General features: G+C 59.2%; 55 protein-coding genes (2 of these 55 running past the window's edge). 31 read left to right on the top strand and 24 right to left on the bottom strand.

Going from position 1 to position 56663, the window contains the following annotated elements; genetic code table 11:
• The 4 genes in view from ACN28Q_RS07195 to ACN28Q_RS07180 are tightly spaced (at most 10 nt apart) and all read left to right on the top strand, a layout consistent with a single transcriptional unit that may run on beyond the window.
• Positions 1–313, top strand: partial view of a polysaccharide deacetylase family protein gene (locus tag ACN28Q_RS07195; protein ID WP_095845721.1) — the final stretch only. It extends 536 nt beyond the left edge of the window; only the last 313 of its 849 coding nucleotides appear in the window; its start codon lies off the left edge, out of view; the stop codon is at positions 311–313.
• A complete protein-coding gene (locus ACN28Q_RS07190; RefSeq protein ID WP_095845720.1) occupies positions 303–1259 on the top strand; it encodes a polysaccharide deacetylase family protein in 957 nt (318 codons plus the stop codon). The genes ACN28Q_RS07195 and ACN28Q_RS07190 overlap by 11 nt, the downstream gene beginning before the upstream one ends.
• Entirely contained in the window at positions 1252–2655 is a 1404-nt protein-coding gene (locus ACN28Q_RS07185) for an MmgE/PrpD family protein (RefSeq protein ID WP_095845719.1), read from the top strand. Before ACN28Q_RS07190 ends, ACN28Q_RS07185 begins: the two co-directional genes overlap by 8 nt.
• 10 nt (positions 2656–2665) lie before the next feature.
• Positions 2666–3751 (top strand): iron-containing alcohol dehydrogenase family protein, encoded by a 1086-nt coding sequence (locus ACN28Q_RS07180; protein WP_095845718.1) that lies wholly within the window; start codon positions 2666–2668, stop codon positions 3749–3751.
• A gap of 80 nt (positions 3752–3831) precedes the next feature.
• Here the strand turns inward: ACN28Q_RS07180 and ACN28Q_RS07175 are convergent, their stop codons facing one another.
• Together ACN28Q_RS07175 and ACN28Q_RS07170 are read right to left on the bottom strand one after the other, a co-directional pair.
• Entirely contained in the window at positions 3832–4725 is an 894-nt protein-coding gene (locus tag ACN28Q_RS07175) for a proline iminopeptidase-family hydrolase (RefSeq protein WP_095845717.1), read from the bottom strand.
• An 80-nt stretch (positions 4726–4805) separates the two neighbouring features.
• The gene (locus ACN28Q_RS07170) at positions 4806–5561 is read right to left on the bottom strand and encodes a helix-turn-helix transcriptional regulator (protein WP_413541227.1); all 756 of its coding nucleotides are present in this window, start codon (positions 5559–5561) and stop codon (positions 4806–4808) included.
• A 317-nt stretch (positions 5562–5878) separates the two neighbouring features.
• On the opposite strand from ACN28Q_RS07170, the gene ACN28Q_RS07165 reads away from it, so the two are divergent.
• The 5 genes from ACN28Q_RS07165 to ACN28Q_RS07145 are packed head-to-tail and all read left to right on the top strand — an operon-like array spanning position 5879 to position 11166.
• On the top strand, positions 5879–6817 hold the full coding sequence (locus ACN28Q_RS07165) for an ABC transporter permease (RefSeq protein ID WP_095845715.1): 939 nt from the start codon (positions 5879–5881) through the stop codon (positions 6815–6817).
• The gene (locus tag ACN28Q_RS07160; RefSeq protein ID WP_095845714.1) at positions 6814–7659 is read left to right on the top strand and encodes an ABC transporter permease; all 846 of its coding nucleotides are present in this window, start codon (positions 6814–6816) and stop codon (positions 7657–7659) included. Before ACN28Q_RS07165 ends, ACN28Q_RS07160 begins: the two co-directional genes overlap by 4 nt.
• Entirely contained in the window at positions 7656–8642 is a 987-nt protein-coding gene (locus ACN28Q_RS07155; protein ID WP_095845713.1) for an ABC transporter ATP-binding protein, read from the top strand. The genes ACN28Q_RS07160 and ACN28Q_RS07155 overlap by 4 nt, the downstream gene beginning before the upstream one ends.
• Positions 8636–9640, top strand: a complete 1005-nt coding sequence (locus tag ACN28Q_RS07150; protein WP_095845712.1) for an ABC transporter ATP-binding protein — start codon at positions 8636–8638, stop codon at positions 9638–9640. Before ACN28Q_RS07155 ends, ACN28Q_RS07150 begins: the two co-directional genes overlap by 7 nt.
• A gap of 11 nt (positions 9641–9651) precedes the next feature.
• Positions 9652–11166 (top strand): ABC transporter substrate-binding protein, encoded by a 1515-nt coding sequence (locus ACN28Q_RS07145; protein WP_095845711.1) that lies wholly within the window; start codon positions 9652–9654, stop codon positions 11164–11166.
• Positions 11167–11199: 33 nt separating this feature from the next.
• Here ACN28Q_RS07145 and ACN28Q_RS07140 read toward each other — a convergent pair whose 3' ends face one another.
• Positions 11200–12159, bottom strand: a complete 960-nt coding sequence (locus ACN28Q_RS07140; protein WP_095845710.1) for a 5-oxoprolinase subunit C family protein — start codon at positions 12157–12159, stop codon at positions 11200–11202.
• Entirely contained in the window at positions 12156–12887 is a 732-nt protein-coding gene (gene pxpB, locus ACN28Q_RS07135; RefSeq protein ID WP_095845709.1) for a 5-oxoprolinase subunit PxpB, read from the bottom strand. Before pxpB ends, ACN28Q_RS07140 begins: the two co-directional genes overlap by 4 nt.
• Before the next feature lie 150 nt (positions 12888–13037).
• On the opposite strand from pxpB, the gene ACN28Q_RS07130 reads away from it, so the two are divergent.
• Positions 13038–13817 (top strand): LamB/YcsF family protein, encoded by a 780-nt coding sequence (locus tag ACN28Q_RS07130; RefSeq protein WP_095845708.1) that lies wholly within the window; start codon positions 13038–13040, stop codon positions 13815–13817.
• 29 nt (positions 13818–13846) lie between these two features.
• Here the strand turns inward: ACN28Q_RS07130 and ACN28Q_RS07125 are convergent, their stop codons facing one another.
• A complete protein-coding gene (locus ACN28Q_RS07125; protein WP_095845707.1) occupies positions 13847–14812 on the bottom strand; it encodes a hydroxyacid dehydrogenase in 966 nt (321 codons plus the stop codon).
• Between the two features lie 108 nt (positions 14813–14920).
• Between ACN28Q_RS07125 and ACN28Q_RS07120 the strand changes: the two genes are divergently transcribed.
• The 6 genes from ACN28Q_RS07120 (at position 14921) to ACN28Q_RS07095 (ending at position 19627) form a co-directional block, all read left to right on the top strand.
• Positions 14921–15568 (top strand): DUF1989 domain-containing protein, encoded by a 648-nt coding sequence (locus ACN28Q_RS07120; protein WP_095845706.1) that lies wholly within the window; start codon positions 14921–14923, stop codon positions 15566–15568.
• Positions 15565–16371, top strand: coding sequence for an amino acid ABC transporter ATP-binding protein (locus ACN28Q_RS07115; RefSeq protein WP_095845705.1), 807 nt, complete (start codon positions 15565–15567; stop codon positions 16369–16371). Before ACN28Q_RS07120 ends, ACN28Q_RS07115 begins: the two co-directional genes overlap by 4 nt.
• Positions 16368–17024, top strand: a complete 657-nt coding sequence (locus tag ACN28Q_RS07110; RefSeq protein ID WP_095845704.1) for an amino acid ABC transporter permease — start codon at positions 16368–16370, stop codon at positions 17022–17024. Before ACN28Q_RS07115 ends, ACN28Q_RS07110 begins: the two co-directional genes overlap by 4 nt.
• A 14-nt stretch (positions 17025–17038) precedes the next feature.
• Positions 17039–17986 carry an agmatinase gene (locus ACN28Q_RS07105; protein ID WP_095845703.1) on the top strand — a complete coding sequence of 316 codons (948 nt, stop codon included), beginning with the start codon at positions 17039–17041 and terminating at the stop codon, positions 17984–17986.
• A 39-nt stretch (positions 17987–18025) separates the two neighbouring features.
• Positions 18026–18823 (top strand): transporter substrate-binding domain-containing protein, encoded by a 798-nt coding sequence (locus ACN28Q_RS07100; RefSeq protein ID WP_095845702.1) that lies wholly within the window; start codon positions 18026–18028, stop codon positions 18821–18823.
• 141 nt (positions 18824–18964) lie between these two features.
• Positions 18965–19627 carry a GntR family transcriptional regulator gene (locus tag ACN28Q_RS07095; protein WP_230469584.1) on the top strand — a complete coding sequence of 221 codons (663 nt, stop codon included), beginning with the start codon at positions 18965–18967 and terminating at the stop codon, positions 19625–19627.
• Between the two features lie 29 nt (positions 19628–19656).
• Here the strand turns inward: ACN28Q_RS07095 and alsK are convergent, their stop codons facing one another.
• The 6 genes from alsK to ACN28Q_RS07065 all read right to left on the bottom strand — a co-directional run bounded on the left by alsK (position 19657) and on the right by ACN28Q_RS07065 (position 25814).
• On the bottom strand, positions 19657–20565 hold the full coding sequence (gene alsK, locus ACN28Q_RS07090; RefSeq protein ID WP_095845700.1) for an allose kinase: 909 nt from the start codon (positions 20563–20565) through the stop codon (positions 19657–19659).
• Positions 20558–21244, bottom strand: coding sequence for a D-allulose 6-phosphate 3-epimerase (gene alsE, locus ACN28Q_RS07085; RefSeq protein ID WP_095845699.1), 687 nt, complete (start codon positions 21242–21244; stop codon positions 20558–20560). Before alsE ends, alsK begins: the two co-directional genes overlap by 8 nt.
• A 10-nt stretch (positions 21245–21254) precedes the next feature.
• Positions 21255–22235 carry a D-allose ABC transporter permease gene (gene alsC / locus ACN28Q_RS07080; protein WP_095845698.1) on the bottom strand — a complete coding sequence of 327 codons (981 nt, stop codon included), beginning with the start codon at positions 22233–22235 and terminating at the stop codon, positions 21255–21257.
• Positions 22214–23746 carry a D-allose ABC transporter ATP-binding protein AlsA gene (alsA, locus tag ACN28Q_RS07075; protein WP_095845697.1) on the bottom strand — a complete coding sequence of 511 codons (1533 nt, stop codon included), beginning with the start codon at positions 23744–23746 and terminating at the stop codon, positions 22214–22216. Before alsA ends, alsC begins: the two co-directional genes overlap by 22 nt.
• A 139-nt stretch (positions 23747–23885) precedes the next feature.
• Positions 23886–24821: a D-allose transporter substrate-binding protein gene (gene alsB / locus ACN28Q_RS07070; RefSeq protein WP_095845696.1), complete on the bottom strand. Its 936-nt coding sequence runs from the start codon at positions 24819–24821 to the stop codon at positions 23886–23888.
• 108 nt (positions 24822–24929) lie between these two features.
• Positions 24930–25814, bottom strand: coding sequence for a MurR/RpiR family transcriptional regulator (locus ACN28Q_RS07065; protein WP_095845695.1), 885 nt, complete (start codon positions 25812–25814; stop codon positions 24930–24932).
• Between the two features lie 373 nt (positions 25815–26187).
• Here ACN28Q_RS07065 and rpiB point away from each other — a divergent pair, with 373 nt between their 5' ends.
• Positions 26188–26661: a bifunctional allose-6-phosphate isomerase/ribose-5-phosphate isomerase RpiB gene (rpiB, locus tag ACN28Q_RS07060; RefSeq protein ID WP_095845694.1), complete on the top strand. Its 474-nt coding sequence runs from the start codon at positions 26188–26190 to the stop codon at positions 26659–26661.
• Between the two features lie 695 nt (positions 26662–27356).
• Entirely contained in the window at positions 27357–28505 is a 1149-nt protein-coding gene (locus ACN28Q_RS07055; RefSeq protein ID WP_095845103.1) for an integrase core domain-containing protein, read from the top strand.
• Between the two features lie 256 nt (positions 28506–28761).
• Here the strand turns inward: ACN28Q_RS07055 and ACN28Q_RS07050 are convergent, their stop codons facing one another.
• The 13 genes from ACN28Q_RS07050 to ACN28Q_RS06990 all read right to left on the bottom strand — a co-directional run bounded on the left by ACN28Q_RS07050 (position 28762) and on the right by ACN28Q_RS06990 (position 43246).
• On the bottom strand, positions 28762–30201 hold the full coding sequence (locus ACN28Q_RS07050; protein ID WP_095845693.1) for an N-acyl-D-amino-acid deacylase family protein: 1440 nt from the start codon (positions 30199–30201) through the stop codon (positions 28762–28764).
• A 12-nt stretch (positions 30202–30213) separates the two neighbouring features.
• The gene (locus tag ACN28Q_RS07045; protein ID WP_095845692.1) at positions 30214–30999 is read right to left on the bottom strand and encodes an SDR family oxidoreductase; all 786 of its coding nucleotides are present in this window, start codon (positions 30997–30999) and stop codon (positions 30214–30216) included.
• A complete protein-coding gene (locus tag ACN28Q_RS07040) occupies positions 30999–31937 on the bottom strand; it encodes a dihydrodipicolinate synthase family protein (protein ID WP_095845691.1) in 939 nt (312 codons plus the stop codon). Before ACN28Q_RS07040 ends, ACN28Q_RS07045 begins: the two co-directional genes overlap by 1 nt.
• Positions 31925–32632 carry a GntR family transcriptional regulator gene (locus ACN28Q_RS07035; RefSeq protein WP_165907130.1) on the bottom strand — a complete coding sequence of 236 codons (708 nt, stop codon included), beginning with the start codon at positions 32630–32632 and terminating at the stop codon, positions 31925–31927. Before ACN28Q_RS07035 ends, ACN28Q_RS07040 begins: the two co-directional genes overlap by 13 nt.
• A gap of 65 nt (positions 32633–32697) precedes the next feature.
• Entirely contained in the window at positions 32698–33699 is a 1002-nt protein-coding gene (locus ACN28Q_RS07030) for an ABC transporter ATP-binding protein (RefSeq protein ID WP_095845689.1), read from the bottom strand.
• Entirely contained in the window at positions 33680–35392 is a 1713-nt protein-coding gene (locus ACN28Q_RS07025; RefSeq protein ID WP_095845688.1) for an ABC transporter permease subunit, read from the bottom strand. Before ACN28Q_RS07025 ends, ACN28Q_RS07030 begins: the two co-directional genes overlap by 20 nt.
• A gap of 76 nt (positions 35393–35468) precedes the next feature.
• Positions 35469–36521: an ABC transporter substrate-binding protein gene (locus tag ACN28Q_RS07020; RefSeq protein WP_095845687.1), complete on the bottom strand. Its 1053-nt coding sequence runs from the start codon at positions 36519–36521 to the stop codon at positions 35469–35471.
• A gap of 392 nt (positions 36522–36913) precedes the next feature.
• The gene (locus ACN28Q_RS07015) at positions 36914–38167 is read right to left on the bottom strand and encodes an aspartate aminotransferase family protein (RefSeq protein ID WP_095845685.1); all 1254 of its coding nucleotides are present in this window, start codon (positions 38165–38167) and stop codon (positions 36914–36916) included.
• Entirely contained in the window at positions 38164–39219 is a 1056-nt protein-coding gene (locus tag ACN28Q_RS07010) for a phosphotransferase (RefSeq protein WP_095845684.1), read from the bottom strand. Before ACN28Q_RS07010 ends, ACN28Q_RS07015 begins: the two co-directional genes overlap by 4 nt.
• Positions 39212–39949 carry an SDR family NAD(P)-dependent oxidoreductase gene (locus ACN28Q_RS07005; RefSeq protein WP_095845683.1) on the bottom strand — a complete coding sequence of 246 codons (738 nt, stop codon included), beginning with the start codon at positions 39947–39949 and terminating at the stop codon, positions 39212–39214. The genes ACN28Q_RS07010 and ACN28Q_RS07005 overlap by 8 nt, the downstream gene beginning before the upstream one ends.
• Positions 39950–40041: 92 nt before the next feature.
• Complete coding sequence (locus ACN28Q_RS07000) at positions 40042–40869, bottom strand: ABC transporter permease (RefSeq protein ID WP_095845682.1); 828 nt, start codon at positions 40867–40869, stop codon at positions 40042–40044.
• Between the two features lie 16 nt (positions 40870–40885).
• Complete coding sequence (locus ACN28Q_RS06995) at positions 40886–42154, bottom strand: ABC transporter permease (RefSeq protein WP_413541225.1); 1269 nt, start codon at positions 42152–42154, stop codon at positions 40886–40888.
• A 63-nt stretch (positions 42155–42217) separates the two neighbouring features.
• Positions 42218–43246, bottom strand: a complete 1029-nt coding sequence (locus ACN28Q_RS06990) for an ABC transporter substrate-binding protein (RefSeq protein ID WP_095845681.1) — start codon at positions 43244–43246, stop codon at positions 42218–42220.
• A gap of 331 nt (positions 43247–43577) precedes the next feature.
• On the opposite strand from ACN28Q_RS06990, the gene pdxR reads away from it, so the two are divergent.
• From pdxR to ACN28Q_RS06925, 13 genes are all read left to right on the top strand, one after another.
• Positions 43578–45062 (top strand): MocR-like pyridoxine biosynthesis transcription factor PdxR, encoded by a 1485-nt coding sequence (gene pdxR / locus ACN28Q_RS06985; protein WP_095845680.1) that lies wholly within the window; start codon positions 43578–43580, stop codon positions 45060–45062.
• A 279-nt stretch (positions 45063–45341) separates the two neighbouring features.
• Positions 45342–46427, top strand: coding sequence for an ABC transporter ATP-binding protein (locus tag ACN28Q_RS06980; RefSeq protein ID WP_095845679.1), 1086 nt, complete (start codon positions 45342–45344; stop codon positions 46425–46427).
• A 378-nt stretch (positions 46428–46805) separates the two neighbouring features.
• Positions 46806–48512: a nitrilase-related carbon-nitrogen hydrolase gene (locus tag ACN28Q_RS06975; RefSeq protein WP_183096719.1), complete on the top strand. Its 1707-nt coding sequence runs from the start codon at positions 46806–46808 to the stop codon at positions 48510–48512.
• Between the two features lie 11 nt (positions 48513–48523).
• A complete protein-coding gene (locus ACN28Q_RS06970; RefSeq protein ID WP_095845678.1) occupies positions 48524–49687 on the top strand; it encodes a transporter substrate-binding domain-containing protein in 1164 nt (387 codons plus the stop codon).
• Between the two features lie 20 nt (positions 49688–49707).
• On the top strand, positions 49708–50313 hold the full coding sequence (locus ACN28Q_RS06965; protein WP_131929008.1) for an ANTAR domain-containing response regulator: 606 nt from the start codon (positions 49708–49710) through the stop codon (positions 50311–50313).
• Positions 50314–50835: 522 nt separating this feature from the next.
• Positions 50836–51447, top strand: a complete 612-nt coding sequence (gene nthA, locus ACN28Q_RS06960; protein WP_095845676.1) for a nitrile hydratase subunit alpha — start codon at positions 50836–50838, stop codon at positions 51445–51447.
• 13 nt (positions 51448–51460) lie between these two features.
• Complete coding sequence (locus ACN28Q_RS06955) at positions 51461–51775, top strand: SH3-like domain-containing protein (protein WP_250645090.1); 315 nt, start codon at positions 51461–51463, stop codon at positions 51773–51775.
• Positions 51772–52143: an SH3-like domain-containing protein gene (locus tag ACN28Q_RS06950; protein ID WP_250645089.1), complete on the top strand. Its 372-nt coding sequence runs from the start codon at positions 51772–51774 to the stop codon at positions 52141–52143. The genes ACN28Q_RS06955 and ACN28Q_RS06950 overlap by 4 nt, the downstream gene beginning before the upstream one ends.
• 3 nt (positions 52144–52146) lie before the next feature.
• Positions 52147–52626, top strand: a complete 480-nt coding sequence (locus ACN28Q_RS06945) for a nitrile hydratase accessory protein (protein WP_095845675.1) — start codon at positions 52147–52149, stop codon at positions 52624–52626.
• Between the two features lie 49 nt (positions 52627–52675).
• Complete coding sequence (locus ACN28Q_RS06940) at positions 52676–53686, top strand: ABC transporter permease (protein ID WP_095845674.1); 1011 nt, start codon at positions 52676–52678, stop codon at positions 53684–53686.
• On the top strand, positions 53683–54717 hold the full coding sequence (locus ACN28Q_RS06935; RefSeq protein WP_095845673.1) for an ABC transporter permease: 1035 nt from the start codon (positions 53683–53685) through the stop codon (positions 54715–54717). The genes ACN28Q_RS06940 and ACN28Q_RS06935 overlap by 4 nt, the downstream gene beginning before the upstream one ends.
• Positions 54718–54837: 120 nt before the next feature.
• The gene (locus ACN28Q_RS06930) at positions 54838–56061 is read left to right on the top strand and encodes a sugar ABC transporter substrate-binding protein (RefSeq protein WP_095845672.1); all 1224 of its coding nucleotides are present in this window, start codon (positions 54838–54840) and stop codon (positions 56059–56061) included.
• A gap of 50 nt (positions 56062–56111) precedes the next feature.
• On the top strand, positions 56112–56663 hold the beginning of the coding sequence (locus tag ACN28Q_RS06925) for a sugar ABC transporter ATP-binding protein (protein WP_095845671.1). It continues 960 nt past the right edge of the window; only the first 552 of its 1512 coding nucleotides appear in the window; the start codon lies at positions 56112–56114; its stop codon lies beyond the right edge, outside the window.

The raw sequence follows: 56663 nt of genomic DNA, 5'->3' as shown, positions 1-56663 counted from the left end.
AATCCCCGGCCGTTGGGAGATGGATGATTATGCCTCGTTGGCCTATACCCGCGAGCCCCACTTTCCCTCCGGGCTGGATCGCACGGCCAGCTATGCATTAACGCTGGATAACTGGTGCCGTGAGTTTGACGGCGCCATGAATGAAGGGTTAAGCCTGACGACCCTGTTTCATCCAAAAATTTCCGGCAAGCCGGGCCGCATTATGTTGCTCGACCAATTTTTTGATCACCTGCGCGCGCGGGACGACGTGTGGTTTGCCCATTGCAGAGACGTGGCGCGCTGGTGGCTGCAGGAGCATGGCGATGCATATTGAACATCCCCTATCGGAAAGCCACTGGCCGCAGGGCAAGCGCTGTGCGGTGGTGGTCACCATTGATTTCAATGATATCCACGGCATTCTTAGCCAGGTTCCGGCGGTGGCCGGGCGTGAAAAAACCTTGTCGGTATGGCGCTACGGTACGCTGCGCGGCATCGATCGTCTGTTGGCCTTGCTGGCGGAGAAAAACATCACGGCCAGTTGGTGCCTGCCGGGCATTGTCGCCCATGAGCATCCTGAACGCGTTCGCCAGATCCACCAGGCTGGGCATGAACTGGCCAGCTGTGGCTACCAATTTGAGCGTTTTGATGAACTGACGCTGAATGAGCAAATTCACAGTGTCGTGCGCGGCGGGGAAACGATCGGTGAGATAACCGGCGTAATGCCCCAAGGGTTCCGCCTGCCCGCCGGCAACTGGGCCCCAGGCCTGCCGGATGCCTTGCTTGCCAATGGCGTGCGTTGGACTTCTGGCTGGCGCGGTGACGATCTCCCGTATTTTCACACGGTTACCACCGCCGATAAGCCTGAACGGCTGGTGGAACTGCCGTTGCACTACGAGCTTGAAGACGAGCCCTATTTCGCTTTTAACCTTAGCCCTGCCGTACCACCGGCCCAGTCGCGCATCGCCTCTTATAGCCAGACACTGGGCAATATGAAAATGGATTTTGACGGCTTCTATCGCTTTGGCTTGTGCTATGTGTTGCGTCTGCATCCTGAAATTATCGGTACCGCTGGGCGTATCGGCGTGCTGGCGGCGTTGCTGGATTACATCGCCTTGCGGCCTGACGTGTGGATCACCACTGCCGGAGAAGTAGCTGACTGGTGGCGGCAAAGCCAGCCGGATAATAGCCCTTCACACCCGGCGGAAGTCTGGCGGCGACATACTGGCCCAGGGGGTGATGCCATGCACGCCGCCAACCATAAGGAGGCGCCACATGCCTGATGTTTCCCTGTGCAGTGAACAGCCCCCCCTTGCCAATCTGCAGCAAACGCTGGTGGATTTTATTTTCGGCGTGCAATACGGCGATTTACCTCCAGTGCTGGTCGCACGCTGTAAACGGCATATTCTCGATACGCTCGGCGCGGCGCTGGCCGGGGCAACCAGCGACGTTGCGCAGGATATGGCCCGGATTATCGCCAGCGAAGGCGCGGCACCCACCGCGTTGGTTTGGGGAACCGGGAACGCCACCTCGCCGCGTAATGCGGCCCTGCTTAACGGTGTCGCTGCTCATGCGCTGGAGCTGGACGATACCGGCGGTTGCGATCACTCGGGGGCGGTCGTGATCCCGGCGCTGTTGGCTGTATTACCCTTGTGTGAACAACCGGTTAGCGGTAAACAGTTTATTCTGGCGACGGTGATTGGCTACGATATCGCGCGGCGGGTACTGGAAGCCTGCGGCGGCTACGCGGCGCATAACGGTGCGGGCTGGCATTCTACCGCCACCTGCGGGGTGTTCGGCGCTGCTGCTGCGGCGGCCCGGTTGCTGGGGCTGGATAAGCAGCAGATCAGCTCGGCCCTGGGGATTGCCGGCAGTTTCAGCGGCGGCCTATGGGGGTTCATCCATGACGGTGCGCAAAGCAAAAAATTGCATGCCGGGCGCGCCGCTGAAGGCGGTGTCCTGGCCGTGCTCAGTGCCAGGCAGGGGATCTCCGGGCCAGGTGCCTTATTTAACGATGGCTGGGGCTGTTTTTTTTCCACGCTGGCGGCGAAGAGTGCCGTGCCTTCTGCATTGACCGATGGATTGGGCCAGGTATGGAAACTGTTGCGTTGTTCGATTAAACCCTATGCCTCCTGCCGTGGCACACATGCGGCGATCGATGCCGCAGGGCTGCTGTTTGAGCAATTGCAGGTCGATCTCGACCAGATTGAAAAAATAGAAGTTCGTCTTTGCCCGTTCCTCAATGACATGTGCGGCAATACGCATATCCAGACGCTGGCGGCGGCGCAAATGAGCCTGCCATATGCGGTAGCGGCGCGTTTGCTGCTGGGGCATGCCGGGCTGGATGCCTTTGAGGAGGCGAACCGGCGGGATCCTGCGCTGCTGGCCGTCATGAACCGGATAACATTGCGGGTGGATCCTGCACTGTCCAGCGACGGTGAGCCGGTGGTCACCTTGCAGACCCGCCATGGAGCCCGCGTGTCGCGGTGCGTGGAGGTGGCGTGGGGTAACCCGGCTAACCCGATCGGCGATCGCGAACTTTGCGACAAGTTCTTGTCGTTGGCATCCAGGCCGTTACCGCTGCAACAGGCCCAGGCGTTATGGGCGTGTGGTATGGACATGGAAAATAACGCGGATATCAGCGCATGGGTCAGCTTGCTGAACCGTGCTCGTGACTGAAGAGGATGACATGCAAACACAAGCTATTATTTTCCCGGCCCACATTCTGCGCGGGGCGGGCACATTGTTAAGTTTGGGCGAAATCTGCGGCAATCTTGGGCAGCGCGCGTTGTTGATCGGCGGCCATCAGGCCCTGGCGGCCGTTGAGGCGAGGGTGCGGCAACAATTGTCCGTGGGGCCGACCACGCTGGTGGATACGCAGTGGTTTGGCGGCGAGTGTAGCCAAACGCATATAGACCGGTTGGCACAGCAGGTGGCGGAACTGCATATCGATCTGATTATTGGGGCGGGCGGCGGCAAGGCGCTGGATGCCTGCAAAGCGGTGGGGGTGGCCTGCCACGTGCCGGTGGTGACCATCCCGACGATCGCCGCCACTTGCGCGGCGGTGACGCCGTTGACGATTCGTTATTATGACGATGGCCACTTCCGCGATCTTTACCCTCTGCCGCAGGCGCCGGCGGCGGTCATTATCGACAGCGATCTGCTGGCGCGCGCGCCGTTGCGTTGGCTGGCGGCAGGCCTTGGTGACACCCTGGCAAAATGGTACGAGTTTCGCGCCATCAGCGCGCAAACCTCCCAGTTGGTTGGCGTTACCCGTTCGTCACAGGCCAATAGCCTGATTTGCTATGATTTGATCGCCGCTTATGGGCAGGCATCCTGCCAGGCGGTTCGCGACGGCAAAGCCAACCCGGAACTGGAGCAGGTTCTGGATGCCATTTTTATGTTCGCAGGCCTGACATCGTTGATGAGTCACGGTGCCCATGCGGCGGCTTCTCATGCCATCTATGAAGGTTTCACCGTTTGTGAGAAAACCCGCGAATTTGGCCACGGGCTACTGGTTGGGTTTGGTAATTTATGCCTGCTGGCGCTGGAAGAACGTTCGGATGCCGAATTGCTGGCGGCGATATCGCTAGCCAAAGCCTGTGCGCTGCCGTTGCGTTTAGCAGAGATCGCCGATTTGACCGCCGCTGAACTGGCCGCCATTGTCCAGGCTGCGCTACAGGCACCGGATATGGCCAATATGCCCAAACCGGTCAGCGAACAGGCGTTGTATCAGGCTATCCGGCGCGTGGAAATGTTAGCCGATACCCTGTAAATACCGTGGCCGGCGCGGTGTCTTATCCCGCTGCCGGCCATTGGTTATCTTGCCTGCTCGTTTAACGTGCGCGCGCTTTCCTAACAATGGCGTGCCAGAAACGCGCTAACGGTTTGCATACAGGCCTGCCGCTCTTCGACGTGCGGCATATGGCTGGAAGCTTCAAAGATCACCCATTGGTTATCGGGAATCAGATCGGCGTAGGGTTGCACCACCTCCGGCGCGGCTTCATCAAAGCGGCCGGAAATCAACAACACCGGTACGGCGATCGCCGGCAGGCGATCGATAATGCTCCAGTCTTTCATGGAGCCGATCACATGGAATTCCGTCGGGCCGTTCATCGCATGATACACGGTGGGATCGGCATCCATCGCAGCAAAGGTACGTGTGACTTCAGGCGGCCACGGATCGAGCCGGCAAACATGGCGCTGATAAAAAACCTGGCTGGCGGCGCGGTAGGCTTCGCTGGCCAAGGTGCCGGCGGCTTCGTGCGTGAGCAGGCACTGTTGCACCTCCGGCGGCAACGCGGCCCGCAGGCGCGCCGCCGCCTGCAGCCACAGCGCCATGGATGCCGGGGAGTTAGCTATTACCGCCGCCTTCAGGCCCGCGGGCCGCGTCACCGCATGCTCGGCCGTCAGCATGCCGCCCCAGGATTGCCCGAGCAACGCATAGTTATCAGCAATGCCCAAATGGTGCAGCAGGTTGTTCAATTCATCAAGAAACAGCGCCACCTGCCAAAAGCTGGCGGGTTTGCCCGGCAAGTGGGTCGAACGGCCGTTGCCTAACTGATCGTAGTGGATGACGGCGCGGCCGCTGGCGGCGATATCCCGGAAGGCATCGACATAGTCATGGGTGCAGCCGGGGCCGCCGTGGGCCACCACCAGCGGCGCCAGGCCGCTGTGCAAATCGCCGCAGATACGATACCAGGTCTGGTAATCCCGGAATGGAGCATAGCCTTCGCGGATGCTGGACATAACGTTTTCCCTGTGCGTGGAGATGGCGACAAGGTAAAACAGCGCAGCCCGATCGAACAGCTAGCAAAATAGATAGATTTTCAGCTATCGAGCAGCCGATAGTGCATAGCGCGCACCACCGCCTGAACCCGGTTACTGGCGCCCAGCTTATGGGCAGCAGTATTCAGATGCAGGCAGACGGTGGCCACCGAACGGTGCAGCTTGCGGGCGATCTCCTTGGCCGTCAGGCCTTCTGCCGCCCAGGAGAGGCATTCGCGCTCACGTTTGCTCAGGCGCACGTATTGGCAGGTGAGCAACTCTTTATCAAACAGCGGGAACACCGATTCCTGGAACGCATGGGCAATAAAGCTCAACTCGGCCAACGTTTCATTCAGCGCCTGTTCCTGTTGGGCGCCGCTGGTAATGCCGGTGATAGTGACAAAACCGCCGTGCGGCAGATGCAGCGGCACCGTGGCGCCGCAGGGCATCTGGTTGTCGCGCATATAGTCCTGCACCGGCTGGTGCTGTTTCTCCAGCACAATCTGGAGCGCGGTTTGCTCCGGGTGTTGATAAGACCAGACAAACGGCGCGCAGGTTTTCAGCGCATAAACCTGCACCGGATCGGCCTGGTAATACCCCTGTTCACACCACAGCGCGCGCATATCGTCAGGCACATTGTGCATGTGTAGCAATGCCGGCGTGATCAGATCGCCCTCCAGAGAGCGCGGCACCGGCGTAAAGTCATAAATCATCGCGTCAAACCCCAACCGCAACGTCTGCTGATACAGCCCGGCAAAGGCCTGGGCCAGCGTATCGCCGTGGGCGGTGGGGGATGGGGTAATTTTGATGCTCATCATAACTCTCCAAAAAACGCATCGTCTGCCACGTTTTGGGAACGGATCGTGCAAACGTGTTCCCCTGACCCATGCAATTCAGGTGCCACGTGGCAACGGCATGGGGCCTGAAAACTAGCATTTTTACTAACTACCCGCTGCGGCGTTACGCGGGTAGCGTAAGAATAGGTCCGGTGCCGCCGTGGGCGGCCGTTATCAGCAGGGGGAATGATGTGGCATGAGATCCAGCCTGATAAACCACAGGCTATCGCCGATGCTGGCTATTGTGCGGCGTTGCACCATCAGAAAGCACAGCGCCGGCGTGCGGTAAGGGGGTGAGCGTGCACCGTTATCGTTTTCTGCTGTTCCGGCCGTTGCAACTGCTGCCGGTGCTGTTTGGCATCAGCGTGCTGACCTTTGTGATGGTGCGCAGCATCCCCGGCGATCCGGCGCGCATTCTGCTCGGCGTGCGCAGCACCCCGGCCGCACTGGCGCGCGTGCGTGCGCAGTTCGGCCTCGATCAGCCGCTGTGGCTGCAGTATTTTTATTTCCTGCGTAATTTGCTCAACGGTGAGTTGGGGCGCTCGATCGTTTACCGGGTGGATACCCTGAAGCTGATCGTTTCCCGCATGGAACCCACCCTGTGGCTGATCGGCGGCAGCGTGCTGCTGGCGTTGCTGCTGACGGTGCCGTTGGCGGCCACCGCCGCATGGCGGCAGGGGCGCCTGGCCGATCAATTGATCCGCCTGTTCTCCACCGGCGGGTTAGGGTTCCCGGCCTTTTGGCTAGGGATCATGATGATCCTGTTGTTCAGCGTCACCCTTGGCTGGTTCCCGGTTTCCGGCTATGGCGCAGACTGGCTTGAGCAATTGCATCACATGGTGTTGCCGTGCATGACGGTTGCGTTGGCGCTGTCCGCGGTGCTCACGCGCAACCTGCGGGCCAGCTTGATCATGGAAATGCGCAGCGATTACGTTACCGCCGCCCAGGCGCGCGGCCAGCCGTGGGCGCGCATTTTCTGGCGGCACGTGATGCCCAACTCATTGATCCCCACCATCAACCTGCTGGCGGTGAATATCGGCTGGCTGATAGGCAGCACGGTGGTGATCGAAAGCGTCTTTGCCATCCCCGGCATGGGGCAACTGTTGGTCAAGGCGATTTTCAGCCGTGACTACATGGTGGTACAGGGCGTGGTGCTGATCTTTGCGCTGGGCACGGTATTGGTGAACCTGCTGGCCGATCTGATCACCGTGGCGCTGGATCCGAGGGTCAAGCTATGAGCCTGATCCGCGTATTGCCGCGCGTTGCGGGGCATTGGCTGCCACGCCAGCATACGTTGAGCTGCGGCCTGGCGATTATCCTGCTGTGGGGGCTATTGGCGTGTTTGGCCCCGTGGATCGCCCCGTTTGATCCTACGGCGTTGGATCCGGCCGCCAGCCTGCTGCCGCCCAGTATCGCCCACCCGTTCGGCACCGACAACTTTGGCCGGGATATTTTTTCACGCGTGCTGTGGGGCGCGCGGGTGGATCTGCAGATCTGCCTGATCGGGGTGATCTTCCCCTTTATCCTCGGCACCACGTTGGGCGCGTTTTCCGGCTACGCCGGCGGGCTGATCGATACGGTGCTGATGCGGGTTATCGATATCGTTTTGGCCTTCCCATTTTTGGTGCTGATGTTGGCGATCATTGCCATTCTCGGCCCCGGCCTGCTCAGCTTTTACATTGCCATGGCGATGGTGGGGTGGGTGTCGTATGCCCGCCTGGTGCGCTCGCAGGTACTGACGCTGAAACACCAGGATTTCATCCTGGCGGCGCGCAGCCTGGGCTACAGCCACCCACGCATTCTGTTCATGCATCTGTTGCCTAACGCGCTCACCAGCGCGCTGGTGTTTTCCATGTCCGACTGCGTGCTGGTGCTGCTCAACGGTGCGGCAATCAGCTATCTCGGCCTGGGCGTGCAACCGCCCACCGCAGAGTGGGGCGTGATGGTGGCGGAAGGGCAAAGTTTTATCACCACGGCCTGGTGGATCACCACTTTCCCCGGGCTGGCCATTGTGACGCTGGCGATGGGTTTTAGCCTGCTGGCCGATGGCCTGGGCGACAAGTTGGGGGAACGCCGATGACGTTGTTACAGGTTTCACACCTGCGGGTGATCAACCCGCAGGGGATCGCGCTGGTGGACGACGTTTCTTTCCAGGTTGCCGCCGGTGAGATGCTGGGGCTGGTTGGCGAGAGCGGATCGGGCAAGACGGTGACGTGCCGTGCCCTAATGCGCCTGTTGCCCAATGCGCTGAGCATCAGCGGCGGGGAAGTGCGTTTGCACGGGCAGGATCTGTTGGCATTGCATGAACGCCAAATGGCGCCGATCCGCGGGCGCGAGATCGGCATGATCTTCCAAAACCCCTCCAGCCACCTGAATCCGATCATGACCATCGGCGAGCACATAGCGGAAAGCCGCCGCCTGCATATGGGCGCCAGCCGGCGTGAGGCGCGGGCGGATGCCGTGGAACTGCTGCGCCAGGTGGGTATTCCCGATCCGTCGCAGCGGGTGAACAACTATCCCCACGAGTTTTCAGGCGGCATGCGCCAGCGCGCGATGATCGCGGTGGCGTTGGCGCCGGCGCCCAACGTGCTGATCGCCGATGAGCCCACTACGGCGCTGGACGTCACGGTGCAACTGCAGATTTTGCGTTTGTTGGCCGAACTGCGCGATAGCCTGGGCGTGGCGATCGTCATGATTACGCACGATCTTGGCGTGGTGGCGCAAACCTGCGATCGCATCGCGGTGATGTACGGCGGGCGCCTGTGCGAAATCGGCGGCAAGCGCCAGGTGCTTGCGGGGGCGCTGCATCCTTACACCCAGGGGCTGATTGACTGCCAGCCGTCCAGCGAAGGGGGCCACGGCCGGCTGCTGACCATCGACGGCCAGCCGCCGGTGGCCGAGCGTTTCCCCACCGGGTGCCGGTTTCATCCGCGCTGTCGCCATGCAACGCCGGGCTGTGGGGAACGGCAACCGCCGATGCGCCCAGCACTGAGCGGCGGCGGCCACCTGGCGGCTTGCCACCACCCATTGGGACGATTGCATATACCGGAGGAAGCATGTTGAACGCGAACTGGCCATTGTTGGAGATAGACGCGCTGTCGGTGAGTTTCCCAATCGCCGGCGGCCTTGGTGTGAAAACGCGCCGGCTGCATGCGGTGAGCGAAGTGAGCCTGCAACTGCGGGCCGGTGAAACGCTGGGCCTGGTGGGGGAATCCGGCAGCGGAAAAAGCACGCTTGGGCGCGCTATTTTGCAGTTGGAGCCGGCCAGCGCCGGCCGCGTACATTTCGACGGCCACGTGATCAGCGGCGGTTTGCGCAGCGATATCGCGCGCCTGCGCCAGCAAACGGCAATGATTTTTCAGGATCCCTTCGCCTCGCTCAATCCCCGGCAAACCATTGGCGAAAGCCTGGCCGAGGTGCTGCGCGTGCACCGTAAAGCGGTGAAAAGCGAGATACCCGCGCGGGTTGATCAACTGTTGATCGAGGTGGGGCTGCGGCCGGAGCACGGCAACCGGCGGCCCCATGCCCTGAGCGGCGGCCAGTGCCAGCGGGCGGGGATCGCCCGGGCGCTGGCGATCGAACCGCGGCTGATCGTGGCCGACGAGTGCGTGGCGGCGCTGGATGTGTCTATTCAGGGGCAGATCATCAATCTGCTGATGACGCTGCGCGAGAAAATGGGCCTGGCGATTTTGTTCATCGCGCACGATTTGGCGATTGTCCGCCGGCTGTGCGATCGCGTGGCGGTGATGTACCTGGGCCGCATCGTCGAGCAGGGGCCGGTGGAGGCGGTGTTTCGCCAGCCGCGCCATCCGTACACCGCCGCGCTGATTGCCGCCATTCCCGAGATCGATCCCGATCGCCCCCTGCCGGCCCGGCCGCTGAGCGGGGAACCGCCAAGCCCGATCGCTCGCCCGGCGGGATGCGCTTTCCACCCCCGTTGCCCCTTCGCCCTAGCGGCGTGCCGCAGCGGGGGCGCCCCTGAAACCCGGCATATTGCCGATCATGCCTACGCCTGCGTGCTTAATCGCAACGGTGGCGAAAGTGCGAATTCGTTTGACTGAGGAGTGGTGAAATGAAGCGAAAGCCGTATCAAACCGTAGCCGCCGGGCTGTTGTTGGCGCTGTGCCTGGCAAGTGAGGCGGCGCAGGCCGCCGGTATCCTGAGCATTGGCCGCCGGGATGACAGTACCACCTTTGATCCGATCAAATCTGCGCAAAACTCCGATAACTGGGTGTTTTCCAACGTGTTTGATCCGCTGGTGCGGGTGGATAAGATGGGCACCAAACTGGAGCCGGGGCTGGCGGAAAGCTGGAGCATCTCGGACGACGGCAAGGTATACACCTTCAAGATCCGCGATGCCAAATTCTCTGACGGCAGCCCGGTCACCGCCAGCGACGCGGCCTTTAGCCTGCTGCGCATCCGCGATAACGAGGAGTCGCTATGGCGGGATTCCTACAGCATTATCGCCACGGCGCAGGCGAAGGATCCGCACACGTTGGTGATCACCCTGAAGTCGCCATCGGCGCCGTTCCTGTCGCAGCTGGCGCTGCCCAATGCGTCCGTGATTTCGGAAAAGGCGATGAAGGCCGAGGGGGAGGAAGCGTTTGCGGAAAAACCGCTGGGTTCCGGCGCGTTCAGCGTGATGGAGTGGGTGCGCGGCGAAAGGGTCAGCCTGGTGAAAAACCCGTACTTCTGGCAGGCCGATCGGGTGAGCCTGGATGGCGTCGAGTGGCTGACGCTGCCAGACGACAATACCCGCATGTTGAAAGTGCAGGCCGGCGAGCTGGACGCGGCGTTGAACGTGCCGTTCTCGCGCATTGCTTCGCTGCAGAAGGATGCCAATCTGACGGTGGAACTGAACCCCTCAACCCGGGAAGATCACCTGCTGATCAACCATTCCCATGGCGTGCTGGGTAAAGTGGAAGTGCGCCAGGCGCTGGATTTTGCCATTGATAAAGACGCCATCGTGAAAACCGTCACCTTCGGCTATGGCCAGGTTGCCAACTCCTATATCCCGGCCGGGGCGCTGTATCACTATGCCGATAATCTGCGCCGCCCTTATGATCCGCAAAAAGCGCGCCAGATGTTGGCCGCTGCAGGCGCCAGCGATCTGACGCTGAAATACCTTGTTAACGCCGGCGACGAGGTGGACGAGCAGATCGCGGTTCTGCTCCAGCAGCAGTTGGCGAAGGCGGGCGTGAAGGTGAACCTGCAAAAGGTGGATCCAAGCCAGAGTTGGGACATGCTGATCGCCGGTGACTATGATATTTCCGTGATGTACTGGACCAATGACATTCTCGATCCGGATCAGAAAACCACCTTTACGCTGGGCCACGACGCCAACATGAACTACATGACGCGTTATCATAACGATCAAGTTAAAGCCCTGGTCAGTGCCGCGCGGGTCGAAATGGATGCGAAAAAGCGTGAGCAGATGTATATCGATCTGCAAAAAATGGCCAAGGCCGATGTGAACTGGATCGATCTCTACTACAGCCCTTATCGCAACGTCAGCCGTAAGAATATCAAAGGCTTTTATCAAAACCCGCTTGGGCGTTTCTTCCTGGAAGATACCGTCAAAGAATAACCCCAACCTGTGGCCCCCGGCACCGGGGGCCGTTCAGGCATCGGCCTGGCCGCCGCGCAATTTTTCCAGCCACTGGGCCAGCGCCTGCTGGCGGCCGCACCACAGCGTTTCCGCTTTTTCAACGCTCACCGGTTCAAACTGCAGCCTGTCGCCGGGCTTCAATTGCCCCAGCCGGGCCAAATCAGCACGGATGACAGTGGCGATTTTCGGGTAGCCGCCGGTGGTTTGGCGATCGCTCATCGCCACGATCGGCAGACCGTTGCCGGGGATCTGAATGCTGCCGCGGGCGATGGCGTCAGAGACGATATTGAACCCTTTGCTGTGCGCGATCGGCTGGCCCTGCAAACGGTAGCCCATGCGATCGCTCTGATTGGACAGGGTGTAGCGTTGCTCAATAAAGCCTGCTTTGGCCGCCGCATCGAAGTGCGTATCCTGCGGCCCCCAGATAATGCGGATCGGCCGCTTTTCCATCTGCGGCATGATGCGCTCTGCCGCACCCTGATACGGGGGCGCCGTGGGGGCGTCAACCAGCGGTAGATGGTCATTTTTTTGCAACGGGCGCCCGGCAAACCCACCCAGGCCGGCCCGCATCAGGGTTGAAACGCTGCCCAGCACCGGCGCCACGGCAAAGCCGCCGGTGACCGCCAGATAGCCCCGGGCGCCGCTGATGACGCGCCCCAGCGCCAGCACGCTGCCCGGTTGCATTTCATGGCACCGATAAGGCGCACACGGGCGGCCGTTGAGCGTGGCCGCCAGGTTGCCGGTCACCGCGAAATGGCATGGGCAATCGCCGGCCAGGCACAGCGTGGGGCCGAGCAGAGTGATTTCCAGCGCGCCGGTGTTGGCCGGGTTGCCGACCAGCGCGTTGGCAACGGCAAAGCTGAGTTCGTCCATCGCACCGGAAGGCGGCACGCCCTGGTCTTCAAAGCCGAAGCGGCCTTCATCTTGCAAGGTGGTAAATAGCCCGGGGGAAAGCACCTCAAAATACATCATGCCTGCCAGCTCCATTCGGGCAGATAGTGGCGCTCTGCCGAGAGTTGTTCGAATTGGCGCTCACTGATGGTAAAAAAGCGGACGTTGTCGCCGGCCTGCAGCAGAAAGGGGGATTCGCGCGTGGGATCAAAGCTACGCACCGGCGTGCGCCCCAGCAGGTGCCAGCCGCTGGGGGCGGCGACGGAACCGACCGCCGTTTGCATGCCGCCGATGCTGATGCTGCCGGCGGGCACCTTCAGGCGCGGCTCCACCCGCCGCGGGGTGTGCAAACGCGCATCCAGCCCGCCAAGATAGGCAAAGCCGGGCATAAAGCCGATCATATAAACGCGGTAGCGGGTTGCGCTGTGGATGGCGATGGTTTCTTGCTCGCTTAGCCCGTGCGTGGCGGCAAGTTCCGGCAAATCGATGCCGTACTGCCCGCCGTAGCACACCGGAATATGCCAGCATTTGCTGGGCGCATCGGCCTCCGCCGTCTCGGCCAGCAACTGCTCAAGCTGCTGGATTAATGCCTGCTGCCGCACCTGGGTGGAGTCGTAATTCACCGTTAGTGAACGGTAGGTGGGGATCAGCGAGGTGATCCCGGCCGGCGCCGCCGCCTTCAGGCGCGCCGCTAACGCGGTGACGCGCCGGTTGATCTGTTCGTCGATCACCTCGCCAAAATCGATGTAAACCGCGTGATCGGCAACCGGGAGTAATTGCCACGCGGGGGCTGCTGCGGGCTGGTCCACGTCATTTTTCCCACATGTCTGAAAGTGATGGTCGTATGAAATACGTTTGGCATACCAATGAGATGCTGTCAATATACAAGATAGAGATTTATTTTCGCGCCGCGCTGTGCAACTGTGATGGGCAATCAAAATAACCAAGGGGAATGCGCCATGTTGATCGATCTCAACTGCGATATGGGGGAAAGTTTCGGGGCCTGGACGATGGGGCAGGATGAAGAGATGTTGCGCATCGTGACCTCGGCCAACATCGCCTGCGGTTTCCACGCCGGGGATCCGGACGTGATGGCGGCAACGCTGGCCGCGGCGCAGCAGCAGGGGGTCAAGGTGGGGGCGCATCCCAGCTTTTTTGATCTGCAGGGCTTTGGCCGCCGCCAGATCCTGGGCGACAGCCCGGCGCAGATCGAACGGCAGATCATCTATCAGATCGGTGCATTGAAAGCGCTGGCGGAAAGCCAGGGGATGCGTTTGCAGCATGTGAAAACCCACGGCGCGCTCGGCAATATGGCGGCGGAAGACGACGCGCTGGCGATGGCGGTGGCCAGGGCGATTTATGCGGTGGACAAGTCCTTGATTATGGTGACCATGCCGGGCCTGTGCACGGAAAAAGCGGCGCTGGAAGTGGGCTTGCCGCTGGTGCGCGAGATCTACGTCGATCGCGCTTATGCCGAAAACGGCAACCTGGTGTCGCGCAAGCTGCCGGGCGCGGTGCTGCACGATGCCAAACAGGCCAGCGAACGGATCCTGCGGATGCTGGAGGATCAGGCGCTGATCACCTTGCAGGGAACGCGCATACCGGTGACGATTGATACCATTTGCGTGCACGGCGACACGCCGGGCGCGGTTGAGATGGCGGCGCAGGTGCGCACACTGTTGGAAAGCAAAGGTGTGGCCTTCGCCCCGATGAGTGAAGTCATTGCCGCCCGTGGCTGATGGCCGCTGAACGCCTGGCGCCGCCGTTCTTACCGGCGCCGGGTTGGCCACACCGCCGGGTTAACCAGAGAATCCGGCTTTTCATCCCGCAACACGCGTAAAATGCCTTCAACCGCCGCGCCTGCCATATTGATTAACGCCTGCTCCGTCGATGCCGCAATGTGCGGCGAAACCACCAGATTGCGGGCGGTCAGCAAGGCGGCGCCGGCAGGCAACGGTTCCTGCTCGAAAACGTCCAGCCTGGCCCCCGCCAGCGCGCCGTTATTGAGTGCGCTGATGAGCGCCGCTTCATCGATCAGCGCGCCGCGGCTGGTGTTGATCAGGTAGGCCGAAGGTTTCATTTGCGCTAACTGCCGCGCACCGATCAGGTGCCGGGTTGCCGGCAGGGAAGGGACATGCAGCGAAACGATGTCGCTTTGGCGCAGCAATCCGGCCAGATCGGCGGCCTTACAGTACCCTGCGGCCCGGATAACCGCATCCTGCTGGCTGCTGTAAACCACGACCTGCATCCCCAGAGCGTTGGCTAACGCCGCCGTGCAGCGGCCGGTGGCGCCCAGCCCGACAATCCCCAGCACCGCATGCTGCAGTTCCCGCAGCCCGCTTTGATATTTGAAGGCCTGATAGGCGCCCTGCCGGACTGCGTTGTCTGCCGCTACCTGCCGTTTTGCCAGGGCGAACATCAGCCCGATGGCATGTTCGGCGACCGAGCGCGTATTCATGCCCGGCGTATTGATCACTACGATGCCTTTCTCTGTTGCCGCCTGCAGATCAATGCCGTCGGTCCCTACGCCGTGGACGGCAATCACTCTAAGATGCGGCAGTTGCGCCATCATGGTGCGTGAAAATTCGCCACTGCGGAAGATTGCCGCGACCACACCCGCCTGCGCCGCCGTATCCAAATCCTCGCTTTGTTCCAAAGGTGACAGATTGGCATTTTTTAACCTGTTGATTCCGAACTGGTGTATCGGCTTGGGTATCCAGCAACTATTTTTCATTGGGCGCGCTCCGCGTTTGGAATACTTTTGGCATTTTCTTTGCTTTTTATACAAGTGCCAATAAAAAACAAACATGATTTTTTACGCATACAGCAATAGGGGGTTCAGATGATGGCCCAACCTTGTTTCACCGGGCAGGATATGATTCTCGCGGCCACAGAAGGCATTGCGGTTGCGCTGGGCAAAGGGCAGGCGCTGGCGATCGAGAATATTCGCGGCAATCAGGTGGTGGATGCCTGGGCAATTAGCCAACGCGATCCTTTCGAGTACGCCTCTATGGAACATACGCGTTCGGTGAACAGCAATCTGTTTCTGCAGCTAGGGATGACGGTGGTCAGCAACTATCGCGCGGCCATGTTTACGCTGGTTCACGACGCCTCGCCCGGCCGGCATGACACGCTGCTGTGCCCCTGCAATGCCGAGATTTATCGGGAGCTGGGCTGCACGCAATACCACCGTAGCTGTACCGATAATTTCCACGCCGCCTTGAATCACCTGGGCATCACGCTGCCGTTTACCCCGGCGTCATTGAACCTGTTTATGAATGTGCCGTTTCAGCCGGACGGTGCGCTCGATCGCGCCCCGCCGCTCGCTAAAGCGGGGGATACCTTGGTGCTAAAGGCCGAGCAGGATATCTGGCTGGTGCTTTCCGCCTGCCCACAAGATATCACGCCGATTAATGGCGCTAGCCGCCGGCCTGCCGATATCGGTTTGCACTTAATCGAGAATATGCCATGTGAAGGAGGAGCCGCATGACGCACATTGAGCCGTCTTTATTACGGATCAAAGAGCTGAATAAGCGCTATGGCGAACTGCATGTGTTGAAGAATGTGGCGTTAAACGTCAACCGCGGCGAGGTGGTTTCGATTATCGGCGCCAGCGGCTCCGGGAAAAGTACGTTTTTGCGCTGTCTGAACGTGCTGGAAATGCCGCAGAGCGGCTTTATGGAATTTGGTGAATTCTCGTTTGATTTCCGTGACGGCGCCAGAGCCCAGCCTTCCACCGAGCAGTTGCAACAACTGCGTACGCAAATTGGCATGGTGTTCCAGAGCTACCATTTATGGCCGCATATGACGGTGCTGGAAAATGTGATTGAAGCGCCGCTGCGGGTGAAAAAAATGTCGCGCAAGGCGGCGGTAGAAGTGGCCGACGCCTTATTGAACCGCGTCGGAATGTATGAAAAGCGCGATCAGTACCCCGGTCGGCTCTCCGGCGGGCAACAGCAGCGGGTGGCGATAGCCCGGGCGCTGGCGATGAAGCCGCGCATGATGCTGTTCGATGAGGCCACCTCGGCGCTCGATCCGGAGCTGGTGGGCGAAGTGCTCACCCTGATCGCCGCCCTGGCGGAAGAGGGCATGACCATGCTGCTGGTGACCCATGAAATCGCCTTTGCCCGGGATGTTTCTTCACGCGTACTGTTTTTTGATCAGGGCGTGGTGGCCGAGGATGGCCCGCCGCAACGGGTACTGGCCGATCCGGAAAGCCCCCGGTTACGGCAATTTCTTAGCCGCATTCTGCATGAGGATATTTCCCCCGCCGCGAGAAGGAATGTGCCATGAATCAATTATTGAGTGATTTCCAGGCCTATGGCGCCGGTTTTTTCTATGCCGCCGTGACGGTGTTGGCCATCACGGTGCTGACGATTCTGCTCAGTTGGGTGTTTGGGCTGGCGGCGGCGCTGGGCAAGCTTTCGCCGGTGGCGCTATTTAGCCGGGCCAGCCGGTTTTACATTTGGTTTGTGCGCGGCACGCCGGCGTTGATCCAGGTGTTTATTGTCTATTTCGGCTTGCCGCAGTTGGGGATCCGGTTTTCGCCGTTCGCCGCCGGCGTAATTGCGCTGGCGCTAAACAGCGGCGCTTATATCGCTGAAATAATCCGTTCAGGGCTAAATGCCATTCCGCGTAGCCAAATGGAATCAGCCTATGCGCTGGGGCTGTCCAAACGTGAAGTGATGCGCCGCATCATCTTGCCGCAGGTGTTTCGCATTATTTTGCCGCCGATGACCAACGAGGCGATTTCCGCGTTGAAAAACACCTCGTTGCTTTCCACCATTACGGTGATCGACATCACCCTGTATGCCCAGACTATTATCTCCGCTACTTTCCGTCCGTTTGAATTCTATATTGCCGCCTCGGTGATTTATTTGCTGTTGACGTCGATGCTGACGGAGTTTGCCGCCTGGCTTGAACGCCGCCAGGAACGTTACAGCTAACCAAGGAGTTTGCCATGAGTTCACAGCCTGCCGATTCGCTGGCCAGCCCACGCTTTTGCGGCCTGCCGACCTTTATGCGTCTGCCGCTGGCTAACGATCCCGGCGATCTTGATGCGGCGATCGTTGGCATACCGTCGGATTCCGGCGCGCCTTTTCGCAGCGGCGCGCGCTTTGCGCCCAATGCCGTGCGCGCCATGTCGGTGATGCTGCGCCCGATCAATCCCTATCGCGGCAATGTCAATATCTTTGAAAAACTGCGCATTGCCGATGTGGGGGATTCGGTGGTGGTGCCCGGTTATGAAATCGAATCGTTGCGGTTGATAGAAGAAACCATTCACCGCATTGCTGCCGCGGGAGCCGTGCCGTGCGCGATCGGCGGCGACCATTCTGTAACCCTGGCGGAGCTGCGGGCGATTGCCAGAGTACATGGCCCGCTGGCGCTGGTGCAGTTCGATTCACACAGCGATACCTGGGATAAATATTTCGCCGATCTGCAATACAGCGCCGGCACGCCGTTCCGCCGAGCGGTGGAAGAAAACATTGTCGATCCGCGCTATTCGATACAGGTGGGCCTGCGCGGCTCCTTGTTTAAAACCAGCGATATCACCCAGTCGCTGGATTTGGGCTATGAGGTGGTCACCACCGATGAGATGTTCGACATTGGGTTGCCGGCGCTGGCCGAACGCATTAGCGCCAGAACGGCGGGGCGGCCGACGTTTATTACCTTCGATATGGACTTTGTTGACCCGGCTTCGGCACCCGCAGTGCAAACCCCGGAATCCGGCGGGCCGAGCACGCGCGAAGCGCTGTTGCTGTTACGCGCGTTAAACAAGATCAACATGGTGGGCTGCGACGTGACGGAAATCAGCCCGCCGTATGACGGGCCGGGGCAAATCACCGCGCTGCTCGGGGCGACCGTCATGCTGGAATTGTTATCACTATTGGCAACCACAATGCCTTGATTTTCCTATTACTATTCAACATATCGGGAGTCATGCCACATGAAACTAAAATTTGTTTTTAGTCTTGCCGTACTGGTGTCAGCGTTGATGTCCTTTTTTGCCGCGGCGGCGGGCGATGGGCAACTTGAACTGCTCAAGCAAGGGGAATTACGCGTTGCCACCGAAGGGACCAACCCGCCGTACAGCATGCGGATGGCAAATGGCCAATTGGACGGCCTGGAAATCAGCGTAATGAAAGAGATCGCCCGGCGTCTTGATCTGAAATACATGCCGATTGTGACGAAATGGGACTCCATTTTAATTGGCCTGCAGGCCGATCAGTTTGATATCAGCAGCGCTGCGATGGATATTACCCCGGAACGGCAAAAAGCGATTATCTTTGCCGACGGTTGGATCGAATCCGGCGGCCGGATTATTATTCCGCAAGATTCAGCTATTCAATCCGCACAGGATCTGAAAGGCAAACGGATTGGCGCGCAGGTTTCTTCCACCTATGCACAGTTGGCGGTGGAGCACGGTGCGATATTAAAAAGCTACGTTGACGTAACGGCTGCCGTGCAGGATATGGCGAACGGGAATATCGATGGGGTGATTAATGACTCGATTGGTAATGCCTACCTGATTAAAGACATGAAGCTGCCTTTTAAACAGACGCCGGACTATGTGAACCAGATCCAGAAAGGCTTTGCGCTGAAAAAGGGCAAGCCGAATTTGGTTGCTGCCGTCAATAAAGCCCTGGCTGAAATGAAGGCCGATGGCACTTACGCTAGGCTGGTAACCCCGCTGGTGGGTTACGATCCTGCGCCGAAAGATCCGGTGCGCAGCTTGGCGCAGTAATGCGGCGCAGGGCCTGCTGCTGTATCTTTGAGATGAAAATGCTAGGCTGTGTTCGGCAATCCTTGCCGGGCACCGCGGCCGGGGTTGCAGACGGATTAGCCTGATTAACGGTATATCCAGTGTGAAAATACGATGGTTTCTATGAGCACAAGCTACTGTATGAATGATGATAACGAACGGAATTTAAGCAGGAAGGCTTACGATATCATTTTGCAAATGATCATCAACCGCGAACTGCCGGTGAATACCGTATTGCAGGAACGGCGCCTGGCGGAAATGATGGATATTTCCCGCACGCCGGTAAGGAATGCGCTCAACAGGCTGGAAAACGAAGGCTTTATTGTGCGTAACGGCGGCAGAACGCCAGTAGTGAAAGAGTTCTCCATCCAGGAACTGATCGAAACGCTGCACGTGCGCCGCACTCTGGAAGGTGAGGCGGCTCGCCTGGCCGCCGGCCGTATTCCCGGCGATGAGCTGGATGCCATCGCCAGGCAGATTAAACGCCTGCTTAGCCAGGACCGGCCGGACCCCAAAGAGGATTGGGCGGTGGATACCCGCCTGCATGACGCGATCGCCCATTACAGCGGCAACCGCTTATTGAAAGGCTATATTCAAACCCTGCGCTTAAAAACCAGCATGTTCAATTTGCGCCAAGTGCCGGAACGCTTTGTTATTGGCCATAACGAACATTTGGCGATCATTGAAGCGCTGCGCAACGGGCAGGCCGAACAGGCGCGGGATCTGCTTATCGCGCACATTGATAACGTGCGGGAAAGCATCATCAAACGCCTGAGCCAATTCTGAATCCCCTCCGCCAGGCCGCACAGGGCCGGCTAATTCAGCCAGCGGCGGCGGGCAAGGCCGGCGGCCCCGCAGGCGCCGTTAAAGTCTGAAGAAGAGGCGGGGATAAAGCGCACCGCGTCATGGGGCAGCGGGCGGCGCAGATGCGTACGCACGCCGGCGATCAGCTCGCATAACGGGAACCCCGGCATATCCATTACCCCGCCGCCGAGGATCACGCTGTGCGGATCAAACAGGTTGATGCTGGTGGCGATGGCGCGCGCCGCGTGCGCCAGCAATGCAACAATAAAGGCATCGCTGCGGCTGTGTAAAAACAGCTCGCCGAGCGTATAAGCGCGCGGCGTTTGTTCATACCAGTGGCGCAGCGCCACGCCGGAACAGACCGTTTCCAGGCAGCCGAGATTGCCGCAGCCGCAGCGCATGCGGCCGTCGCCCTGCGGAATATGGCCAAGCTCGCCCGCCACGCCGTGGGCGCCGGTCCAGGGGGCGCCGTTGAGCCAGATGGCGAACCCCATGCCGGTGCCGAGGTAGGCGGCCAGCACCACCTCGTTCTCCAGCGCGTTTTCATGCACATCATAAGAGAGCTGCAGATTGACATCGCGCGCAAACTGCACCGGGCACGCGAGTTGGTGTTCCAGGCATTCGGCCAGGCCGGCGAATTCGCTGGCCGTCAGCGGCAGGTTGGGGGTTGAGATAATGGTGCGCCGATCGCTGCCCACCAGCGCCGGGAACCCGATCATCACGCCCAGGCCGCGTGCACGGTGCCGCTCAAACAGCTGGCGCAGCTGGCCGCTAAGCCCGGCGGCCAGGCCGGGAGCAATGACCTCCGCGGTGGGTAATTTCTTGCAGACGATCTCCACCCCCTCGGCGTTTTGCAGGCAGAAGCGGGTATGGGTGGCGCCCATATCCACCCCGGCCACCACGGGAAGCGGTTCAGACATGGCGGGCCTCCGCGCTTTTGGCTTGCACAATCTGCTGCGCCATGATGTTCCAGGCTTCGGCAACATCCGGTGAATGGCTGAACAGGCCGGAGGAGCCGACGATCAGCACATCCGCACCGGCCTCAATCAGGCGCTGATAGGTGCCTTGGTTGCAGGAGCCATCGATCTCGATTTCATAAGACAGCCCTTCACGCGTGCGCCATTCTTTCAGTTCGGCGATTTTTTCCAGCATTTCCGGGATGAAGGGCTGCCCGGCAAAGCCGGGATCAACCGTCATCACGGTGATCTTGTCGGCCTTGTGAATGTAATACTTCATCGTATCGACCGCGGTTTCCGGGTTAAGGATCAGGCCCACTTTCATGCCGTGCCGGCGGATCTCATCGAACAGGCGAAACGCCTGGCCGTTGATGGTTTCCGGGTGCAGGGTAATGAAATCGGCGCCGGCGGCCGCCAGCGAGGCGATGTAGTCCTGCGGCCGGGTCACCATCAGGTGACAGTCAAGCGGTTTACTCGCTAGGCGGCGCACCTGGCTGACGAAAAACGGCGAGAGCGTCAGGTTCGGCACGAAGTGGCCGTCCATAATGTCGATATGAAAATAGTCCGCATGGCGATCGATAAACTCGATCTGCTCTTTGAACTTCAATAGATCCATACACATCAGAGAGGGGGATATTTTCATCATTGGCTCCTTACTTACTGATCAGCCGATCCAGTGCGACAGCGGCGATAATCAGCCCGCCCATCACCACCAGTTGGTAGTAGGTTTGTACTTGCAGAATATTCAGGCCGTTATTGATGGTGCCGATGATCAGGCCGCCGATCACCACCGAGAAAATGCGCCCCTTGCCGCCGAAGAAGCTGGTGCCGCCGATAATGGCGCTGGCAATGGCGTAGGTTTCAAATCCCATGCCGGCTAACGGCTCGGCCGCGCCGAGGCGCGCGGTGGACACCACGCCCGCCAGCCCGGCGCAAATGCCGGAGATGATGAACACCACCAACATATGGAACTTCACATCAATGCCGGAATAAAAGGCGGAGTTTTTGTTGCCGCCCAGCGCATAGATGTTGCGCCCCAGCCGGGTGCGGGTGGTGAGGAACCACAGCACAATGGCGATCAGCAGCGAGAAGATAACCGGTACCGGTATGCCGATAACGCTGGCGGCGAAGAAATTGACGAAGTCGAAAGAGAAACCGTACACCGAGTTGGCGTCGGAAATCACCAGCGTAATGCCGCGGAAGATGGCGTTGGTGCCCAGCGTAATGATAAACGGGTGCAGCCCCGTCCAGTTCACCAGGCAGCCGTTGATGGCGCCAAGCGCGCCGCCGACCACCACGCCGCCAATCAGCGCGGCGGAAACCGGATCAAAGCCGGCCAGCATCAGTTTGGCGGTGACCATGCCCGACAGTGCTAGGATCGCGCCGACCGAAAGATCGATCCCCGCCACCAGAATGGCGAAGAATTCCCCCATGCCGATCAGCACGGTTACCGAACTTTGCACGAAAATCTGCGTGATGTTGTTGGCGGTGAGGAAATACTCCGCCGACAGCGTGCCGAAGATCGCCACGATAATCGCGAGGATGAAAAACGTGCCGTATTTATCCCAGAACAGGGCGAAGTTAAACGGCGTCTTCTCTGGCGGCTCGCCTTTTACTCTTGAGGTAATGCCCATGCCATAATCTCCTCTTCGCTGATATCGTCGCGATTGTTCAAAATTTTCGTCAGGCGCCCTGCGCAAAACACCGCAATACGGTCACAGACGGTAATAATTTCCGGCAGCTCGGAAGACACCATCAGGATCACTTTCCCTTCGTCCGCCAGCCGGCGCATCACTTTGTAAATTTCAGCCTTGGCCCCCACATCGATGCCGCGGGTCGGCTCATCGAAAATAATCACTTCCGGGTGGCAGCAGAGCCATTTGGAAATCAGCACCTTTTGCTGGTTACCGCCCGACAGCTCAGTGATGTTTTGATTCACCGACTGGCACTTAAGCGCGAGCAGGGCGCGTTGCTGTTCGGCGATTTCATGCTCTTGCTGCGGCTTGAATAACCCGATGGCGCCTTTGTAGCCGCCGTCTTTCAGGCTGCGGCTGATGGCGATGTTTTCAGCAATGGAAAAGTTGGCGAAAAAGCCGTTCTCGCGCCGGCTTTCGGTGATGTATGCCATGCCTTTTTTCAACGCGTCGAGCGGCGAACGGGGCGTGATCGGCTTGCCGTGCAGCAGGATCTCCCCCTGGCTGCGTTTTTCGGCGCCGAACAGGCAGTTCATCAGCTCAGTGCGGCCGGAGCCCACCAGCCCGGCGAAACCGAGGATTTCGCCCCGGCTGACCGTAAAAGAGATATCGCGGACTTTCTTTTTGTCGCGGCTGGTGACGTGTTTCACTTCGAACACCGTGTCCGGCTCCACGTTGCCGGCATTCTCTTTCAGCGCCATAAAGCGGTTTTGCAGCTCGCGGCCCACCATCATGCGCACGATGTCGTCGTTGCTGACGTCGCTCACCATGCCGCTGCTGACGCTGCTGCCGTCTTTCATCACCGTGTAGCGATCGCAGATTTGGCGGATCTCATTGAGCTTGTGCGAGATATACACGATCGCACAGCCCTCTTTGCGCAACTGCTGCATGATCAGGAACAAGTAATCTACTTCTTTGCTGGTCAGCGAAGAGGTTGGCTCATCCATGATGATCACTTTGGCGTTGAGCATCAGCGTTCTGGCGATTTCCAACATTTGTTTATGGCTGATGGATAAATTCGCCACTTTTTCATCAAGATCCACTTTTAGGCCGACGCGTAATAACATCATGGCGGCGCGCAGGCGCATTTCTTTCCAGTCAATAATCGTGATGCCGCAGACTTTTTTGGTCAGGTGCCGGCCAATATAAAGATTTTCCAGCACCGTTAATTCGTCTATAACGCTTAACTCCTGGTAAATAATGCCCACGCCTAATTGCGAGGCGAGTTTATGATCCAGTTTGTTATAGTCGGTGTGATCAATGGTGATTGTCCCTTTGGTGGGTTCATAGATACCCGACAATATTTTCATCAGGGTTGATTTGCCGGCGCCGTTTTCACCTAATAACGCATGTATTTCATGAGTGTAAATGGCTAAATCAACCGATTTTAATGCGTGAACCGGGCCAAAAGATTTGCCGATCCCCGCCATGCTGATATAAGGCGTGACCATTTAATTACCTCTATTCCGCCATGCTCCAGGTATCCGCGATATTTGCGCTTGCGGTGTGGCGCGTTTATCCCGCAACTCGAATTCTTTTGGGTATATATTTCGCCTTGGCCCCCGGTTTGCGCCACCGGGGGCCGGGTGGCTATTGGGTAATCAGTACCGAATCGACCAGTTTGAATTCCGGCTGTTTATCCAGCGGGATCACCTGGCCAGTCTTGGCTTTTTCCACCAGCAGACGCAGGCCGGTTGCACCGATATCCGCCGGGTTCTGGGCGACGGTGGCGGTCATTTGCCCGCCAGCCACCATTTTGCGCGCTTCAGGAATACCATCGGTGCCCACGACCAGGACCTTGCCGGTTTTGCCGGCGTTGATCACCGCCTGGGCCACGCCCATCGCCATGGTATCGTTGGCGCAGTAGAAGGCTTTCAGATTCGGGTTGCGCTGCAATACGTTGGTAGCAACATCCAGCGCTTTGATGCGATCCCAGTCGGCGGGCTGGCTGGCAACCAGTTTGATCGCGCCGGCTTTTTGGAAGGCTGCGGTCGCCCCCTGGCGGCGCGCTTCGCCGGAGGCGTTGCCGGCTTTGCCTTCGATAATCGCCACCTCACCGCCTTCTGCACCCAGCCGCTGAATGATGTAGTCGGCCGCTTTGCCGCCCACGGCGACGTTGTCGGTGGTGACGAACGCTTCCACGTTGCCGCCCGCTTTTTTCAGGTTATCCATGTCGATTTTTTCATCGAGATTGACCAGGAAAATCCCTTTTTTCCAGGCGCGGGTAACCGGCATCACCAGGTTTACCGAAGAGAGCGGCGCGAAGGCGATGCCTTTGTAGTTTTTATTACTGAGATCTTCGAAGAGCTGCAGCTGCGACTGGAAATCCCCCTCCGAAGGCGAAGCGAAAATATCAACGCTAACGCCACTGGCTTTCGCCTGATCCTCAATGCCTTTTTTCATATCGACCCAAAACGGGTTGGATAGCGTTTTTAAGACCACGGCATAATCGGCGGCGGCGAAAGCACTGGTGGATAACATCACACCGACAGCAGCGCTACTGAATAACTTCAGAAGTTTGTTCATTGTATTATTCTCACTGTAGGGTAACTATTATATATACCGGATTATTTCAGACCACAGGGGCCTGAATTAATCGGGTATCGTTTTCAACTGTGGCCTGAAAATTTCTGGTTATTTATCCCGGCGGAAAAAGTTAACGATAGCGCCGGTTTTTTCCATATTTAACGTTGCCTGCTCAATATTCTGTTGTGCGACGGAAACAAAAAAAGCGTCTAATAAGGTCAGTTGTAAAATACGTGCCGAGGCGTTGCGCCCTAACAATGGCGTTTCCGGCGCCGGCGAACAGATAATAAAGTCTGCCAGTTTGGCGATCGGCGAGTTATAGCTGTGGGTGATACAAATAATCTTCGCCCCGTTGCTCTTCGCCAATTCTACCGCTTCTTGCAGATCGCTGGTGCGCCCGGAGTGGGAGACCACCAGCACCACATCCCCTTCTTGCAGCAACGCGGCGGACATCATCATGATGTGCGCGTCCTGGTAGGCGTGGCAGCGCACGCCGATGCGCAGCAGCTTATGCTCGATATCGGCGCAGATCGCGTTTGAGCCGCCGACGCCGTACAGATCGCGCTGTTTGGCGTGGTAAAAATAACGCGCCGCACGGTGGATCTCATCCACATTGACGATCGACTGGCCTTCCATAATGGTACGCAGGGTGATGTTGAACACCTTGTTCACCACATCTTGCGGCGCTTCATCGAAAGACAGCTCGGCCGGCAGCACCTGTTCGGACTGTGAAAAGTAGTCGATCAGCGAACTGCGCAGGTTGCGAAAACCGCTAAACCCCAGCAGCTTCGACACTTTGACAATCATCGCCTCCGACACCATTAGCGCTTCGGCAACGTCTTTTATCGACGGCGCTCCGCTTAAATTACCCGGCGCCAAAAACCATTCCACGATTCGGCTTTCGTTTTCCGTCATGCCTTCCTGCTTCATGCGCAGGTAAGGGGCGATGCCGATCCCGTTCGGGATGCCCTGATCAAATTCTGATTGGCTCATTTGCTTCTCGCGTCCATAAACTGAAGACACCACTATATCACCACAGGCTGTTGATAAAATATGCAACAAACTTCACAAAATTATAAAACTTATAAAGTTAATCTTTGTGTGAAGTTTGCTCGGGTGCGGCAGATAGGCGTGGTTTGACATTTTTATTTAATATTCAATTGATTAATTTAATTTTTTGCCAGAAGCCGTCTGCTTTGTGTGATGCCATTAATCTTAATAAAACACACTTTTGTGAAATAGCGTGCTGCCCTGGCGGAGAGAATCGCCGTGTTTAGGCGGTTTTTATCGGTTAATTTGGCTTTATTTCACAAGTAAAATAACTTTTGTAAAGTTAGCGAGATAGCCCAATCAACGAGAGGTTGTAATGAAGAACATAGCCCTTGGCTGCGATCATGTCGGTTTTGAACTGAAGGCGGCCATCGCCGCGCACCTGCAACAGCGCGGTGTTACGGTGGTGGATAAAGGCACCTGGTCCAGTGAACGTACGGATTACCCGCGCTACGCCGGTGCGGTGGCGGAAGCGGTGTTGGCGGGGGAAGTGGAGGGCGGCATTCTGATTTGCGGCACCGGCGTGGGCATTTCCATCACGGCCAATAAATACCCCGGCATCCGGGCCGTGGTGTGCAGCGAGCCTTATTCCGCCCAACTGTCACGGCAGCACAATAACACCAATATTCTGGCGTTCGGCGCACGGGTGGTGGGGCAAGAGCTGGCGAAAATGATCGTGGATGCCTGGCTTGACGCCCAGTTTGAAGGTGGGCGCCATCAGGCGCGGATTGATGCAATTAGCGAGATCGAAACGCGCGTTGGTCATGTGCCCGGCGCAGCCTGCGGTTAACCTCAGAAAGAGTGTTATTGGAACAGTACTCTGCCGCCACCAGCGTAAGGGGAATTGCCTTAATCGTATCGAATTTCTTTGCGGCAATAGTGGTAGGCAATTGTCAGGGCCGAAGGCCCGGCCCCGACACCCCGGCCTGCGCTTAACATGGCCTGCCCGCTGCGCGGGTCCCCTCGCGGCGTCCCCGTCGCCGGACGGGTCGGCTACGACAAACATCCCTGTTTGTCTCGCCTCAATCGACCGTCCGTGGCCGATTGCCCCTGGCAACGGTGCCTTGCTCGGCAGCCCAAGATGCGCGCGGAAGGTCAAAACCTGAATCTATCGCCACCGGGCAACCTAACCTTCGGTTTTGACACAATCAAAGACAACGCATTTGGTGAGTGGAGCACCGGGGTTGAAGCCATTGAAGGCGCCGAACGGCGGAACGTAGCATAGGCGAAACCGCCAGGACGGCGGTTTCAGGCGAGACAGGCAGGGACGCCTGTCGTAGCCGGCCGTTAATGCGAAGTGACACAGTGAGGGTAGCCGCGCAGCGGCCGCCTGATATGGCGCTGGCGCGGGTCGTTAGGGGCCGCGCCCTGTATGAACCGGGCACATGGGTAACACTTTACACCGGGCACATGGGTAACACTTTACACCGGGCACATGGGTAACAGGTTATAACTGGCACAGTTAACGAGATAGGGAGGTTTACTGTGCCTTGGCCTGAGAGTGTTACCATGCAACGTTTGCAATTTGTCACCGCTTGTCTGAAGGGCGATACTTCTGTCGCTGAGCTATGCCGCCGTTTCAACATTAGTCGCAAAACTGGCTATAAGTGGCTGTCCCGATTTTCTCCTGATGATATTTCCTCTCTTTCTGACCATTCCCGAGCTCGCCATCATCAACTTTCCATACCGCTGCCAACGGTGGAATTGCTTCTTGAGAAGAAACAGCAGCACCCTACATGGGGCCCGGAAAAGATAAGACAATTACTTTTGAATATGGATGTTTCGGATGTGCCCGCTGCCAGTACTATTGGGGGCATATTTAAGATCCATGGCCTGACAAAAAAACGTAATCGATTGAAATACAAACCCAAACGGTCTTATGTGCTCCATAAGATAAACCAGCCAAATGATGTCTGGAGCGCGGATTTCAAAGGCAAGTTCACCCATACAACCGGACGTTGGTGTCATCCTTTCACACTGACGGATAACTACAGCAGAATGGTACTTGCCTGTGATGCCACGTATTTACCCGATGGGAAATTTGTCATTCCCTGCCTCGAGCGAGTCTTCCACGAATGTGGTTTGCCCCAGGTTCTACGCACCGATAACGGTCCACCTTTTGCCGGTGCCGGGCTGTGGGGATTAAGCCAGATGTCTATCTGGCTAATCAAATGTGGTGTTACTCCCGAGCGAATTCGCCCAGGGAAACCGACAGAGAATGGACGTCATGAAAGAATGCACAGAACAATGAAAGAGGGAATGAAACAGTGTCATAAATTTGCCTCTCTGGAGGAACAACAGACATGGCTAAACACATGGAGAAAAGAATTTAATGAAGTTCGGCCACATAAGGCTCTGGGAGGAAAAACGCCCCAATCAGTCTGGTGTCCTTCCCCCCGGATTTATACTGGGGCACAAAAGGAGATGCCGGTACCAAAGGGGGCGAAGTTACTGCGTGTGGAAGTGAAAGGTGATTTATGGTTCAACGGCCGACGAATCTTCCTATCGGAGGCCCTCAGGTATGAATGGGTGTGGATGAAAGAAGTTGACGATGACACGGACGAAATAGGGTTCGGGGAGTTGGTATTGGCCCGGTACGATAGACAGAACCATCGTATAATCCGGGCTGATTAAAGAATAAATGCGTTACCTATGAGGCTGGTCAGATCTGTAACCTATGTGCCCGGTTCATACAGCCCACGGCCCCTAACTCGGGCGCGGGCTACGGTGTTGCAAAAAGCCACGATATGATGGCGACCGAAACCCTCCTCGACCTCAACAAAGAATGTCGGTGAAACAGTATTTGTAACCCACCGTGTAAGCGGAATTGCCTTAATCGTATCGAATTTCTTTGCAGCAATTATCAGCGCCGAAGGCGTAACTCCCCAACCTATTGGGGCGCTCGGCGAACAATTTGCCCCGCCTTATCATGCTGCACCTGCCTGTCGGCCCAGGCCAATTGCCCATTCACCCAAACATACTCAATCCCCGTTGCCCGGGTGCAAGGCTCCGCGAAAGTGGCGCTGTCTTGCACCGTCTCGGTGTTGAACAGCACCAGATCGGCAAAGTGGCCGGGCGCAATCCGGCCGCGCAGCGGGATGCCCAGCTCGGCGGCGGGTAAACCGCTCATCTTGTGGATGGCGGTGTGCAGCGGGAACAGGCCGAGTTCGCGACTATAATGCCCCAATACCCGCGGGAACGTGCCCCACAGCCGTGGATGCGGGTGCTCGTCGTGCGGCATACCGTCAGAGCCGATCATCGTCGGCGGGAAGGCCAGAATGCGCTGCACATCCTGCTCGTCCATCATGAAGTAAATGGCGCCGGCCGGCATCAGCCGTTCCGCCGCCGCTTCATCACTCACGCCCCATTGGGCGGCGATATCGGCCAGCAACTGCCCGGCCAGATGCGGATGCGGGGTTGACCAGCTCACCAGCACCCGGGAAGCCCGCGCCACAAACGCCGGGTTTAGCGTGGTGGAGGACGCGTTATAAGGGTAGCAATCCAATGACAGCGGCTGCCGGGCGCGGGCGGCCTGAATGCTGGCCAGGGTTTCCAGCGAGCGGCCGTGGTTTTTCACCCCGGCGAGCTTGTGGTGTGAAATCAATACCCGCACGCCCAGGCGGCGGCCGATGGCGTAGCTCTCTTCCAACGAATCCAGCACCGCTTCCGCCTCATTACGCATATGGGTGGCGTAAATGCCGCCATAGCGCGCCAACGGTTCGCCCACCGCCACGATCTCCTCCTGCGTGGCTGCCCGCGCGGCGGGGTAGAAGGTGCCGGTCGAGAAGCCGAAAGCGCCGTCGGCCAAGGCTTCCTCCAGCCGCACGCGCATGACGGCGCATTCCGCCGCGCTGGCCTCGCGCGTCAGGTCGCCGTGCATCACGCTGGCGCGCAGGGTGGTGTGCCCCACCATGCAGGCGGCGTTCACCATGATGCCCTGGGTCGCCATGGCCGCCAGGTAGTCGGCAAAGCGCGGGAAACGCAGCCAGGCCGGCGTGGCGATCAAATCCAGCGGCGCCGGTATCTGCGCCATGGACGCCGGCGCCAGGCTTAGGCCGCAGTTGCCGGTGATGACGGTGGTCACCCCCTGCGACAGCTTGGCGGTCATCATGCCGGGCTGTAGCAGGGCGCGATCGTCATGGGTATGCACATCAATAAAGCCCGGCGCCAGCGCCAGACCGCGCGCGTCGATCGTCTGGGTGCCGTGCAGGGTGCCCGGCGCGCCCACCGCCTGAATATGGCGGCCAGCGATCGCCACATCCGCTTTTTGCGGCGGGTTGCCGCTGCCGTCGTACAGCATGCCGCCGCGAATTACACAACTATTGCCCATGGGGAACCGGTCCTAGAGTGAAGGGATCATGCCGCCATCCACCCGCAAAATGCTGCCGGTGATAAAGGAAGCCTGCTGGCTGGCGAGAAAGGCGGCCACCGCGCCGTACTCTTGTGGCTGGCCATAGCGCCCGGCGGGGATAGCGGCGCGGCTTTTGGCCTGCACATCCTCGACCGCCGTCTGTTCGCGCCCGGCGCGGGCGGCGTCCAACTGTGCGACGCGGTCGGTTGCGATGCGCCCCGGCACCAGAATATTGGCGGTGATGCCGTGCGGCGCCACTTCCGCCGCCAGCGTTTTAGACCAGCCCACCAGTGCCAGGCGCAGCGCGTTGGAAACCGCCAGATTGGCGATAGGCGCCACCACGCCGGATGATGTGCTGGTGATGATCCGCCCCCAGCCGGCGGCGATCATATCCGGCAGGATCTGATCGGTCAGTTGGATCAGCGCGCTGACCATGGCGTTAAACTGGTTTTGCCATACCTCGGCGGGCACGCCGGCGGCAGTCGAAGGCGCCGGGCCGCCGGAGTTATTCACCAGGATGGTAATCGCGCCGTGCACCTGGCGTATCTGGCCGAGGGTGGCGGCAAAGCTTTCCGGCTGCGTGAGATCCAGCGCCCAGGCGCTGGCCTTGCCGCCGGCCTGTTCGATAAGCTGCACCGTGTGCGCCAGTTTGTCCATGTTGCGCCCGGTCACCGCCACGGTCACGCCTTCGGCCGCCAGCGCAACGGCTATCGCACGGCCCAGGCCGCTGCCCGCGCCGCATACCAGCGCCACTTTATCCGCGATCATCAGATCCATTATTGCACTCCCCCTTGCTGTAATTTTTGTTTCAGCCTGTCGATCAGGCCGGTCAGTTCATCCAGATCGTTTTGGTCCAGCGCCGGGCCGGCTGGGCGCACCCGCGCGTGCTGTATCGCACCGCGGCGGCGCAGGGTTTCCTTACGCAGCGCCAACCCAATGCCGTACTGGAACTCATGGCGCAGCAGCGGCAGATAGCGATCAAAAATATCTTCGCCGCGCGTTGCATCCCCTTCGGCATAGGCGCGGCAAACTTGCACCAGCATTTCCGGCCAGGCGAAGCCGGTCATTGCGCCGTCGGCGCCGCGCGCCAATTCCTGGGGCAAAAACAGCCCGCCATTGCCGACCAAAATACTGATGCGGCGCAGCCCCCGCTCGGCGCTTTGCCGGCGCAGTTGGCTGAGCTTGCCCATGCCGGAAAGCTCTTCGTGCTTGAGCATCACCAACTGCGGCAGTGCTTCAATCAGCCGCAGCATGACCGGCACCGAGGTATAGACGCCGGTTGATTGCGGGTAGTCCTGCAGGCAGAGAGGAATGTCCGGGCCGAGCAGTTCGCCGATGGTGAGGAAATAGTTTTCCACCTGCGGATCGGTTTTCAGGTTGGGCGCCGGCGCCAGCATCACGCCCGCGGCGCCGCAGGCCATGGCCTTTTTAGCCAGGCGTTCCACGTGGCGATGCGAAGGGTGGCTCACGCCGACGATCACCGGCACCCGGCCGTTAACCCGCGTCAGCACGCGTTGCATGAATTGCTCGGTTTCCTCTTCGGTCAGCTTGTGGGCTTCGCCGAGAATGCCGAGGATGGTGATGCCGTCCACTCCCTTTTCCAGGTAGAAATCGGTCAGGGTATCGGCGCTGGCCAAATCCAGTTCGCCGCTGTCGGTAAAGGGCGTGGCGGAGATGATGTACACCCCCTTGGCCTGTTCAGTCAGTTTTTGCATGCGGTGATGCTCCCCGGTAACAGTGAGGTAAACCGCGCCACGATGCTGGCGCGGACTTGAGTCAGGTGGTGCGCCATCGCCTGGCGGGCGCCGTTGGCATCGTTGGCGCGGATGCACTCCATCAGTTGGAGATGTTCGCGGCAGCCCGGCTCGAAGCGGGCGATGCTGCCGTTTTGATCGAACGTGCGCGCCTTGATGCGCAGATCGAAAATCAGGCTTTCCATTTGCGCGCTGCCGCAGTGGGCGGCAATGGTCAGGTGCACCAGGTTATCGATACGGTGGTTTTCTTCGGCGGAAAAGTCGCGCGCTTGCAGGTGGGTTTGCAGCGCCTGTATCACATTTTCCACCTGTGCCTGCGGGATGTTGCCCGTCGCCATAAAGGCCGCTTCGCCCTCCAGCAGCGCGCGCAGGTGCAGGATTTCCAGGTATTCGTGCAGCGTGGGCTCTTTCACCATCAGTTGCCCGCGCCCAATGCGGCTGGCAAAGCCGCCGCCGACCAGCCGGCTGAACGCCTCCCGCAGCGGGGTGCGCGAGACGCCGAGGGCGCTGGCCAACGCACGCTCCTGCAGCGGCACGTTGGTGGGGATGCGGCCCAGTTGGATCATATTAAGCAGGCGCCGATAGGTCGCTTCGGTGAGATCCTGCCCCCGCTTAGCCAGAAGCAACTCGTTCAACGGCGTTTCTGTTGGCTGCATAGCGTTCCCCTTGCCGAAGGCGTGAAGGTTTGGCCGTGGTATAGCGGCCGGTTGCGCCGATGGCTTCATGCGCTTTGCGCAAAGGCCATGGCGTGTTCCGCCAGAAAACCCAGCGTCAGCGTTTGCCCCGGCGTGCGCAGGGCGGCCGGCGCGTTGGCGGGCGCATAGGCCACCAGGGTTTTGCTCTGGAAATCGAACAGCAGTTTCCAGTGCAGGCCGCAGAAGGTCGCCATTTTAAGCGCCGCGTTGAAGCGTTGGCTGGCGCCGAGGCTGGCCTCGCCGACCAACAGGTGCTCAGGGCGCACTCCCAGCGTTTGCCCGTCCGGCCTATCGATAAAGTTGCACTCGCCGAGAAAGCCGGCGATAAAACGGCTATCGGGCTGGCGATACAGCGCCTGCGGGCTACCGGCGCCGACGATTTGGCCTTTATCCATGATCACAATGCGATCCGACAGGTTCATCGCTTCTTCCTGATCGTGGGTGACGAACACCACTGTCAGCCCCAACTCCTGGTGCAACTGTTTGATTTGTAACTGGATGGATTGGCGCAGGTTTTTATCCAGCGCGCCGAGGGGTTCATCCATCAGCAGAATATCCGGGTTAAACACCAGCGCCCGGGCCAGCGCGGCACGCTGCTGTTGGCCGCCGGAAAGTTCGCCGGGCAGCCGCTGCGGGTAATCGCCCAGGCTGACCAGCGCCAGCGCATCACCCACCCGGCGGTTGATGTCTTCTTTGGCCAGCCGGCGCATACGCAGCGGGAAGGCCACATTCTCGAAAACCGACATGTGGGGGAACAGCGCGTAGTTCTGGAACACCATGCCGATGTTGCGATCGGCGATGCGATCGCGGGTGACGTTTTTGCCGGCGATGATCACGTTGCCGGCATCCGGCTGTTCAAAACCGGCGATAATTTTTAGCAAGGTGGTTTTGCCGGAGCCTGAAGCCCCCAGCAGCGTGCAGAATTCCCCGCGCGCGACGGCCAGATTGAGCTGCGGGATCGCCACCGTTTGGCCGTAGGTTTTGCGGATGTTTGCCAACGCGACGTCTTTACCTTGCTGAATCTGCATGTTTGCCTCCGTGAGCGGTCAGCAGGCTCTGCAACAGCAGGATGCCCGCGGTGGCGGCGATCAGCACGCAGGAGGCGGCAATCACCGTCGGATCAAAATCAAACGCCAGCCCTTCATACATCAGTTTGGGCAGCGTGCGGTTGCGGATGGTGGTCAGGAACAGCGCCATGATCACGTCGTCAAACGAGGTGACGAAGGCGAAGATGGCGCCGCTGATAAGCCCCGGTAGCAGCGCCGGCAGCATCACCCGGCGGAACATCTGCCACGGTGGCGCGCCCAGGCTGTAGGCAGCCAGCTCCAGGTTTTTATCAAAACTCTTCAGCGCGGCGCTGAGCGTAATGAAGGTGTAGGGGGTCGCCAGGACGGTATGGCCGATGATCAGCGCCACGGAGTTGTTAATCAGCCCCAACGGGCCGCACAGGTAATAGAGCGCCACGGCGATGATAATGGCGGGCACCGACATCGGGATGATAAACAGCGTTTCCAGCCAGCTGCGGCGCGGGCCGCTGAGTTTGTGCAGCCCCAGCGCCGCACTGGCGCCCAGCAGCATCGACAGCAGCGTAACCAGCAGGCCGATGTGTACGCTTTGCCCCAGCGCGGCCATCCACTTGGCGTCGGTAAAGAAGTGCACGTACCAGCGCAATCCGTACTGCGGCGGCGGGAAGGTGGGGAATTCGTTGGTGCCGAAGCTCATCGGGATAACAATCACCAGCGGCAGGATCAGAAACACCGCCACCAGGGTGCCGGCCAGGGCGCAGGCCTTGCCGCCGGCGCCGCTCGGCACGGCGTTGATGGCCGACTGGCTACCTTTGGCGCTGCTGCCCGCCATCAGCGAATTCAGGCCAAACAGGGTGTTGAACACCCATAGCGCCAACAGCGTTGCCAGCAGCAGCACGCAGGCCAGTGCGGCGGCGATGCCCCAGTTCAACTCTTCCGTAATGTTGTATGAAATCAGGCTGGCCATCATGCGCTGGGCCGGGCCGCCCATCAGAGAGGGGGTGATGTAATAGCCCACCGCATTCATAAACACGATAATGGCGCCGGCCACCATGCCGGGGCGCGTCAGCGGCAGGATCACGCGGAAGAAAATGCCCGGCGCATCGGCACCCAGGCTTTTGGCCGCCAGCAGTAGCGTGCTGTCCAGCGAACGGAAGGAGGCATATAGCGGCAGCACGATAAACGGCATCAGGACGTGCACCATGCCGATCATCACGGCGGTGAAGTTATATAAGAAGGCGATCGGCTGTTGGGTAATGTGCACCGTCATCAGCAGGGTATTGAGCGGGCCGTTTTGCTGCAGCAGCGCTATCCAGCCGGTGGTGCGCACCAGCGCGCTGGACCAGAACGGCAGCAGAATGGCGAAAAACAGGAATTTGGTCATCGCCGGGCGCACGGCGGCCATCAGCCAGGCCAGTGGGTAACTGGTGATGATGCAGCCCAGCGTCACGGCCAGCGCGATAAAAAAGGTATTCTCCAGCACCAGCCGGTACACCGGCGTGTTCCACAGGTGCAGATAATGCGCCAGGCTCCACTGGCCGTCGACCAGAAAGCCTTCTTTCAGCAGCCCCAGAATCGGCCAGACGAAAAACAGCAACAAGAAAAGCAGCAGCGGCAGCGTTGCCAGGAAGGCTGCCCCCCGCCATCGGGCGCGGGGTGGGGCCGCAGGGGATTGCGCGAAGGTATTCACTACCATAACGGGCTCCGTTTAGAGGGGCGGATACCGCCCCGGTTGCGCAGGGTGGGTTTCAATCGCTGTGAATGAAACGGCGTTATTGCGCGCGGATCTGGTTATAGCGCTCGACGATCGCCGGCCCGTGCTTGTCCCACCAGTCAGCGTCCATAAACAGCGTGTTCGCCAGGCGCTCCGGCGTGGAGGGCAGGCGGGCCTTGCGCGCATCGTCGATGTATTGCATCGCTTCAGTGGTGGTGGGGCCATAGGCGATATATTTGCTGAACTCGGCCTGGCGCTGCGGGGTGATCATGTAGTTCATCAGTTTGATCGCCGCGTCGCGATGCGGAGCGCCTTTCACCAGCGCAAAATAGCCCACCTGGGCAACGGCGTTATCCCACGACATTTTGATCGGCAGGCCGGAATCGATGCCCGCCTGGAAACGGCCATTCCAGCCCAGCGCCATCTGCACTTCGCCGCTGGCCAGCGCCTGCACCGGCTGAGCGCCGTTCTTCCACCACATGGCGACATAGGGTTTGATCTTTTCTATCTGCGCCATCGCGCGATCCACCCCTTGCGGCGTATTCAGCACGTTGTAGACCTCTTCCGGTTTCACGCCGTCGGCGATCAGTGCTGCTTCTATTACCGTGGCCGGTTCATCCTGCAGCGTGCGTTTGCCGGGAAATTTTTCCACGTTCCAGAAATCGGCAAAGGTTTTGGGCTGCGGCTTGCCGTCGGGGAACGCAGCGGTGGAAAAGCCGATCAGCGTGGAGAAAATCTCGGAGGGCACGCCGTAATCGTTGCGTGCGCCGGGGATCACGTGATCCTGATTGACCATCTGCGGGGTGATTTTTTCAAACACCCCCAGCTTGATGCCACGCACCAGCCGCGAGCCATTTTCGGTCACCACGTCCCACTGCACGGTATGGGTGTCCTGCATGGCCTTGAGCTTGCTGACTTGGGGATCGGTATCTTCCACCACGCTAATGCCGGTTTCCTGGCTAAAGGGCGCCAGCCACGCCTGGCTGATGGCTTTTTGATAGGCGCCGCCCCAACTGGCGAAGTTCAACTCTTCAGCGGCGGCGACGGAAAAACTGTGGCATACGGTGAGCAGCCCAAGTGCGAGGCCACTCGCTTTGATCAACGATTTCATGTGTGCATTTCCCCTGGTGAATGGTGAAGACGCTGAAACGGTCATGTTGTTGGCACTTCTTATGTATTCAAATGGCATACCAAGTGTATCTTGCTTGTTCTTTGCAAGAAGCAGGCCCTTTTGACGAGCCTGCGCGGAATTTTCCGGCAACTTTTTTTGCCTGGCGGCAAACAGCCGCGCTGCGGCAGGCTATCGGGCGGGTGAAAAATTGTGCAATGGGGCCGCGGAACGGCGCGCTATCGCAGCAGGGGGCAGCGCCGGCAAAGCGCGTTTTGCACCCCGATTACGCAGCGGGCGCATAAAAATGGTGCAGTGGGCAGGATAAGGCCGCCGCTGGGGCGGCCTCGTCGGTTTAGCGATGGGGAGGGGATGGCGACGGTGTGGTTAGCGGGTTAATGCAACGTAGCCAGCACGCCTTCCAGCGTTTCCAGGAACAGGCTGCAGTGCTGTTGGTTAAACACCAGCGGCGGGCGGATTTTCAGGATGTTGGCCTGCGGACCCGTGGTGCTGATTAACACGCCGCGTTCGCGCAGCAGGTTAACCGCCTGGGCGGCCAGCAGCGTTGCCGGCGTTTTCTGCGCGCGATCGGTCACCAGCTCCACGCCGATAAACAGCCCGGCGCCCCGCACGTCGCCAATCAGCGGGTAGCGTTCGGCAAGCTGGCGCAGGCCGTGGCGCAGTTTTTCCCCGCTGCTTTCGGCGTTTTGCTGCAGCTTTTCGTTGCGGATCACCTGCAACACCGCCTGCGCGGCGCGGCAGGAGACCGGGTTGCCGCCGAAGGTATTAAAGTAGCGTTGGCGCTGGCCGAATTCGCTGAACAGCGCCGGGCGGCCGACCACCCCGGCCACCGGGTGGCCGTTGCCCATCGGTTTGCCCATGGTCACTATATCCGGCACCACGCCATGGCGGGCGAAGCCCCAGAAATGGCTGCCGGTGCGGGCAAAGCCCGCCTGCACTTCATCGGCGATGAACAGACCACCGGCGGCGCGGATCAGCGCTGCGGCCTGCTGCATTTCCCCCGGCAGCGGGCTGAACACGCCATCGCTGGAATAGATGGTATCCATCAGCAGCGCCGCCGGCCGCTGCCCGGCCTGCTGCAACGCATCCAGCACCTGGCGCAGGCTGTTCAGCCATTGCCCTGGCTGGCGGTAGCTGTCGGGGGCGTCGATCGTCCGCACCGGGTCGCCCAGCGTGATGCCGAGCGAAGGCGAAAGGGCAGAGATGGCGCTGGTCACGCCGTGATAGGCCCAGCGGGTGACGATGGCGACGGTACCGCCGGTGATCTCGCGGGCGATGCGCAGCGCCAGATCGTTGGCCTCGCTGCCGCTGCAGGTCATGGTCAGATTGCCCAGCTCGGGCGGGAATTCTTGCAGCAGCGTTTGCGCATATTCGACGATCGCCTCATGCAGATAGCGGGTATGCGTATTGAGCTGGGCGGCCTGTTGGGCGATCGCTTCCACCACCGCCGGGTGGCAATGGCCAACCGAGGCGACATTGTTATACATATCCAGATAGCGCCGCCCTTCGGCGTCGAACAACCACACGCCTTCACCACGCACCGGGTGCAGCGGGCGTTGATAAAACAGGCGGTAGCCGCCGCCCAGCAGGCGTTCGCGCTGGGCCAACAATTCACTGTCGCTGCTCATGGTGCTTTCTCCTCATGGGCGGCCGCGCGCAACTGCTCGCAAATCTGGTAATGCGACAGGCGCATCAGGCGGCTTAGGTTGCGCCAGGCCGGGGGAACGTTACGCAGAATATAGTCGCGGTTGCCGGGGTACAAGGTGGCCCGCCAGCTGGCAATGGTGATGGTCAGGCACAGGCGAGTGGCGATCAGATCCGGCAACACCTGCAGTTCGGTATCGGTGAGCGGCAGAGCCTGGTGATAGGCATGGATAAACGGCCTGGCCAGCCGCAGCGGGTCCGCTTCGTCGGTCAACTGATAGGCCAGCGCCGTGGCCAGATCGTTAATCATCGGCGCGTAAAGCGCATCGCCGAAGTCGATAATGCCGCTTACCTGCGTGCCGCTATCGTCGGCCAGCACGTTATGGGGGTTGAGATCGTTGTGGATCACCTGGCGGCGCACCGAAAACTTCAGCGGCGCGACCCGCTCGTGGTGGTTTTCCAATACCCGGCGGATCAGGCGCTGCTGTTCCGCATCGTTAATCACCGCCAGCTTGGGCGCCAGCCGTTCCGGATGAGTGATATCCCACAACAGATCGCGCTGCGCGCCGGGGTGGTGGAAGCTCTGCAGAGCAAGATCCAACTGCGCCAGCGTGCGGCCAAGCTGCGCCATAAAGGCGGCGTTCGGCGCCTGGCGGTGCTGCGGCGTGCCGGGCAGGTAGCTCACCACCCGCACCGACAGGGCCACTTCGTTTACATTTATCTGTGGTTGCAGGTTGCCGTCCAACGCGCTAATCAGGCGCGGCACCGGCAGGCTGCTGTTGTGCGCGGCAACGTGCGCCAGCATCGCGGTTTGAAAATCAATTTCCTGCGCGGCCTCGGCAGGGTTGATGAAGCGCGCCATCATTTGCCGCCCATCGGCGCAGGCCAGGCAAAAATTGCGGTCGCGCTCACCCGGCAGCGGGGTTACCTGGCCTTCAAGGCCGTAGTATTCGCGCAATAGCTGCCCGGCAAGCCGGGCATCAATCGGAGGCACGTCGGTGGTGAACAGCGCCGGCGTGGTGGCAAGGTCAGACATGTTGGCCCCCGTCTACGTGGATTTCTGCTCCATTGATATAGGCTGCCCCCTGGGTGCTAAGGAAGTAAATCAGCGAGGCGACTTCTTCCGGCTTGCCCAGCCGCTGCAGCGGCACCGACTGTTCGACAATCTCCAGAGTGCCGGGGGATAAAATCGAGGTTTCAATTTCACCGGGGGCGATTGCGTTCACCCGTACGCCCTGTTGGCCGAAGTCATGGGCCATTTCACGCGTCAGCGCCGAAAGCGCCGCTTTGGATGTGGCATACGCCACGCCGGCGAACGGGTGCACTTTGCTGCCGGCAATTGAGGTGACATTGGTGATGCTGCCGTGCGCGGCTTTGAGCTCATCAAACAGCCCGCGGGCCAGAATGGCAGTGGAAAATAAATTGACGTTAAACACCTTGAGCCAGGTGGCGTAATCGGTTGCAAGCACGCCCAGCCGCCCGCCTTGATCGTCTTTGGGCGAAACGCCGGCGTTGTTTACCAGTGCATCAAGGCGGCCGCCGAGCAGGCTTTTGATCATCGGCAGGCTTTGCTGCAGTTGATCGATATCGGCCAGATCGAGGTGGATATGGTTCAGTAGCCCTTCGGCCCAGGGGCACTCTTCCGCCCAGCTTTGGCGCGAGGCGGTATAAATTTGCCAGCCCGCGGCGTGAAAGTGTTTAACCGTAGCGTGGCCGATACCCCGGCTGGCACCCGTGAGCAGGAGCGTTTTTTTTTGCTGTTGCATCGCGAAACCTCCCTATGATGTTTGTTGCATTAACGGCACAGCCCCACGTTAACGGCGCGCGGGGCTGGGTGAAAACGCAGCGTTGTTCGCGTTTAATGCGCCGGGTGCGCCAGGCGCATGCGTTCTCCACGGCGGCGCAGCATCTCCATGACGATCAACAGCAGCAGCGATGCGCCAATCATTAAGGTTGCGGCCGCGGCGATGGTCGGGTCAAGGTTTTCACGGATGCCGGCGAACATTTGTATCGGCAATGTGCGCTGGCGCGGGCTGGCGAGAAACAGCGTGACCACCACTTCATCAAACGAGGCGGCAAAGGCGAACAGCGCACCGGAAAACACCCCCGGCGCGATCAGCGGCAGGGTGATTTTACGGAACACCAGGAACGGGTTGGCGCCCAGGCTGGCGGCGGCGCGTGACAGCGTGGTGTCGTAGCTTTTCAGCACTGCGGTGACGGTGATCACCACAAACGGCACCCCGAGCAACGCGTGCGCCAGCACTAGGCCCAGATAGCTGTTGAGCAGCGAAAGGCGGGCGAAGAAAAAGAACATGCCGACGGCCACGATCACCACCGGCGCCACCATCGGCGAAATGATGATCGCCATCGCCAGGTTCTTGCCGCGGAATTCGGTGTGCGCCAGCCCCATTGACGCCAGCACGCCCAGCACCGTCGCCAGCAGGGTGGCGAGCGGCGCCACCATCAGGCTGTTGCCCAGCGCGCCAATCCACTCGGGCGAGTTGAAGAACGAACTGTACCAGCGCAGGGAAAACCCGGCTAACGGGTAGCTGAGAAACGAGCCGCTGTTAAAGGAAAGCGGCACGATGATCAGCACCGGCACAATCAGGAACAGCAACACCGCCGCGCTGTAGAAGTTAAAGATCACTCGCCAAAAGTTGAGTAAGAAAGTCCCTTCCTGTTTCATCACTGTTCTCCTCGCCTTAATGGGCTGCCGCTTCGGCAGATGTGCGCGTGACGCGGATATACACCACATACAGCAGCATCACGATCACCAGCAGTTGTGTACCGAGCGCCGCGGCCATACCCCAGTTCATGGTGGTATTGGTAAAGAAGGCCACGAAATAGCTCACCATTTGATCTTCCGGCCCGCCGAGCAGCGCCGGGGTAACGTAGTAGCCGATCGCCATCATGAACACCAACAGCGCGCCGGCGGTGACCCCGGCATAGGTTTGCGGCACGTAAACCCGCCAGAACGCGCTGAAAGGGTGGGCGCCGAGCGAGATGGCGGCACGGACATAGTTGGGGGAAATGCCCTTCATTACCGCATACAGCGGCAGCACGATAAACGGCATCAGAATATGGGTCATTGAGATATAAACCCCGATGCGGTTGAACACCAGCGTCAGCGGATGATCGATGATATTTAGCCCCAGCAGGGCGCGGTTAATCAGGCCGCCCGACTGCAGCAGCACAATCCAACTGGCGGTACGGACGATAAGCGACGTCCAGAAAGGCAGCAGTACCAGGATCATCAGTACGTTGGCGCGGCCGGTGGGCTGCTTCGACAGCCAGTAGGCCAGCGGGTAGCCAAAGCCGACGCACAGCAACGTCACCACCGTCGCCATCCACAGGGTGCGCAGCAGCACATTGACATACAGCGCCTGGTCGGCCGGCAGCTTCTCGATACTGCCGTTGTCGATGTTTACCTTACGGTCGAAAACCGCCAGCAGGTAATACGGCGTGACCGGCGCCGCCGCACGCTGCAGCGCATGCCAGGTGCTAAGCTCGCCCCACTGCGGCAGGGCTTTTATCAACGTGCCCTTCACGTCGTTGCCGTCTTTGGGCATGGCGCGCGGGGTGCCGGTAATCAGCCGGCGGAAACTGCTGTCTTCGTAGCTCATGCGTTTGGCGATGGTGGCGATTTTGCCGCTTTCACGCGCGGCGATCAGATCCTGGCCGACGCTGGCGAACAATGTTTCGTCAGGCAGAATTTGGCCGTCCCACTTTTCCAGCGCCACCAACGTAGTGGGCATGGTTTCCTGCAGCTCGGGGTTTTGCACGCTTTTGATCAGGATCGCGCCAATTGGGAACAGGAAGCAGACCACGACAAAAATCAGCAAAGGGGCAATCAGCCACAGCGAACGGCGCGTTTTGGCGCCGTTGCCTTTGCTAAACCGCTGGGTTTGCGGAGGGGCCTGAGTTTTTGGGTTATTGTCCACGGTATTGTCCATGAGGGTGTTTTGGCTCATTGGCGGCAGGCTCCCTGACGTAGGTGAATCGGCAACTGCGGCCATTGCTGGCCGCATCAGGTGTTATTTCGACGCCCAGGCGTTGAAACGTTGTTCCAGATCTTCGCCATGTTCAATCCAGAAGTTGGTATCGACCTGCAGCGAATTGGCCAGGTTATCCGGGGCGGTCGGCAACTGGGCCAACAGGCCGGGTTCAATCAGCTTGCTGGTGTTTTTGTTGGTCGGGCCGTAAGGGATATTTTCAGCAAACACCTTCTGGTTTTCCGGCAGGTTGGCGAAGGCGATGAACTGCTCTGCCAATGCCTTGTGCTTGGAGCCTTTGATGATGGCCCAGCTGTCCAGATCGTAAATGCTGTTGTTCCAGATGATGTTGAAGTTGTGGCCTTCTTTCTGCGCGGCGCTGATACGGCCGTTGTAGGCGCTGGTCATCACCACGTCGCCCGAAACCAGCCACTGCAGCGGCTGCGCGCCGGATTCCCACCACTGAATATTCGATTTGATCTGATCCAGCTTTTTAAAGGCGCGATCGACGCCGGCCGGCGTCGCCAGCACTTTGTAGATATCCTCGCGTTTTACGCCGTCCGCCAGCAGGGCGATTTCCAGCGTGAACTTGGCGCTTTTACGCAGCGCGCGTTTGCCAGGGAATTTTTTCGTGTCCCAGAAGTCGTTCCAGCCGGTCGGGGCCTGTTTCAGCTTCTTCGCGTCGTAGGTCAGCACCGTTGACCACAGGAAAATTCCGGCGCCGCATTCGCTCACCGCGCCCGGCACAAAATCGCTCTCGTTGCCGAGCTTGCTCCAGTCGAGCGGTTCGAACAGCCCTTCATCACAGCCGCGCAGCAGTTCGGGGCCTTCCACTTCGACCACGTCCCAACCCACCTGGCCGGTTTCGACCATCGCGCGGATGCGCGCCATTTCGCCGTTGTATTCGCCGGGTTCGATGGTGCCTTTGCCCGCGGCGGCAAACGGTTTGTAGAAAGCCTTATCCTGAGCGTCCTTGTTCACGCCGCCAAATGACACCACGGTTAAGGTTTCAGCCTGGGCGGTGAATGCCATCATGGTTAAAACGGCAAGAGCAGCAATTTTCTTATGCATACGGTGACTCCTTGATAACGCGTAGTTGGAAGGGAAGACCCGAAATCAGTTGTACATATTTTGAAATATCATGGTTGGAAACCATGCAGTTTATGTGCCATGCCAGCCAAACTGGCTGGGGCCGTATTGCTGTGATAACTCGGTTTATTCGCGTTGTTCTGGTGCGGCATGGCCTGGCGCGGCTAAACTGGCATCGTTTCACGTTTTCCGGCACGTCATCCCGGCTATGCTGTTGTGCCGGGATGCCTGCGTTGTTCCGTTGCCCCCTTGCTTTTTAGCTTTTTGACGGTTTTATTATCAGTGCCAGTTTTAACTATTTTGAGGTACCAATTTGCGATCGTTACTGGGTGACTTCCTCGCGCATCGGTTAAGCCAGCGGGAAAGCGGTGCGCTTGGCAAGCGCTTATACGATGCATTGCAGCAGGCGATTGAAGAGGGGGCCATTGCGCCGGCAACCCGGCTACCCGCCTCGCGCGATCTGGCCCGGGAATTGTCTATTTCCCGTAACACCGTGCTGACCGCCTACGAGCAGTTGCAGTCAGAGGGATACCTGCAAACCCGTACCGGCAGCGGCACCTTCGTCAGCGAGCAACTGCCGGAGCCGCACCCGAACGCCGAAGCCTATGCCACTGAGGATCAGGGCGCGCCATTTGGCCTGTTGTCGCTTTCCAAGCGCGGCACACGCCTGCTGAGCCGCCGCGGCGCCAGCCCGTACCAGTGGGGGGCGTTTATGCCCGGCGTGCCGGATGTCAGCCACTTTCCCCATGACACCTGGCGCAAGATCCAAAACCGCCTGAGCCGGCGCTTGCCGGTGGAATCACTGAGTTATTCGCACCCCAGCGGCTGCGTGCCGTTGCAGCAGGCGCTGGCCGAATACCTGCGGGTGGTGCGTTCGGTGGTGTGCACCGCGGATCAAATCGTCATCACCGCCGGCACCCACCAGTCGCTGGATTTTCTGGCGAAGATGCTGTGCGATCACGGCGATGTGGCCTGGATGGAAGAGCCCGGCTACTGGGGGATCCGCAATGTGCTGTCGGTCAACGGCGTGGACATCGTGCCGATCCCGGTCGACGCCAATGGCCTGAACCCGCCGGCGCTGCGCGGCGACGATATCCCGCCGCGCTTGATTTGCGTCACGCCTTCCCACCAGTACCCGATGGGCATGGTGATGAGCCTGGAACGCCGCCACCAACTGCTTGAACTGGCCCAGACCTGGGGCAGTTGGGTGGTGGAGGATGATTACGACAGCGAGTTCCGTTTCAGTGAAAGCCCGATCCAGGCGTTGCAGGGGCTGGTGCCCAGAGCGCCGGTGATTTACCTCGGTACGTTCAGCAAAACGCTGTATCCGGGCATCCGTATCAGCTACATGGTGCTGCCGAAGCCGCTGGCGGCGCGCATGAAAATGGCGCATTCCGAGCTTTACCGCGGCGGCAACGGCCTGATGCAGCTGACGCTGGCGGAGTTTATCCGCGAGGGGCATTACGGTGCGCACGTTCGGCGCATGCGCCAGCTGTACAACAAGCGCCGTGCGGCGTTGATTGAGTTGATCACCCGTGAGCTGGGGCCGGAATTTCTGGCGCCGTACAACAACGCCGGGCTGCACTTGATTCTGGCGCTGCCGGACGGCATCGATGATGTGGCGGTGAGCGCGGAGCTGGAACAGGCCGGGGTGCTGACGCGCCCACTGTCGGCCTACTACCTGGCCGGCGCCCAGCGGCGGGGGCTGCTGCTGGGTTATGCCTGCGTGGATGAAGCGCAAATCGAGACGGCGTTCGCCCACGTGGTGCGCTGCCTGAAGCGGCGCTTGCCGCGTTGATCGCCACGCTGCACCAGCGGCGTGCGCGGCCTGTGGTTGCCTAATCCTGCTGATTGGTTTTCGTTGGGAAAATAACAAAAAAATAAAAACACAAATAAAACAATCACCTGGTTGGGTATCCAACAGGTGTTTTTTATTTTGTCTTGTCAAAAGCTGCTTGCTTTCGGAAATCCGCGGTGGTAATGCTTTAAAAAGAGCCCTCCACCGGAAGCTCGCTCTATGAGATTTATGCACGATTCGTGCCTGAACCGCAGCGAACGATTTGATGAGAGAATACCCATGAGGACGTTTGTCAGTTTTCGCAATGTTAAAAAGAGTTACGACGGCGATAAGTTGGTGGTTCGTAATCTCAATCTGGATGTGGAAGAAGGGGAGTTTTTAACCCTGTTGGGGCCTTCCGGTTCGGGCAAAACCACCAGCTTGATGATGCTGGCTGGTTTTGAAAACCCCACCGAAGGGGAGATTTTGCTGCGCGATCGGCCGTTGCATAATTTGCCGCCGCATCAACGGGATATCGGCATGGTATTCCAGAACTACGCGCTGTTCCCGCACATGACGGTGGCGCAAAATCTGGCGTTCCCATTGACCATTCGCCGTATGAATAAATCGGACATCACCGACCGCGTTAAGCGCGTACTGAACATGGTGAAACTGACCGATCTGGCGGATCGCTACCCGGCGCAGATGTCCGGCGGCCAGCAGCAGCGCGTGGCGCTGGCGCGGGCGCTGGTGTTTGAACCCAAGCTGGTGCTGATGGATGAGCCGCTGGGCGCGCTGGATAAGCAGCTGCGTGAGCATATGCAGATGGAAATCAAACAGTTGCATGAGATGCTCAACCTGACGGTGGTCTATGTCACCCACGATCAGAGCGAAGCCATGACCATGTCGAACCGGGTGGCGGTGTTCAACGACGGCATGATCCAGCAGATGGACAGCCCGAATAAACTTTATGAAGAGCCGCAAAATGCCTTTGTGGCGCAGTTTATCGGTGAAAACAACAGCCTGTTGGCCACCCAAGTGGGCAAAGAGGGCGATTTTTACCAGGTGAAACTGGACGACGGCACGCAGTTGAGCGCGTTGAAAGTGCGGCCAAGCTCACCGGGCAAGAAAATCCAGCTTAGCATCCGCCCGGAGCGCATCAACGTTAACGCGCCGGAGCCGGGCGATGAGCAGGTTCGCGCCAAGATTCAGCAGTTTATCTACCTGGGCGATCACGTCCGTATGCTGACGGAAGTGGCCGGCCAGGGCAATTTTATGGTGAAGCTGGCGCCGGCGAAAATGGACAACAGCTGGCGCGCCGGCAGCGAGGTGCTGCTTTCCTGGCAGCCGAAGCACCTGCGTGCGCTGGACGTGATGCTGCAGTAACCGCGCCTGACGCTGTGCATCGAATCGAACCCCGCCAGCGGCTAACGCCGGCGGGGTTTTGTTTTGCGGCAGCGCCATTTGCGCACAATAACGGTGCAGGCCCGTCCGTTATGGTGCGCGCCGGCCGCGGCAAGGTGCCTGGGCGAGCCGGGTAACAACCTGCGAGCAATTATTAATCATTTTATATCCAATGAGTTAACAATATAAAAACAAGCTGGTACATAAATTGCTTTAATCCGTTCAGTAGTTCGTATATCACCTGAAATCTCTGTTGCCCCGGCGGCCAGAACAAGGTGGCGCCACAGATGATCCGGCAAAGATGCCCCGTCAACTCTCGCAGTTGATGGGGCTTTTTTTTTACCCAAGGAGCGCGTGAGCATGATTAAGCAGCCAGTTTCCGTTGCGGCAATACAATTTGAACCGACCCAGTTCCGTAAAGAAGAAAATATTCTCCAGTTGCTGGCACTCACCGAAGAGGCGGCGGCGCAGGGCGCACGGCTGATCGTGATGCCGGAAATGGGCACCACCGGATATTGTTGGCTGGACCGCGATGAAGTGGCGCCCTATGTGGAGCCGGTGCCCGGCCCTACCACCGAACGCTTCGGCAAGATTGCGGCGCGCCACCAGTGTTACCTGGTGCTCGGGTTGCCTGAAGTCGATGAATATAGCGGGCTGTATTACAATTGCGCGGTGTTGATCGGCCCGGACGGCGTGATCGGCAAACACCGCAAAACTCATCCGTACATCTCTGAACCCAAATGGGCGGCCAACGGCGATCTGGGGCACCAGGTTTTCCCCACCCCGATCGGCAATATCGCGCTGTTGATCTGCATGGACATTCATTTTATTGAAACCGCGCGTCTGGCCGGGTTGCAGCAGGCAGACGTGATATGCCACGTCAGCAACTGGCTGGCGGAGCGTACCCCGGCGCCTTATTGGATCAACCGCGCCTATGAAAACGGCTGCTATCTGATTGAAAGCAACCGCTGGGGGCTGGAACGCGGCGTGCAGTTCAGCGGCGGCAGTTGCATCATTGAACCTGACGGCCAGGTGCAGGCCTGGCGCGATACCGGCGATGGGATCGTGTATGGCGAACTGCGCCCGGCCGGCCAGCGCCAGAGCTTTTTGCCGCAGCGCCGGCCGGAATTGTACAAAGAGCTGATGACGCATACGTTTATGTGGAACCCGCTGGATTTCTTCGGCCTGTACGCGACCAAATCGTTGCCGGCCGGCAAGCGTTCGCGTATCGCCGTCGGCCAGTTCCAGCCGGGCGCCGATCTGGCGGCCAACCTCAACCGGATTGAACGGCTGGCCGAACAGGCCAGCGCGCAGGGCGCGGAATTGCTCACGCTGCCGGAGCTGTGCCTGGCCGGCGCCGACGCGCCGATCGGCCTGCAACACCCGGCGATCGCCAGCTTGATGGCGCTGGCCGCGCGCCTGCGCCTGTATCTGGTGGCCGGCACGGCGGAGCAGGGCGAGGATGATCGCCGTTACAATGCCGCCCTGCTGATTGGCCCGGATGGCCTGGCGGGGGTATACCGCAAAATCCACCTGACCGCCGGGGATAAAACCTGGGCCACGCCGGGTGATGAGTGGAAAACCTTTGATATTCCCTGTGGCCGCGTAGGTTTGTTGATCGGCCATGATATCCACTTCCCGGAGGCGGGGCGCATTTTGGCCATGCGCGGCTGCGACATCATCGCCTGCCCGGCGGCGTTGGATCTGCCTGGCCCGATGGCGCACCCAGGCACCGCCGTGCCCCATGATTACCCGATCGCCACCGGTGCGACGCGCTATCACTGGCTGCTGCCGCGGGTGCGGGCCGGCGAAAACAACGTTTATCTTGGCTACGCCAATGCCAATTTGTCTGGGCTGAGCGGCCTGTTTGGGCCAGATACCTTTGTCTGGCCGCGCAGTGAAGCGCTGATCACCACCGAACAGGGCTTGGCGGTGCTGGATATTGATACCAGCAACCTGGATTCCGGTTACCCCACCAATGTGGTGCGGCGTAAAGATCTGGTCGCCATGCGCCAGCCGCACTATTACCAGCCGTTGATCAATCCGATTGGCAGCGAATGCGAGTAAACGGGAGAACTATGTTTTCGACAGACAGCTACCCTTTGACACGCGATCATCAGCATAAAACCACCATCCCGGTCGGCGTGCTCTATTCCGTATCGGGCCAATATGGCGGCATTGGCCGGGAAATGCTCAACGGCATTATGTTGGCGATTGAAGAGGTTAACGCCGATAACCGGCTGAATTTCACCCTGGCGCCGGTGATTTACGATCCGGCCTGCGATCTGGACAACTACTACCGTTACTGCCGCGATCTGCTGCACCGGCATGGGGTAAAGCACATTGTCGGCTGCTATACCTCGGCGTCGCGCAAGATCATTTTGCCGCTGGTGGAGGGCGCCAATGCGCTTTTGTGGCACAGCGCCCGTTATGAAGGCTTTGAAAGCAGCAGCAACGTGATGTATCTGGGCGCGGTGCCCAACCAGCATGTCTTGCCGATGCTGAGCTATGTGATGAACCACTATCCGGGGGAAATTTATCACGTCGGTTCGCACTATATCTGGTCGGAAGAGATCGACCGCATCACGCGCGATGCGCTGGACTGCCAGGGCGGCACCCTGATCCGCAGCCAGTTCCTGCCGTTGGGCGATACCGATGTTGAATCGGTGATCCTGGATATTATCCGCCGGCGCCCGCCGGTGATCCTGGTTACGCTGGTGGGGATTTCGGCCTATCGCTTTTACCGCGTGTGGAAAAGCATGGCGCAAGATCATGAATTTCTGCGCTCAACGAATGTTGCGCGGCTTAGCCTGACGTTGTGCGAATCGGAAGTGGCGATGGTGGGGGCCGATGCGCTGGAAGGCTATCTGGTTTCCGCGGTCTATTTTCAAAGCATCGACAACGAACAGAACCGCCAGTTTATTCAGCGTTATCGGCGCCGCTTTGGCGACAGCGCAACCCCGACGGTGGATGCGGAAGCGGCCTGGATGTGCGGGCATTTTTTGGCCCGGTCGATCAACCGCTGCGGCAGCGACGACATTTCGCTGGTGCGCGAGGCGGCATACGGCGAAAGCCTGGCGGCGCCAAATGGCACCACCCGTATCAATCGGGAAAATAACCATGCCAGCCTGACGCCGCGTTTGGCCCGGCTGCGCAAAGACGGCAGCTTCGAGATTCTGTGGCAATCGCCGGAACCGGTAAAAGCGGATCCGTGGTTAACCTGGTCTGATTTTTCGCTATAGAACACGGTGCGAGGTGCAATGTGCAGAAAAAACGACTGATAGTGCGTGGTTTGAAAATTGCGCTGTTCGGCTGCTCGCCTCGTGACGAAAAGCACTTGCTGCTGCAGTTTCAGCGGCTTGGCATTCAGGGAAACAGCTTTGGCGATTTTCATCATGATGTGTTCAGCGAGCCCTACGACGGCGTGATTTTTGATTCGGACAATAGCCAGCTTATTCGGCAAATCGGCCAGGGCAGTTGGCCCGAGCTGCCGAAAATCGCCCTGATGGGCCTGGAAACGCCCTCCCGGCTGGCGTGGGTGATCGATCAGGAGGTGGACGGCTGCCTGCGCAAACCGGTAAAAACCGACGGTATTTTATCGACGATTATTCTGGCGCGGCACCATTTTGAGCGCCAGCGCGCGCACAAAGATACGCTGCAACAACAGGAGCTGCGTATTCGTTCACGGCGTTTTTTATTGTCGGCGCAGCTGTCCTTAATTCAGGAATTGAAATGCAGCGAGCAGCAGTCTTATGAATTACTGCGGCGCTTGGCGACCGAGCAACAGCAGACGGTAGAGGAATTCAGTATTATTTTTTTGGCGCGTAAGCAGGAGTGGTTATCAACGCTTAAGTCACGCTGCGGATAATATACCCTTCATACTTCAAGTTGCAGGTGTGTTGGCTTTCCTCGCTCACCCCAGTCACTTACTGGAGTAAGCTCCTGGGGATTCACTGCGTTGCCGCCTTCCTGCAACTCGAATTATTTTGGGTATTATTAACCTAGGGTGTACCCCAAGTTTATTAGCAAGGCTTGCCGCACCACGATGGGGAAAAGAATGCACTTAAACAGGTCGTCTGCATGCAGCGTTAATCAACGCTGTTCAGTGGAGAAAAATAAAATTAACCGATAATTTAACGGGTTAGGATATAAATAAAATAAACCGGGAGAATGGCATCACTTTTGCAACATACTGTTTACCAGTTAAGCTTTTCATTTTGTCGTCCCGTAAATTACCGTTTGATTGTGCATTGATTGTAATGCAGTAGTATAAACAGGACACCGGCAAAGATGCCCCGCAACTCGTAAGAGTTGACGGGGCTTTTTTTTTGCGCGGTATCCGCAACACCAGGCACGTTATCCGGCATTAAGTAAAAAAAGAGGAAAGACCATGAGCGATATTCTGGAGCCAACCACACCACCGAATATTCCGACCTTACGGATTAAAGCCATCCAGTCTTTATTGATTGAGAAGGGCTATCTGAAAGCGGAAGCGGTGGATGAAATTATCGATATTTTTGAGCACCGCTTTGGGCCGAAGAACGGCGCCAGGGTGGTCGCCAAAGCCTGGAGCGATCCGGCCTATAAGGCACGCCTGCTGGATGATGCCACGGCGGCCATCGCCGAGCTTGGTTTTACCGGCCTCGAAGGCGCCCACATGTTCGTGGCGGAAAACACCGCGGATGTCCACAACATGGTGGTGTGTACCCTGTGTTCCTGCTACCCGTGGCCGACGCTCGGGCTGCCCCCCACCTGGTATAAGGCGCCGCAGTACCGTTCACGCGCGGTGATCGAACCCCGGGCGGTGCTGGAAGAGTTCGGCGTGCAGCTGCCGGCCAGCGTGGAAGTGCGGGTTTGGGACAGCAACGCCGAAATCCGTTACATGGTGTTGCCGCAGCGGCCGGTTGGCAGCGAGAACCTGAGCGAAGACCAACTGGCCGCGCTGGTAACGCGCGATTCGATGATTGGCACTGCGGTGCTGCCGCCGGTAGCCAAAGCTTGAACAGGAGAAAACGATGAACTCAATTCATGATGTCGGCGGTATGCATAACCTTGGCCCGGTGGCGATCAACCCCGGCGAACCGGTGTTTAAAGCCGAATGGGAGAAACAGGTATTTTCAACCATTGCGCTGTATTTTGCCGGCGGCCTGTGCCCGATTGACGAATTCCGTCATGCCATCGAGGTGATGGACCCGGCGGAGTACCTGAGCACGCCTTATTACGTGCACTGGTATCACGCGATGGAAACCCTGGGGCTGGATAACGGCCTGTTCACCGCCGAAGAGTTGGAAGCGAAAGTTCAGCAACTGGCGCAGCAGGAGAAAGCATGATGAAAATTTTAGAAAAAGATCAGGTCTATGGCGCGGTGAAAACCAACCCGGTTTACGTGCGCCCCACCGATCGCCCGGTGCGCTTTGCCGCCGGCGATAAAGTGCAGGCCAAAAATATCAACCCGCTGGGGCATACCCGCTTGCCGCGCTACGTGCGCGGCCGGATCGGCACAGTGGTGCGCCACCAGGGCTCCTTTGTGTTCCCGGACACCTACGCCCACGGCAAGGGCGAAAACCCGCAGCATGTTTACAGCGTGCGTTTTGAAGCGCAGGCGCTGTGGGGCGAAGAAACGCAGAGCAAAGACGCGGTCTACCTCGATCTGTGGGATGACTACATTGAGCCGCCCAACGGCGCCAAGGGGGAGTAAGCGATGATCAGCATGACCTTACAGACCACAGGCCACGCGGATGAGCCGGAAATCGCTTTCGGCGAACCCTGGCAGGCCGAAGCCTTCGCCACGGCGCTGCAACTGTCGCGCAATGGCCTGTATCGCTGGAGCGAATGGGTGCAGACGTTTGCCGACACTATCCGCCAGCAGCCGCAGCGTGAGGATGAAACCACCGGCGAAGCCTACTATCGCCAGTGGCTGAGCGCGCTGGAAACCTTGTTGCAGGAAAAGGCGCTGCTAAGCGGCGAGGATGTGATCGCGCGGCAGGCGCTGTGGCACCTGGCCTATCTGCACACGCCGCATGGCCAGCCGGTTTCCCTGCATCGCGTGGCGCATATTGCCGATCCCTGCACCACGCTCGATCGGGTGGCGCAGGATCATCACGCGCATCACCATCACCACCATGACGGCCACGGGCGCCTGGCGCCCAAACCGATCACCGTGGTGCCGGGGCTACGTTAAGCGGGAACCGCCTTTTCATTCCGCAATCAGCTAAACAGGACGCTCGACCATGAGTGACGTATCACAGGGCCTTCACCACAAGGCCCCGGGCTCCTTACGGCCCAAAAAAGGCAAAATCCCGCCGCTGCGCGGGGCCGCGCTGGCGGTGGTGGTCTATCTGATCATGTATGTGCTGTACGGCTGGTCGGAACCCAGCGCCTTCAGCGCCTACGCCATCGCCAACCTGATCAACAACGCCGCGCCGTTGGCGCTGGCGGCGGCCGGGCAAACGCTGGTGGTGCTGACGCGCGGGTTCGATCTGTCGCTGGCCGGGGTGATCTCCATCGCCAACGTACTGACCGCGCTGGTGCCGTTTGAAGGGCCGGGCGGCGCGCTGATTACGCTGCTGCTTTGCATGGGCGTCGGCGCGCTGTTTGGCCTGGTGAACGGCTACCTGGTGGCTTACCGCGGCATCCAGAGCATCGCCGCGACGCTCGGCACCATGATTATCGGCCAGGGGATCGCCCTGATCCTGATGCCGGTGCCCGGCGGTTCGGTTGCCGAGTTCGTCAGTGATACGTTGACGGATACGCTATGGCAGACCATTCCGGTATCGGCGCTGGTGCTGGCGGTATTTGCGCTGGTGTGGTTGGCGATCAAGCGCACCGATACCGGCATTGCGCTGTATGCCATCGGTGCGGATGACACCGCCGCCGGGCTGTCCGGCATCGGCGTGAAGTGGGCGCGCTGTAAGGCTTTCATCCTGGCGGGCTGCTTTTACGGCGCCGCCGGGTTTATGCTCAGCGCGCAAACGGCCACTGGCGATCCCAACTCCGGGCTGCCTTTTTTGCTGCTGTCGTTTGCCTCAGTGGCGCTGGGCGGCACCAGCCTAAGCGGCGGGCGTGGCGGCGCTTTCGGTTCGATGGTGGGGGCGGCGGTACTGCTGCTGATGCAAAAGATGCTGTTCGCGATGGGCGTTTCATCCTTCTACATCGGCTTTTTCCAGGGGGTATTGCTGATTTTCGCGATCGTCTGCGAAAAGCTGCTTAACCGCCCGACACGCGCAGGAGCAAGCTCATGAATAAATCAACCCTCACGGCGCCCGGCGAAGGCCGTGTCGATCAACGCGGTAGCAGCCGCTTCAACCCGGAAGCCGTGGCGCCGTTGCTGCTGCTGGCGGTGACCGTGTTGATGATCCTGTTCTCCCGCGTGATTAGCCCCGCGCTGGGCTCCTGGGCGCAGGTATTGATGATCATTACCCTGACCTCATTTCTGTTGGTGGTGGCGTTTGGCCAGGGGCTGGTGATCCTGGCCGGCGGCATGGATTTGTCGGTGGCTTCACTGTTTATGTACGGCGGCGTGATGTCGGCGGGCATGATCGGCAGCAGTGGCGACAACATCGCCTATATGCTGCCCTTTATCCTGCTGTCTGCGGCGGCTATCGGCGCCATCAGCGGGCTGGGGATCACGCTGCTGCGCATCCCGCCGTTCATCATGACGATGGGCACCGGGATTATCGTGGCCTCACTGGCCCTGGGCGCCAGCGGCGGCAGTACCCTGGGCGCATCGCCCCGGCTGCTGACCGAGCTGGTGAAAGGCAACCTGTTCGGCGTCCCGTGCATTGTGCTGTTCTTTATCGTCTTTAGTCTGCTGGGGCTGGCGATACAAACCCGCACGGTGTTTGGGCGCAATTTGTATGCGCTGGGCGGCAGCGCGGGGGCGGCGAAGGTCAGCGGTATCCCGGTGGGGGCGACTACCGTGGGTGCTTACGCGCTGAGCGGCCTGTGTGCGGCGCTGGGCGGAGCATTGCTCACGGGCTATTCCGACGGCGCAACCCTGCGCATGGGCGATCCCTACCTGTTGCCTTCCATCGCCGCGGTGGTGGTGGGGGGATCGTCGATTCTCGGCGGCAAGGGCACGTTTATCGGCACCATTGCCGGGGCGTTGTTTTTAGTCACCGTGGATTCGGTTATTGCCGCCACCGGGCTCGATCAGGGGTGGCGGTTAATTGTCTCCGGCGCCATTATCACCGTGGCGTTATTGTTCCAGTCCGGTTCGGCAAATTCATTTATTTTTCTGACCGGCAAAACCAGGGCGTTATTTACGCGTTAATAAAACGACGTTATTTCATTCACAATAACAGTGCAATCCAATGTATTTCCGGCAGCGGCCCGGCGGGATCCGTGCGTGCTTAATGCTTGACGTATAACGGGTGAATATTAGGAGTTAATTATGTTTCTGCATACACGTCTTAAAAGATGTGCGGCCGCGGCCGCCATTACGCTGGGGTTACTGGGTTATTTTTCTACGGCGCACGCCGAGGAAGAACCAAAGAAATATAAAATCTACCTGAGTTTAAGCTATAGCGGGAATAACTGGATGAGTGAAACCGCTAATATCATCAAGGCACTGGCGAAGACGCCGCCTTACGACAAAATGGTCGAGTTAACCGAGGTTATTTCCGGCACCGATCCGCAGGCGCAAATATCGGCTTATGAAAGCATGATTGCCGCTAAAGCCGACGGCATTATCAGCTTCCCGATTTCACCCACCGCGCTCAATCGGGTAGTGCGGCGCGGCTGCAGCCAGGGGGTGAAGTTCTTCATGTTTGACTCCACGGTAACGGAAAAATGTGCCTACAACGTGAGCTATATTTCCGCCGGCGCCGGCGAGAATATGGCGCAGGAATTGGTTAATCAGCTCGGCGGCAAAGGGAAGATATTTATGAACCGCGGCGTGCCGGGCACGTCGGTCGATAAGCGCCACTATGACGGCGCCATGCATATCTTCGCGAAATACCCGCAGATCCAGGTGGTGTCTGAATACTACGGCTACTGGGACGATCGCATCAGCCAGCGTGAAACCGCCAAAGCGCTGGCGGCGCACCCGGATGTTGACGGTATCTGGTCGGAACTGGGCGAGGCCGGCGTGCTGAACGCGGTGGCCGATCGCAAAGGCCGCATGATGCCGATCATGGGCGAAAACATGAACGGTTTCCGTCTGGGCTTCCTCAACGCTGATTATCGCCAGCGCGGCCTGAACGGCGTTTCCGCCGGTTCACCACCCGCCACGGCCGGTTATGCTTTCAAGCTGATGATGGAAGTGCTTACCGGCAAGCGCAAGCTGGAGCCCACCAATATCGAATATCCATTGCCGTGGGTCACTGCCGATCAGATCAAACTGTGCCAGGGCGGCACCATTGCCAATGGCTGCAACGTGTTTGAAAAAAATCTGGTGCCGGAAGGCTTCTCCACCGAAATCTACCATCCGCAATACCTGCCGGAGATCTCGCTGGATTCAGCGCTGAAAGGCATCCCGACGCCGGGCGCCACCATCCAACCGTTGCCGGCGGAGATCGTTAAAGCGGCGGATGAGCCGGGCATTAACTGCGAACGCTGCCAGGCGGCGCCGGATCAGTACAAGCTGACCAAAGTGCAGCCGACCGTTCAACCCTGATCCCCATATCCCGGTGGTGCCTGCCACCACCGGGAAGGAGGTACCCGACCATGCAACAACTGATGTCAGAAGGTATGCAGCTTTCGGCGGTCGCCAAATCCTATGGCGCGACCGTGGCGCTGGAAAGCGTCTCAATGCACATTGCGCCAGGGCAGGTTCAGGCGATTTTGGGGGAGAACGGGGCGGGGAAATCGACGCTGGTGAAAATCCTGTCCGGCGTAGTGGCGCCCAACGCCGGCAGCATCACGCTGGAGGGCAAGGCCTACACGCCGCGCACTCTGGTGCAGGCGCGCCATACCGGCGTCAGCACCGCCTTTCAGGAGCTTAGCCTGTTACCCAACCTGAGCGTGGCGCAGAACTTTTTCCTGCCGAAGTCATTAAAGCAGCAGATCGTCTTTAGTTCGCCCAAACGGATGTTGAGCCAGGCGGAGCAGATCCTGGCGGATCACAACGTTTTTGATATCCCGGCCGGCGCCAGCGTCGACAGCCTTTCTCTGGCAGCGCGCCAGCGGATCGAGATCGTGCGGGCAATGCATTATCGCCCACGGCTGCTGATCCTGGATGAGCCGACCGGTGCGCTGGCCGATGTAGACTGGCTGTTT

It is taken from the genome of Gibbsiella quercinecans (assembly GCF_002291425.1).
Taxonomy (GTDB): Bacteria; Pseudomonadota; Gammaproteobacteria; order Enterobacterales; family Enterobacteriaceae; genus Gibbsiella; species Gibbsiella quercinecans.
The sequence above is the reverse complement of the archived record's forward strand: the minus strand, read 5'-3'. Positions and strand labels throughout refer to the sequence as shown.

Bases quoted from the DNA above. Each gene is read 5' to 3' on its own strand.
- alsA (WP_095845697.1), bottom strand. From the start codon at position 23,746: ATGGTCACGCCTTATATCAGCATGGCGGGGATCGGCAAATCTTTTGGC.
- ACN28Q_RS07130 (WP_095845708.1), top strand. From the start codon at position 13,038: ATGTTGATCGATCTCAACTGCGATATGGGGGAAAGTTTCGGGGCCTGG.
- ACN28Q_RS07150 (WP_095845712.1), top strand. From the start codon at position 8,636: ATGTTGAACGCGAACTGGCCATTGTTGGAGATAGACGCGCTGTCGGTG.
- alsE (WP_095845699.1), bottom strand. From the start codon at position 21,244: ATGAAAATATCCCCCTCTCTGATGTGTATGGATCTATTGAAGTTCAAA.
- ACN28Q_RS07030 (WP_095845689.1), bottom strand. From the start codon at position 33,699: ATGCAGATTCAGCAAGGTAAAGACGTCGCGTTGGCAAACATCCGCAAA.
- ACN28Q_RS07185 (WP_095845719.1), top strand. From the start codon at position 1,252: ATGCCTGATGTTTCCCTGTGCAGTGAACAGCCCCCCCTTGCCAATCTG.
- ACN28Q_RS07180 (WP_095845718.1), top strand. From the start codon at position 2,666: ATGCAAACACAAGCTATTATTTTCCCGGCCCACATTCTGCGCGGGGCG.
- ACN28Q_RS07175 (WP_095845717.1), bottom strand. From the start codon at position 4,725: ATGTCCAGCATCCGCGAAGGCTATGCTCCATTCCGGGATTACCAGACC.
- ACN28Q_RS06935 (WP_095845673.1), top strand. From the start codon at position 53,683: ATGAATAAATCAACCCTCACGGCGCCCGGCGAAGGCCGTGTCGATCAA.
- ACN28Q_RS07015 (WP_095845685.1), bottom strand. From the start codon at position 38,167: ATGAGCAGCGACAGTGAATTGTTGGCCCAGCGCGAACGCCTGCTGGGC.
- alsB (WP_095845696.1), bottom strand. From the start codon at position 24,821: ATGAACAAACTTCTGAAGTTATTCAGTAGCGCTGCTGTCGGTGTGATG.
- ACN28Q_RS07110 (WP_095845704.1), top strand. From the start codon at position 16,368: ATGAATCAATTATTGAGTGATTTCCAGGCCTATGGCGCCGGTTTTTTC.
- ACN28Q_RS07000 (WP_095845682.1), bottom strand. From the start codon at position 40,869: ATGAAACAGGAAGGGACTTTCTTACTCAACTTTTGGCGAGTGATCTTT.
- ACN28Q_RS06930 (WP_095845672.1), top strand. From the start codon at position 54,838: ATGTTTCTGCATACACGTCTTAAAAGATGTGCGGCCGCGGCCGCCATT.
- rpiB (WP_095845694.1), top strand. From the start codon at position 26,188: ATGAAGAACATAGCCCTTGGCTGCGATCATGTCGGTTTTGAACTGAAG.
- ACN28Q_RS07045 (WP_095845692.1), bottom strand. From the start codon at position 30,999: ATGGATCTGATGATCGCGGATAAAGTGGCGCTGGTATGCGGCGCGGGC.
- ACN28Q_RS06950 (WP_250645089.1), top strand. From the start codon at position 51,772: ATGATGAAAATTTTAGAAAAAGATCAGGTCTATGGCGCGGTGAAAACC.
- alsC (WP_095845698.1), bottom strand. From the start codon at position 22,235: ATGGGCATTACCTCAAGAGTAAAAGGCGAGCCGCCAGAGAAGACGCCG.
- ACN28Q_RS07140 (WP_095845710.1), bottom strand. From the start codon at position 12,159: ATGATGTATTTTGAGGTGCTTTCCCCCGGGCTATTTACCACCTTGCAA.
- ACN28Q_RS07100 (WP_095845702.1), top strand. From the start codon at position 18,026: ATGAAACTAAAATTTGTTTTTAGTCTTGCCGTACTGGTGTCAGCGTTG.
- ACN28Q_RS06990 (WP_095845681.1), bottom strand. From the start codon at position 43,246: ATGCATAAGAAAATTGCTGCTCTTGCCGTTTTAACCATGATGGCATTC.
- ACN28Q_RS07170 (WP_413541227.1), bottom strand. From the start codon at position 5,561: ATGATGAGCATCAAAATTACCCCATCCCCCACCGCCCACGGCGATACG.
- ACN28Q_RS07125 (WP_095845707.1), bottom strand. From the start codon at position 14,812: ATGAAAAATAGTTGCTGGATACCCAAGCCGATACACCAGTTCGGAATC.
- ACN28Q_RS07010 (WP_095845684.1), bottom strand. From the start codon at position 39,219: ATGTCTGACCTTGCCACCACGCCGGCGCTGTTCACCACCGACGTGCCT.
- ACN28Q_RS06995 (WP_413541225.1), bottom strand. From the start codon at position 42,154: ATGAGCCAAAACACCCTCATGGACAATACCGTGGACAATAACCCAAAA.
- ACN28Q_RS07025 (WP_095845688.1), bottom strand. From the start codon at position 35,392: ATGGTAGTGAATACCTTCGCGCAATCCCCTGCGGCCCCACCCCGCGCC.
- ACN28Q_RS06970 (WP_095845678.1), top strand. From the start codon at position 48,524: ATGTTTTCGACAGACAGCTACCCTTTGACACGCGATCATCAGCATAAA.
- ACN28Q_RS07020 (WP_095845687.1), bottom strand. From the start codon at position 36,521: ATGAAATCGTTGATCAAAGCGAGTGGCCTCGCACTTGGGCTGCTCACC.
- ACN28Q_RS06945 (WP_095845675.1), top strand. From the start codon at position 52,147: ATGATCAGCATGACCTTACAGACCACAGGCCACGCGGATGAGCCGGAA.
- ACN28Q_RS07115 (WP_095845705.1), top strand. From the start codon at position 15,565: ATGACGCACATTGAGCCGTCTTTATTACGGATCAAAGAGCTGAATAAG.
- ACN28Q_RS07050 (WP_095845693.1), bottom strand. From the start codon at position 30,201: ATGGGCAATAGTTGTGTAATTCGCGGCGGCATGCTGTACGACGGCAGC.
- ACN28Q_RS07095 (WP_230469584.1), top strand. From the start codon at position 18,965: ATGAGCACAAGCTACTGTATGAATGATGATAACGAACGGAATTTAAGC.
- ACN28Q_RS06955 (WP_250645090.1), top strand. From the start codon at position 51,461: ATGAACTCAATTCATGATGTCGGCGGTATGCATAACCTTGGCCCGGTG.
- alsK (WP_095845700.1), bottom strand. From the start codon at position 20,565: ATGTCTGAACCGCTTCCCGTGGTGGCCGGGGTGGATATGGGCGCCACC.
- ACN28Q_RS07155 (WP_095845713.1), top strand. From the start codon at position 7,656: ATGACGTTGTTACAGGTTTCACACCTGCGGGTGATCAACCCGCAGGGG.
- nthA (WP_095845676.1), top strand. From the start codon at position 50,836: ATGAGCGATATTCTGGAGCCAACCACACCACCGAATATTCCGACCTTA.
- ACN28Q_RS07105 (WP_095845703.1), top strand. From the start codon at position 17,039: ATGAGTTCACAGCCTGCCGATTCGCTGGCCAGCCCACGCTTTTGCGGC.
- ACN28Q_RS07065 (WP_095845695.1), bottom strand. From the start codon at position 25,814: ATGAGCCAATCAGAATTTGATCAGGGCATCCCGAACGGGATCGGCATC.
- ACN28Q_RS07190 (WP_095845720.1), top strand. From the start codon at position 303: ATGCATATTGAACATCCCCTATCGGAAAGCCACTGGCCGCAGGGCAAG.
- ACN28Q_RS06980 (WP_095845679.1), top strand. From the start codon at position 45,342: ATGAGGACGTTTGTCAGTTTTCGCAATGTTAAAAAGAGTTACGACGGC.
- ACN28Q_RS06940 (WP_095845674.1), top strand. From the start codon at position 52,676: ATGAGTGACGTATCACAGGGCCTTCACCACAAGGCCCCGGGCTCCTTA.
- ACN28Q_RS07160 (WP_095845714.1), top strand. From the start codon at position 6,814: ATGAGCCTGATCCGCGTATTGCCGCGCGTTGCGGGGCATTGGCTGCCA.
- ACN28Q_RS07035 (WP_165907130.1), bottom strand. From the start codon at position 32,632: ATGCAGCCAACAGAAACGCCGTTGAACGAGTTGCTTCTGGCTAAGCGG.
- ACN28Q_RS07005 (WP_095845683.1), bottom strand. From the start codon at position 39,949: ATGCAACAGCAAAAAAAAACGCTCCTGCTCACGGGTGCCAGCCGGGGT.
- ACN28Q_RS07120 (WP_095845706.1), top strand. From the start codon at position 14,921: ATGATGGCCCAACCTTGTTTCACCGGGCAGGATATGATTCTCGCGGCC.
- ACN28Q_RS07145 (WP_095845711.1), top strand. From the start codon at position 9,652: ATGAAGCGAAAGCCGTATCAAACCGTAGCCGCCGGGCTGTTGTTGGCG.
- ACN28Q_RS07040 (WP_095845691.1), bottom strand. From the start codon at position 31,937: ATGCAAAAACTGACTGAACAGGCCAAGGGGGTGTACATCATCTCCGCC.
- ACN28Q_RS06975 (WP_183096719.1), top strand. From the start codon at position 46,806: ATGATTAAGCAGCCAGTTTCCGTTGCGGCAATACAATTTGAACCGACC.